Source organism: Streptomyces phaeoluteigriseus, from assembly GCF_001896135.2.
GTDB lineage: Bacteria > Actinomycetota > Actinomycetes > Streptomycetales > Streptomycetaceae > Streptomyces > Streptomyces phaeoluteigriseus.
Window position 1 is genome coordinate 20,966 of sequence record NZ_MPOH02000017.1, and the last position, 57,114, is coordinate 78,079.

The 57,114-nt window shown below is 72.1% G+C and carries 45 protein-coding genes, 2 tRNA genes and 8 pseudogenes (1 of these 55 running past the window's edge); 30 read left to right on the forward strand and 25 right to left on the reverse strand.

The window, feature by feature from the left end:
* The first annotated feature begins 93 nt into the window (after window positions 1-93).
* Complete coding sequence (locus BM536_RS44080; protein WP_281258602.1) at window positions 94-177, forward strand: hypothetical protein; 84 nt, start codon at window positions 94-96, stop codon at window positions 175-177.
* A gap of 438 nt (window positions 178-615) precedes the next feature.
* Here the strand turns inward: BM536_RS44080 and BM536_RS27510 are convergent, their stop codons facing one another.
* Both BM536_RS27510 and BM536_RS27515 read right to left on the reverse strand, forming a co-directional pair.
* Window positions 616-1,578, reverse strand: coding sequence for a nucleoside hydrolase (locus BM536_RS27510; protein ID WP_073493795.1), 963 nt, complete (start codon window positions 1,576-1,578; stop codon window positions 616-618).
* 44 nt (window positions 1,579-1,622) lie between these two features.
* Window positions 1,623-1,934: pseudogene (locus tag BM536_RS27515) on the reverse strand (His/Gly/Thr/Pro-type tRNA ligase C-terminal domain-containing protein); the annotation flags it as partial.
* A 467-nt stretch (window positions 1,935-2,401) separates the two neighbouring features.
* On the opposite strand from BM536_RS27515, the gene BM536_RS27520 reads away from it, so the two are divergent.
* Entirely contained in the window at window positions 2,402-3,169 is a 768-nt protein-coding gene (locus tag BM536_RS27520; protein WP_073493797.1) for a hypothetical protein, read from the forward strand.
* A 45-nt stretch (window positions 3,170-3,214) separates the two neighbouring features.
* On the opposite strand, the gene BM536_RS27525 is transcribed toward BM536_RS27520, so the two are convergent.
* From BM536_RS27525 to BM536_RS27540, 4 genes and pseudogenes are all read right to left on the reverse strand, one after another.
* A complete protein-coding gene (locus BM536_RS27525; protein WP_425444687.1) occupies window positions 3,215-3,943 on the reverse strand; it encodes a GAF and ANTAR domain-containing protein in 729 nt (242 codons plus the stop codon).
* Window positions 3,944-4,032: 89 nt separating this feature from the next.
* A pseudogene (locus BM536_RS27530) lies at window positions 4,033-4,807 on the reverse strand (TIGR03943 family putative permease subunit).
* Window positions 4,804-5,811 (reverse strand): permease, encoded by a 1,008-nt coding sequence (locus BM536_RS27535; RefSeq protein ID WP_094103655.1) that lies wholly within the window; start codon window positions 5,809-5,811, stop codon window positions 4,804-4,806. The pseudogene BM536_RS27530 and the gene BM536_RS27535 overlap by 4 nt, the downstream one beginning before the upstream one ends.
* Before the next feature lie 128 nt (window positions 5,812-5,939).
* A pseudogene (locus BM536_RS27540) lies at window positions 5,940-7,282 on the reverse strand (helix-turn-helix domain-containing protein).
* A 226-nt stretch (window positions 7,283-7,508) separates the two neighbouring features.
* Between BM536_RS27540 and BM536_RS41410 the strand changes: the two are divergent.
* Window positions 7,509-7,679 (forward strand): hypothetical protein, encoded by a 171-nt coding sequence (locus tag BM536_RS41410; protein WP_170109962.1) that lies wholly within the window; start codon window positions 7,509-7,511, stop codon window positions 7,677-7,679.
* 33 nt (window positions 7,680-7,712) lie between these two features.
* Here BM536_RS41410 and BM536_RS27545 read toward each other — a convergent pair.
* Window positions 7,713-8,731, reverse strand: a pseudogene (locus BM536_RS27545) (hypothetical protein).
* Here BM536_RS27545 and BM536_RS43255 point away from each other — a divergent pair.
* The gene (locus tag BM536_RS43255) at window positions 8,633-8,866 is read left to right on the forward strand and encodes a hypothetical protein (protein WP_245873862.1); all 234 of its coding nucleotides are present in this window, start codon (window positions 8,633-8,635) and stop codon (window positions 8,864-8,866) included. The pseudogene BM536_RS27545 and the gene BM536_RS43255 overlap by 99 nt on opposite strands.
* Window positions 8,867-8,959: 93 nt before the next feature.
* Here the strand turns inward: BM536_RS43255 and BM536_RS27550 are convergent, their stop codons facing one another.
* A complete protein-coding gene (locus tag BM536_RS27550) occupies window positions 8,960-10,225 on the reverse strand; it encodes a PP2C family protein-serine/threonine phosphatase (RefSeq protein WP_245873838.1) in 1,266 nt (421 codons plus the stop codon).
* Between the two features lie 214 nt (window positions 10,226-10,439).
* On the opposite strand from BM536_RS27550, the gene BM536_RS27555 reads away from it, so the two are divergent.
* Complete coding sequence (locus BM536_RS27555; protein WP_073493799.1) at window positions 10,440-10,937, forward strand: hypothetical protein; 498 nt, start codon at window positions 10,440-10,442, stop codon at window positions 10,935-10,937.
* A 76-nt stretch (window positions 10,938-11,013) separates the two neighbouring features.
* Here BM536_RS27555 and BM536_RS44430 read toward each other — a convergent pair whose 3' ends face one another.
* On the reverse strand, window positions 11,014-11,313 hold the full coding sequence (locus tag BM536_RS44430; RefSeq protein WP_079275018.1) for a hypothetical protein: 300 nt from the start codon (window positions 11,311-11,313) through the stop codon (window positions 11,014-11,016).
* 1,301 nt (window positions 11,314-12,614) lie between these two features.
* Complete coding sequence (locus tag BM536_RS27570; RefSeq protein WP_094103657.1) at window positions 12,615-13,982, reverse strand: aminotransferase-like domain-containing protein; 1,368 nt, start codon at window positions 13,980-13,982, stop codon at window positions 12,615-12,617.
* A 79-nt stretch (window positions 13,983-14,061) separates the two neighbouring features.
* On the opposite strand from BM536_RS27570, the gene BM536_RS27575 reads away from it, so the two are divergent.
* From BM536_RS27575 to BM536_RS27590, 4 genes are read left to right on the forward strand one after another with little or no spacing between them, the layout of a single operon-like run.
* Window positions 14,062-14,859, forward strand: a complete 798-nt coding sequence (locus BM536_RS27575; RefSeq protein WP_073493801.1) for an alpha/beta fold hydrolase — start codon at window positions 14,062-14,064, stop codon at window positions 14,857-14,859.
* Window positions 14,860-14,919: 60 nt separating this feature from the next.
* On the forward strand, window positions 14,920-15,276 hold the full coding sequence (locus tag BM536_RS27580; protein WP_073493803.1) for a hypothetical protein: 357 nt from the start codon (window positions 14,920-14,922) through the stop codon (window positions 15,274-15,276).
* Window positions 15,221-16,255 (forward strand): endonuclease/exonuclease/phosphatase family protein, encoded by a 1,035-nt coding sequence (locus tag BM536_RS27585; protein WP_073493805.1) that lies wholly within the window; start codon window positions 15,221-15,223, stop codon window positions 16,253-16,255. The genes BM536_RS27580 and BM536_RS27585 overlap by 56 nt, the downstream gene beginning before the upstream one ends.
* Before the next feature lie 20 nt (window positions 16,256-16,275).
* Complete coding sequence (locus tag BM536_RS27590) at window positions 16,276-18,225, forward strand: FUSC family protein (RefSeq protein WP_073493807.1); 1,950 nt, start codon at window positions 16,276-16,278, stop codon at window positions 18,223-18,225.
* Window positions 18,226-18,246: 21 nt separating this feature from the next.
* Here BM536_RS27590 and BM536_RS27595 read toward each other — a convergent pair whose 3' ends face one another.
* Window positions 18,247-20,331 carry a PhoX family protein gene (locus BM536_RS27595; protein WP_073493809.1) on the reverse strand — a complete coding sequence of 695 codons (2,085 nt, stop codon included), beginning with the start codon at window positions 20,329-20,331 and terminating at the stop codon, window positions 18,247-18,249.
* A 1,325-nt stretch (window positions 20,332-21,656) separates the two neighbouring features.
* Between BM536_RS27595 and BM536_RS43260 the strand changes: the two genes are divergently transcribed.
* The 4 genes from BM536_RS43260 (at window position 21,657) to BM536_RS27615 (ending at window position 25,377) form a co-directional block, all read left to right on the forward strand.
* On the forward strand, window positions 21,657-22,496 hold the full coding sequence (locus BM536_RS43260) for a VWA domain-containing protein (protein ID WP_245873842.1): 840 nt from the start codon (window positions 21,657-21,659) through the stop codon (window positions 22,494-22,496).
* A gap of 126 nt (window positions 22,497-22,622) precedes the next feature.
* Complete coding sequence (metG, locus tag BM536_RS27605; protein WP_073493811.1) at window positions 22,623-24,353, forward strand: methionine--tRNA ligase; 1,731 nt, start codon at window positions 22,623-22,625, stop codon at window positions 24,351-24,353.
* A 93-nt stretch (window positions 24,354-24,446) separates the two neighbouring features.
* Window positions 24,447-24,929 (forward strand): hypothetical protein, encoded by a 483-nt coding sequence (locus tag BM536_RS27610; RefSeq protein WP_073493813.1) that lies wholly within the window; start codon window positions 24,447-24,449, stop codon window positions 24,927-24,929.
* 82 nt (window positions 24,930-25,011) lie between these two features.
* A complete protein-coding gene (locus tag BM536_RS27615) occupies window positions 25,012-25,377 on the forward strand; it encodes a PH domain-containing protein (RefSeq protein ID WP_073493815.1) in 366 nt (121 codons plus the stop codon).
* A gap of 147 nt (window positions 25,378-25,524) precedes the next feature.
* Here the strand turns inward: BM536_RS27615 and BM536_RS27620 are convergent, their stop codons facing one another.
* Complete coding sequence (locus BM536_RS27620) at window positions 25,525-25,734, reverse strand: DUF397 domain-containing protein (RefSeq protein WP_073493816.1); 210 nt, start codon at window positions 25,732-25,734, stop codon at window positions 25,525-25,527.
* A complete protein-coding gene (locus tag BM536_RS27625) occupies window positions 25,731-26,606 on the reverse strand; it encodes a helix-turn-helix domain-containing protein (protein ID WP_073493818.1) in 876 nt (291 codons plus the stop codon). The genes BM536_RS27620 and BM536_RS27625 overlap by 4 nt, the downstream gene beginning before the upstream one ends.
* Window positions 26,607-26,760: 154 nt before the next feature.
* Between BM536_RS27625 and BM536_RS27630 the strand changes: the two genes are divergently transcribed.
* From BM536_RS27630 to BM536_RS44990, 5 genes and pseudogenes are all read left to right on the forward strand, one after another.
* Window positions 26,761-27,192, forward strand: coding sequence for an ATP-binding protein (locus BM536_RS27630; protein WP_094103658.1), 432 nt, complete (start codon window positions 26,761-26,763; stop codon window positions 27,190-27,192).
* A 306-nt stretch (window positions 27,193-27,498) separates the two neighbouring features.
* On the forward strand, window positions 27,499-28,407 hold the full coding sequence (locus tag BM536_RS27635) for a helix-turn-helix domain-containing protein (RefSeq protein WP_094103659.1): 909 nt from the start codon (window positions 27,499-27,501) through the stop codon (window positions 28,405-28,407).
* Between the two features lie 132 nt (window positions 28,408-28,539).
* Window positions 28,540-28,917: a type II toxin-antitoxin system RelE/ParE family toxin gene (locus tag BM536_RS27640; RefSeq protein WP_073493842.1), complete on the forward strand. Its 378-nt coding sequence runs from the start codon at window positions 28,540-28,542 to the stop codon at window positions 28,915-28,917.
* The gene (locus tag BM536_RS27645) at window positions 28,914-29,219 is read left to right on the forward strand and encodes a helix-turn-helix domain-containing protein (protein ID WP_073493824.1); all 306 of its coding nucleotides are present in this window, start codon (window positions 28,914-28,916) and stop codon (window positions 29,217-29,219) included. The genes BM536_RS27640 and BM536_RS27645 overlap by 4 nt, the downstream gene beginning before the upstream one ends.
* Window positions 29,220-29,430: 211 nt before the next feature.
* A pseudogene (locus tag BM536_RS44990) lies at window positions 29,431-29,487 on the forward strand (pentapeptide repeat-containing protein); the annotation flags it as partial.
* Between the two features lie 207 nt (window positions 29,488-29,694).
* Here the strand turns inward: BM536_RS44990 and BM536_RS27650 are convergent.
* The 3 genes from BM536_RS27650 to aspS form a co-directional block, all read right to left on the reverse strand.
* Entirely contained in the window at window positions 29,695-31,038 is a 1,344-nt protein-coding gene (locus BM536_RS27650) for a pectate lyase family protein (RefSeq protein WP_073493826.1), read from the reverse strand.
* A 482-nt stretch (window positions 31,039-31,520) separates the two neighbouring features.
* A complete protein-coding gene (locus BM536_RS27660; protein WP_073493830.1) occupies window positions 31,521-31,901 on the reverse strand; it encodes a hypothetical protein in 381 nt (126 codons plus the stop codon).
* Between the two features lie 177 nt (window positions 31,902-32,078).
* Window positions 32,079-33,842, reverse strand: coding sequence for an aspartate--tRNA ligase (aspS, locus tag BM536_RS27665; protein ID WP_073493833.1), 1,764 nt, complete (start codon window positions 33,840-33,842; stop codon window positions 32,079-32,081).
* Between the two features lie 161 nt (window positions 33,843-34,003).
* Between aspS and BM536_RS27670 the strand changes: the two are divergent.
* A pseudogene (locus tag BM536_RS27670) lies at window positions 34,004-36,162 on the forward strand (SpoIIE family protein phosphatase).
* A gap of 614 nt (window positions 36,163-36,776) precedes the next feature.
* On the opposite strand, the gene BM536_RS27675 reads toward BM536_RS27670, so the two are convergent.
* The 3 genes from BM536_RS27675 to BM536_RS27680 all read right to left on the reverse strand — a co-directional run bounded on the left by BM536_RS27675 (window position 36,777) and on the right by BM536_RS27680 (window position 38,801).
* Window positions 36,777-37,754 (reverse strand): pirin family protein, encoded by a 978-nt coding sequence (locus tag BM536_RS27675; protein WP_073498354.1) that lies wholly within the window; start codon window positions 37,752-37,754, stop codon window positions 36,777-36,779.
* Window positions 37,755-37,875: 121 nt separating this feature from the next.
* A complete protein-coding gene (locus tag BM536_RS40865) occupies window positions 37,876-38,016 on the reverse strand; it encodes a hypothetical protein (protein ID WP_158086548.1) in 141 nt (46 codons plus the stop codon).
* 311 nt (window positions 38,017-38,327) lie between these two features.
* Window positions 38,328-38,801, reverse strand: a complete 474-nt coding sequence (locus BM536_RS27680) for an SseB family protein (RefSeq protein ID WP_073498351.1) — start codon at window positions 38,799-38,801, stop codon at window positions 38,328-38,330.
* Between the two features lie 178 nt (window positions 38,802-38,979).
* On the opposite strand from BM536_RS27680, the gene BM536_RS27685 reads away from it, so the two are divergent.
* The 3 genes and pseudogenes from BM536_RS27685 to BM536_RS27695 all read left to right on the forward strand — a co-directional run bounded on the left by BM536_RS27685 (window position 38,980) and on the right by BM536_RS27695 (window position 42,614).
* Window positions 38,980-40,806, forward strand: coding sequence for an acyl-CoA dehydrogenase (locus BM536_RS27685; RefSeq protein ID WP_073498349.1), 1,827 nt, complete (start codon window positions 38,980-38,982; stop codon window positions 40,804-40,806).
* Window positions 40,807-40,974: 168 nt separating this feature from the next.
* A pseudogene (locus tag BM536_RS27690) lies at window positions 40,975-42,272 on the forward strand (M18 family aminopeptidase).
* A 102-nt stretch (window positions 42,273-42,374) separates the two neighbouring features.
* Window positions 42,375-42,614, forward strand: coding sequence for a DUF6458 family protein (locus BM536_RS27695; RefSeq protein WP_073498345.1), 240 nt, complete (start codon window positions 42,375-42,377; stop codon window positions 42,612-42,614).
* Between the two features lie 12 nt (window positions 42,615-42,626).
* Here BM536_RS27695 and BM536_RS43265 read toward each other — a convergent pair.
* A pseudogene (locus tag BM536_RS43265) lies at window positions 42,627-42,923 on the reverse strand (alkyl hydroperoxide reductase); the annotation flags it as partial.
* Between the two features lie 74 nt (window positions 42,924-42,997).
* On the opposite strand from BM536_RS43265, the gene BM536_RS27705 reads away from it, so the two are divergent.
* Window positions 42,998-43,492 carry an LURP-one-related/scramblase family protein gene (locus tag BM536_RS27705; protein WP_073498344.1) on the forward strand — a complete coding sequence of 165 codons (495 nt, stop codon included), beginning with the start codon at window positions 42,998-43,000 and terminating at the stop codon, window positions 43,490-43,492.
* Window positions 43,493-43,628: 136 nt separating this feature from the next.
* Here the strand turns inward: BM536_RS27705 and BM536_RS27710 are convergent, their stop codons facing one another.
* Window positions 43,629-44,426: a carbon-nitrogen family hydrolase gene (locus tag BM536_RS27710; protein ID WP_073498342.1), complete on the reverse strand. Its 798-nt coding sequence runs from the start codon at window positions 44,424-44,426 to the stop codon at window positions 43,629-43,631.
* Between the two features lie 221 nt (window positions 44,427-44,647).
* Between BM536_RS27710 and BM536_RS27715 the strand changes: the two genes are divergently transcribed.
* Entirely contained in the window at window positions 44,648-45,472 is an 825-nt protein-coding gene (locus BM536_RS27715) for a maleylpyruvate isomerase family mycothiol-dependent enzyme (RefSeq protein ID WP_073498340.1), read from the forward strand.
* Window positions 45,473-45,645: 173 nt separating this feature from the next.
* Here the strand turns inward: BM536_RS27715 and BM536_RS27720 are convergent, their stop codons facing one another.
* Complete coding sequence (locus tag BM536_RS27720) at window positions 45,646-46,548, reverse strand: D-alanyl-D-alanine carboxypeptidase family protein (protein WP_073498338.1); 903 nt, start codon at window positions 46,546-46,548, stop codon at window positions 45,646-45,648.
* A 314-nt stretch (window positions 46,549-46,862) separates the two neighbouring features.
* Between BM536_RS27720 and BM536_RS27725 the strand changes: the two genes are divergently transcribed.
* The 5 genes from BM536_RS27725 to BM536_RS27745 all read left to right on the forward strand — a co-directional run bounded on the left by BM536_RS27725 (window position 46,863) and on the right by BM536_RS27745 (window position 51,869).
* The gene (locus BM536_RS27725; protein ID WP_073498337.1) at window positions 46,863-47,525 is read left to right on the forward strand and encodes a GntR family transcriptional regulator; all 663 of its coding nucleotides are present in this window, start codon (window positions 46,863-46,865) and stop codon (window positions 47,523-47,525) included.
* Window positions 47,522-48,817 carry an MFS transporter gene (locus tag BM536_RS27730; protein WP_073498335.1) on the forward strand — a complete coding sequence of 432 codons (1,296 nt, stop codon included), beginning with the start codon at window positions 47,522-47,524 and terminating at the stop codon, window positions 48,815-48,817. The genes BM536_RS27725 and BM536_RS27730 overlap by 4 nt, the downstream gene beginning before the upstream one ends.
* 584 nt (window positions 48,818-49,401) lie before the next feature.
* A tRNA-Pro gene (locus tag BM536_RS27735) sits at window positions 49,402-49,473 on the forward strand.
* A gap of 5 nt (window positions 49,474-49,478) precedes the next feature.
* Window positions 49,479-49,550, forward strand: a tRNA-Glu gene (locus tag BM536_RS27740).
* Between the two features lie 3 nt (window positions 49,551-49,553).
* Window positions 49,554-51,869 (forward strand): coiled-coil domain-containing protein, encoded by a 2,316-nt coding sequence (locus tag BM536_RS27745; RefSeq protein ID WP_073498286.1) that lies wholly within the window; start codon window positions 49,554-49,556, stop codon window positions 51,867-51,869.
* Between the two features lie 113 nt (window positions 51,870-51,982).
* Here BM536_RS27745 and BM536_RS27750 read toward each other — a convergent pair whose 3' ends face one another.
* Genes BM536_RS27750 through pdhA form a run of 3 tightly spaced genes read right to left on the reverse strand, consistent with a single transcriptional unit; the run spans window position 51,983 to window position 55,701 of the window.
* Window positions 51,983-53,467 carry a dihydrolipoamide acetyltransferase family protein gene (locus tag BM536_RS27750; protein ID WP_073498288.1) on the reverse strand — a complete coding sequence of 495 codons (1,485 nt, stop codon included), beginning with the start codon at window positions 53,465-53,467 and terminating at the stop codon, window positions 51,983-51,985.
* Between the two features lie 10 nt (window positions 53,468-53,477).
* The gene (locus BM536_RS27755; protein ID WP_073498290.1) at window positions 53,478-54,455 is read right to left on the reverse strand and encodes an alpha-ketoacid dehydrogenase subunit beta; all 978 of its coding nucleotides are present in this window, start codon (window positions 54,453-54,455) and stop codon (window positions 53,478-53,480) included.
* Between the two features lies 1 nt (window position 54,456).
* Window positions 54,457-55,701 carry a pyruvate dehydrogenase (acetyl-transferring) E1 component subunit alpha gene (gene pdhA / locus BM536_RS27760; protein ID WP_073498291.1) on the reverse strand — a complete coding sequence of 415 codons (1,245 nt, stop codon included), beginning with the start codon at window positions 55,699-55,701 and terminating at the stop codon, window positions 54,457-54,459.
* A 594-nt stretch (window positions 55,702-56,295) separates the two neighbouring features.
* On the opposite strand from pdhA, the gene BM536_RS27765 reads away from it, so the two are divergent.
* Window positions 56,296-57,114 carry the 5' portion of a phosphotransferase gene (locus BM536_RS27765; RefSeq protein WP_094103660.1) on the forward strand. It continues 186 nt past the right edge of the window, so only the first 819 of its 1,005 coding nucleotides appear in the window; the start codon lies at window positions 56,296-56,298; its stop codon lies beyond the right edge, outside the window.

Below are 57,114 nucleotides of genomic sequence, written 5' to 3' on the forward strand. Positions count from 1 at the left end.
CCTCCGCCTCGGAATCCACCCCGGCCGCGGCCCCACCCCCACGGCGGTGGCGGCGACCTCGCCGAAACCGGCGCGGACAGCAACACACCCGTCATCGCGGGCGGCGCGGCGGCCCTCCTGCTGGGCGGTGCGGCGATCGTCGTGGCGACCAGGCGCCGCAAGGGCAGCCAGGCCTGACGCCGCCGGCCGCCGGCAGTTCCCGGTGAACGATCTCGCGGGACGACCGCCCCGACGCCCCCACGGCGCGGGGCGGTCGTCCTCGTCCCCCGCCGCCGGACCCGGACGGCGCCGACGGCCACCCATCGACCGGTGCGGTTCCCGCAGCGGTCCGTCAGACCCGCTCGGTCAGGACAGCCTGGCCGTCGGCAGCGTGACCGTCGGCAGCGCCCGACCGTGGAGTTCGCCGAGCCGATCGGCAGGGCGTGACCGCGCTCCGCCTCGGCCTCGGCCTTCAGCGCGTCGCTGAAACCCGCGGCGCCGAAACCCGCGGCGCCGAAGCGGGCGGGCCCGCATCGCGTGTGGTGTCACCGGGCGGAGTGGCCGCGGCCCCGCTACCACCGGATCTCGAGGAAGCCCTTGACCGCAGGCCCCGCAGGGACCTCTGGCTGCGTGGGGCTACGCCCCCTCCACGACCGTCAGCCACAGCTTCACGTAGCGGTCCTGGTCGACGCCCAACGCCACGTCCACCAGGGCCTGTTCGCGCGGTCCGTGATGGATCTCGGCTTCGCCGGGCCGGGGGCGTCGGTCGACGACGGTCTGGCCCCGGGTGGCGCCGGGGGCCAGGCTCACCTCGACCGGGAGCAGTTCGGTGGTCAGGCCGTCCGGGTCGACGACCGCGCAGACCGCGCCCGCGTCGCCCAGGCCGCCCGTGGGGGTGGGGTCCCCCGAGGTCGCCGGGTCGCGGTGGGCGAGGAGTTCGCCCGCCAGCCGCAGGCGGGGCTCCGAACTGGCGCGCAGCCGCTGGACGTCGGCGGCCGGGACCAGGACCTCCTTGAAGACGTCCAGGCCGTACATCGTCATCGGCACCCCGGCCGTGAGCAGGATCGCCGCCGCCTCCGGGTCGTGCCACACGTTGAACTCCGCGACCGCCGTCGCGTTGCCGGTCGCCACCGCGCCGCCCATGAACACGATCCGCTCGATGTTGCGCACCACCTCCGGGTGCGTGCGCAGCAGCAGGGCGATGTTCGTCAGGGGCGCCATGGGGATCAGGGTCACCGGCCTGGGCGACGCGAGGATCTCGCGCCGCAGCAGCGTCACCGCGTCCACGTCGACCGGGCGGCGGGTGGGCGCGGGCAGCCCCAGGTCGCCCATGCCGTCCTGCCCGTGCACATGCCGTGCCGTGCGCACCGGCTCGATCAGCGGGCGTTCGGCACCCCGCGCGACCGGGATGTCACCGGCCCCTGCCTGTTCCAGCACGGTCAGGGTGTTGCGGACGACACCGTCCACATCGGTGTTCCCGGCCACACAGGTGATCGCCCGCACGTCCAGCCCCGGGTGCCGTACGGCGAACAGCAGGGCCAGGGCGTCGTCGACCCCGGTGTCGCAGTCGATGATCACCGGAATGGGCTGACCGGTCACGGCGGCGCTCCTCTGTGTCTGTGCGGGCTGTTACGTCTGTGACCTTACGCAGCGGACCAGAGTTCGGCTCCGCGATCCGCGGCGCGGGCGGCGATCCGGTCCAGCAGCTCCGCCACGGGCACCGCCCCCGGACGCCTCCCGTCCCGCAGCCGTACGGCCGCCAGACCCGCGTCGGCCTCCCGGTCCCCGATCACCGCCTGGTACGGCACCAGCCGCGCGGCCCGGATCCGGGCGCCGAGGGTGCCGTCACCGGGGCCGGACACCTCGGCCCGCAGTCCCCGGGCCAGCGCCCGCCGTACGACCTCGTGGGCCCGTTCCTCCTGCGCCCGCGCGACCGGCAGGACCGCCGGTTGCACGGCACAGCAGGCCGCCGAGAAGACGGCGGCACGGACCTCGTACTCCTCGGCCGAGTCGGACTCACGCCCGTCCCCGGCGACGACACCGAACAGCCCGCCCGAGCGGCGCGCTCCACGTGGCGCCCATAACAACAGCCCAAGTCGCCCGGCGAACGAACAACGCGGCGGCACCGAGCAGGTGACGCCGGCCGCGACCCGCCCCGCGCGGCGCAGCAGGCCGCCGAGAAGACGGCAGCACGGACCTCGTACGCCTCGGCCGAAGTCACCCGGCGAACGAATAGCGCTGCGGTACCGAGCGGGTGCCGTCGGTCGGCGATTAACCCGGACGGACCGCCGCGCTGGTCGGTCGGCGGTGGCGGTGGTGCCGTGGGAGGGAGCACCCCGCGGTGCCGGGGCGGAGGCCCTCGCGTCCCGCCCCGCGGAACCCGACGAACCGGTGCGCACCGGTCACTCCAGGAGGCATCCCGATGACCCGCCGTACCCTCCTCGCCTCCGCCCTGGCCGTCACCGGGCTGCTCACCGTCGCCTCCTGCGCCACCCTCGGCCTGGAACACCCGCCGACCGCCCGGCCCGCCTCACCCACCGTCGAACAGTCCTCGGCCAAGCCCACCGCTCCGGTCGCCTCCCCCGCCCTCACCGACGCGCAGGCGCACGAGGCGCTCATCACCGGCACCGACCTCGGCGAGCCCTGGACCCCGACCCGGGGCACCGCCACCTGGCGGGACGGCATGCTCAAGGCCACCACACCGACCGCCGACTGCCAGAAACTCCTCGACGGCCTCTACACCGACGAACTCCTCGGCGCCCCGCCCCGCGCGGTCGTCGCCCTCGACGACGCCGACACCGGCGCCCAGCTCCGCTACCAGCTCACCGACCGGCGCCCCGCCGACGTCGACCGCGTCCTCGGCTGGCTGAAGACGCTCCCCGAGAAGTGCGCCCGCTTCACCGCCAAGGCCCCGGACGGCACGGTCCTCGACGCGACCGTCGCCGAGCAGCCGCTGCCCGAGGTGGGCGACGCCCGACAGGGCCTGCGCGTCATCCTCACCAACTGGAACACCGACGGCGACCCCCTCGCCCTCGCCCTCGACGTCGCCACCGTCCGCGCCGGCCAGGACACCTTCACCCTCACCAACGGCGGCCTCACCGACGTCCCCAACGAGGCCACCCAGGCAGCGGTCCAACTGGGCGTCCAGCGGCTGACGGAGGTACGGAAGCAGGGGCGGGTGCAGGTGTAGGGACGGCGGCCGGTCCAGCGAGGCGGGCCGAAGGGGGAAGTCCGCTCAGTCCCCCTCCTCGCTCCCGTCGAAGTGCGTCGTGCCGTGGACGACGTCCTGGGACAGGTCCCGGACCGTGCGGCCTTTCGCGAAGGCGCGGGCGCGCAGGAGGGCCAGGGCCTCGTCGGGGCTCACACCCCGCTGGGCCATGACCATGCCGACCGCCTGGTGCACGCCGTCGTGGCCGGTGGCCAGGCGGCTCAGCCAGACGTCGTCGCCGTACCGGCCGGCCTCCTCACCGCGGGGCAGGGCCATGAGGGCGACCGTCAGCACGTCCGCCACGAGCCGCGCCGTACGGACCTCGTCGGCGGCCAGTTCGCCGGGGCGGTCCCGGTAGAGGTCCAGGGTGCCCACGCACACCGCCCGGTCGCCCAGCGGCAGCGCGTACACCGCGGACACCCCGGCCGCGGCCGCCTGCTGGGCGAACACCGGCCAGCGGGAGGCGTCCAGGCCCGCCGTGAGGTCGGAGGCGAAGACCGGCGCGCCAGTCTCCGCCGCCCACAGGCAGGGGCCGTCGCCCAGCGTGGCCTGCAAGTCCATGAGATGCGCGGCCTGATCGCTGCTGGCGCTCACCGGAACCGGCATCCCCTCGCCGCGCAGCGACACGCTCGCGCCCGTCACCGGCAGCAGCCGTACCGCCGCGGTGCACAGCCGCTCCGGTACGTCGCCCGGTCCGGCACCGCGCAGCTCCTGGGCGATCACCTCGGCGACCCGCTGCCGGTTCCGGTCGGGCACGGTGATCACCTCCGCCCGCGGGGGTAGGGCTCCGGACTCCTCGTCGTCCGCCGGGTACCGCTCTCACGGGCGGGGGAAACCGGCCGGGCTCAGGCCTTCTCGTACGGGTCCGCGGGCTGCTTCACCCGCGTGAGCGTCCCCGCGTCGAGGACCGGCGGCCAGGCCGCGTCCGAACCGAGGGCGCCCTCGGGGCGCCAGGTGCCGGTGACCGTGACCCAGGTGTCGGCGGGCAGTGCGTCCGCGCCGCGGACCTCGACCTTGCCGGTGGTGGCGTCGGCCGCGCAGCAGGCGACGGCGAGCCGGGTGACGTACCAGGTGCCGTCGTCGCCGTGGGTGACGAAGCCGGTCAGCCGGACGGTACGGCCCGTCAGCGACCGGCCGCTGTCGAAGATCGCGCGGGAGCTGAACCCACCGACCGTCAGCTCCAACGGATCCCCGGCCGGGAGCGCCGGGAAGGTCCCCACGCCCTGCGCGGCCCGCTGGGCGGCCTCCCGGTCCGCGCTGTACGCACCGAGCGCGGGGGGGCGGGAAGAGGAGGAGCGCCAGCGCGGGGAAGGCGAGGAGCCAGGCCACGCGCGGGCCGTGCCCGTGCCCGCTCCCGTGCCCGCGCCCGCTCCCGTGCCCGCTCCCGTACCCGTGCCCACTGCCGTGCCCCTCCTCTTCCGGTCCCCCACCGCCACCGCCACCGCCACCGCTCACGACCACCGTCACCAGCCCCAGCAGCACCAGCGCCGCCCCGGAGACGATCAGGTAAGGCCGCAGCCCCGCCTGCACGTACCGCAGGTACAGCTCGCCGAACAGGGTGATGCGCAGGACCGCCCCGCCGGTGAGGAGGAGCAGGGCCGCCGGTCCGTACCGCCTCACAGCAGCCACCACCCCGTGAGTACGCCCGCCGCGACGGCCACCACCCACGTCACCGACGCGAAGCGGACGGCGAAGGCGCGGCCGAACGTGCCCGTCTGCAAGGCGAACAGCTTCAGGTCGACCATCGGGCCGACCACCATGAACACCAGCGCCGCGGTCGCCGGGAAGGCGCTCAGGGAGGCCGCGACGAAGGCGTCCGCCTCGCTGCACACGCACAGGACGACCGCGAGCAAAGCCAGCAGCAGCACCGACAGCCAGGGCGAGCCGGTGAACAGGTCGAGCAGCGAGCGCGGGACGGCGATGTTGAAGGTCGCCGCGGCCGCCGCGCCCAGCACGAGGAAGCCGCCCGCGTGCAGGAAGTCGTGCTGGAGGCCGGTGAGGAAGGCGCGGGCGCCGGTCGTGGGGTGCGGGCCGGTGTCCCGGCGGGGCGGGGTCAGCCACTTCTCCTTCCCGAAGCGCGCCCACAGCCAGCCCATGACGACGGCGGTGCCGAGCGAGGCGAGCAGCCGGGCGAGGACCATCTCGGGCCGGCCGGGGAAGGCGAGGGAGGTCGCGACGAGCACGACGGGGTTGATCGCCGGCGCCGACAGCAGGAAGGCGAGGGCGGCGGCCGGGGCGACCCCGCGCCGCATCAGGCTCCCGGCCACCGGCACGGACGCGCACTCGCAGCCGGGCAGTACGGTCCCGGCCAGCCCCGCCACGGGCACGGCCAGCACCGGACTGCGGGGCAGCAGCCGCCGCAGCACCCGCTCCGGCACGAACGCGCCGATCGCCGCCGAGACGACCGTACCGAGCAGCAGGAACGGCACCGCCTGCACGACGACGGCCGTGAAGACCGTCCACCAGGCGGCCACCGGCGGGGTGTAGAGGTCCAGCGCGAGCGTCGGGCCGAGCACGGACGCGACGGTGGCGACGGCGAGCAGGGCGGTGCCGCCGAGCACGGCGTACACGAGCGCCCGTACGACGACCCGCAGGCCGTCGGCCACCGTCCGCTGTCTCTGCACGCCCGCCCGATCCGCCGCCGTCCGCCTTCCACCGTCGCGGGCACGCTAGCGAGGCCGCCTGTGCGGGAGCCCGGGTTCAGCAGGGAGCCGGCTGTGCGGGCCGGGGACCGGTGAGGCGGCAGGCCTCGCTACAGGGGCGGCTGGGCCGGTGCCGGGCCCAGGGTCGTCGTGCCCGGGGCCGTACGGTGCCCGAGGCCCGTGCGGTAGGCGTCCAGGGCCGCCTCCACCCGGCCCGTGCGGCGCAGCAGGTCGCCGAGGAGACGGCACAGGTCGGCGAGGTCACCGGCGGCGCCCGCGCGTTCCAGCAGGCTCAGGGCGCGGACGTAGTGCTCCTCGGCGGAGTCGGTGTCGCGGGCGTCCTCGGCGATGATGCCGAGCAGCCGGTGCGCGCCCGCCGCGTGCACGGCGCCGCGCTCGGAGGAGAGGTCGCCGAGCACCTCGTGCAGCAGGGCGGCGGCCGCCTCGGACTTGCCGCGGCGGTGCAGGACATCGGCCAGCTCGACGGCGACCTGGCTGGTGTAGAGGGCGGCGCGCTGGGCCGACAGCATGACCTGCGCCTGCCTCAACTCGTCCTCGGCGCGCTCCAGTTGGTTGTTCTGCGCGTAGACGTAGCCGCGCATCCAGTGGCAGTTGGCCAGCTCGGTGCGCACCTGGAGCTGGCGGTACAGCTCGGCGGCCTTGGCGAGGGAGGCGTCGGCCTCGGCGAGCCGGCCCTCGGCGAGGAGCGTACGGGCCACCGAGCGGTGCATCCGGGCGACCAGCGCCGGGTCGCGACCTGGGGCGCGAGGGCGAGGGCGAACTCGGCGGCCTGAGCGGCGCGGGCCTGGGCGCCCATGTCCATGTAGGGGCCGATGACGGAGGCGTAGAGCAGCAGCAGCGCGTCGGGGTCGTGCAGGCCGCCGCGGTTCAGCTCGTCGAGGGTGGACTCCAGGAGGTAGACCGCGTACCGCAGCTCCCCGGCGAGGTAGTGGGCGACGGCCCGGCCGCGCAGGGCGGGGACGCGGGCCGGGAGCGGTGCGTGCGCCAGGCACTCCTCCGCCCGCTCGAAGTGCCGCCGGGCCGTCTCCAGCTCGCCGGTGTCGATCCCGCACTCCCCGAGCCCCAGCAGGGCGGTGGCCTGCTCCTCCACGAGACCGTGCTCCTCGGCCTCCGCGAGCAGTTCGGCGTACTGCCGCGCCGCCTGCTCCGCCTCCCCGGTGGCCAGGGCCCGCTGGGCCTCGGTGAGACGCAGCCGCAGGTCGGTGACGAGCCGGGCGGAGCGGCCGGTGGACAGTTCCTCGAAGTCCACGCCGAGCCGCTCGGCGATGTGCTTGAGCGCCTCGTCGGAGGGCCGCACTCGGCCGGCCTCCAGGGTCGAGACATAGGCGGGGGTGTACGTCGGCTCGGCCAACTGTCGCTGGGTCAGCCCCTGTTCGACCCGCAGGCGTTGCACCCGGCGACCGATGACCTCCGGTTCGTCCCGCTCTCCCACGGCCCGCATGACCCCAACTCCCCCTGGCCCTCTTGCCGTTCGGCGCGCGCAGCCCCTAGGTTAAACGGCGTGTTAAACATGTTTAATACACGGCTGACGTAACAGGCGCTGCCGTTGTCGCTTTTTGTCCGCCGGTTCTGTCCGCCGGTTCTGTCCGCCGGTTCTGTCCGCCGTCTTCTGTCCGCCGTCTTCTGTCCACTGTCGCCGCCGACGTTGCGAGGTTGCCGTGCCAGGACGCACTTCCGCACCCTACGGGCGCCCCTCCTGGAGGTACGCCAGAGCCGTCGCGGCGGCCGTCACAGCGGCGGCGGCCCTGATCGCCGCCGCCAACGCGGTCCCGGCCCACGCCACGGACGCCCCCCGGCTGTCGACGGGCGCGGAGCGCGTCGGGAAGTAGCGGGCGAGGGTGGCGGGCTCGGGTGACGGACGTTCAGCTCTGCGTCTGAAGCTGGCGGAGCTGCTCGCGGACGTGGTCCAGGGCGCCCTCCCGACGGCCCGGGACCCGGCCGCGCAGATCCGCCAGCGCCGGGCCGAGATCACGGGCCCGGTCCCGGTCCGTGATGCGCCCCCACTGGTGGTGGGCCCGGTCCACGGCCGCCTCCACCGGCGCCGCGTCGGCCGGCTGCCCCGCTGCCAGCCGCGCCGCCGCGACCGCCATCCAGGTACGGCAGCTGCGCTCGGCGTCCCCCGCGAACATCGCCAGGTCCGCCCGCACCTCGGACCAGTGCAGGACCTCCTCCGACCCCGCCCCGTGCGCGAGGAGGGCGACCTGCTCCCAACGGGCGGCGAGCGCGTCGGCGCCGGGGTGATCACCGGCCTGGACGGCCGCCGTGATCCGGGCGTGCGGGTCGTCCTCCAGCCCGTCCGGCACTTGAGGACGAGGCCGTTCAGGACGAACCGGAGGGCTGGTGGCGGGGCCCCCGGGGACAGGGTGGGAAGGGGCCGCGGGGGCGAAACCCACAGCGGGGCCACCACCGGCGCCCGCACCGCCACCCCACAGCACCAGGTCCCCCACCTCGCCCTCTCCCGCGATCCGGGCCAGCGCCAGCTGATGCAACTGCTCCAGCCCCGGCCGCCCTCCGCTCCGCAACACGGTCGCGACGCCTTCATGTACGTGGGCGCGGCCACCTTCCGCCGCCCCACCGGCGGAGCCACCCGCCCGTACACGGCGACCCCCGGCCCGCACTCCAGCCCCCGCCCCCGCAGCCACGCCCACGTCTCCGCGTCCGCGTGCAGGTCGAGCAGCAGCGTCGTCGTCCCGGCCGACCGCAGCCGCAACTCCTCACGGAACCAGTGCCAGGGGAAACCGGTGTAGCGAACGGTCGACGGCGTCGTACGGGCCAGCGCCAGATGCGGCAGCCGCTGCTTGCGGTCGAGCTGGAGCTGTCCGGTGACGAACACGGTCAGCGGTCCGGGCGCCGCCGCCGCGGCCCGCAGCCGGGTCAGCACGGCCTGCGGCTCCAGCGGATCGGCGAGTTCGACGACGTTCGCCGTGTCGGTGCCGGCCAGGACGGCGGGCGGCACGGCCGCGAGCACGGGGAGCACGGACGCCGCGTCCACCAGGCATCCCTTGCCCACGGGTGAGGCCGCGAGCAGCAGCACGGTTCCGGGCATCGTCCCTCCCCCTGTCGATCACGTACGTCAGCACCGTAACCGCTGCTGCTGCAAAGGGGAGCCTCAGGTCTGCAAACGTCCCCGTACGGGGCGTTCGTCGCCCTCCGTGCCCCGCGCGTCCCCCTCGGCGCCCCCGCCCCGGTCACCCCGCGTACTCCCCGCACCCCGCCGCCGCACCGCGAAGATCGTCGTGTCGTCGATGAGAGCGCCCCCGCAGTGCCGCAGGGTGCGGTCGCGGACGTAGGCGACCAGGCGGCCCGGTTCGGCCGTGCGCGGCTCGCGGGCGAGGCCGGCGGCGACGTCGTCGCCGAGCGGGTAGAAGGCGCCGTCGCCGTCCCGGGCCTCGGTGACCCCGTCGGTGACCAGCAGCAGCGTCTCCTCGGGGGCGACGGCGGCGCGCAGCACCGGCGGGGGCTCGCCGGAGTTGAGTTCGGCGAGGCCGAGGGGGAGTCCGCCGGCGTGCGGCAGCCGCCGTACCCCGCCCGGACCGGCGGCGAGCGGCGCCTCGTGGCCGAACAGGACGACGTCGACCACCCCCCGCTCCTCCTCGGGGAAGCCCAGCAGGACGGCCGTGGCGAAACGGTCGTTGTCGGCGCGGCCGAGGGCGGCCGTGTGGCCGCGGTGGCGCCGCATCCGGACCTCCAGCCGTTCGGCGACCGTCGCGAGGTCCGCCTCGTGGTAGCCGGCCTCGCGGAAGGTGCCGAGGAGCGCGGCCGCCGCCTCCACCGCGCCCAGCCCCTTGCCCTGTACGTCGCCGAGGAGGACGCGGGTGCCGTGGGGTCCGGGCTGGATGTCGTAGAAGTCGCCGCCCATGCGGGCGTCGGCGTCGGCGGCGAGGTAGACCGCGGCGTGGTCGAGGCCGCCCCAGCCGTCCGGCAGCGGGCGCAGCACCGTGCGGCGGGTGGTCTCGGCGATGTGCCGCATGTGCAGCATCCGGCGCTCGTCGCGCACCCGGACCGCGGCGGCCAGGACGGACAGGATCCCGCCGATCAGGACGAGGACGAAGTCGGCGGGGCCCTCCCGGTACTGGTAGGGCCAGGCGGCGTCCGCGCCGATGTAGGTGGCCACCGCCAGGACGGCGAAGAGGGCCGTCGTCCACACCCCGCACAGCGCGGCGGCGATCGCGGCGACGAACACGCACCAGGAGACGATGCGGAACTCTCCGCTGGTGTTGAAGTCGACGAAGGCGATGGTGACCAGCGTCAGCAGCGGCACCAGCCAGGTGACGCTGTGGCCGCGGAACTGAAGCAGCTTCTGGCGCTCCAGGGCGTCCCGGCCCCGGGCGCGCGGAGGGCGGGCGAGCAGCCCCTGGCCCCCTCGGTCGCTCACCGCTTCAGCGAAACACGCCCGGGCGGGGGCCGCATCCCGGCCGCGCCCGGGAAAACCGGGTGGAGCGTGGGGAGCGGGTGGAGTGTGAGGAGCGGGTGGAGCGTGAGGAGCGGGAGGACCAGGGAAAACAGGGGACCGCATCCCACCGACTTGCCCCCGCCCCTTCCCAGGTGTGCCCTGGAAGCCGGGGGGGAGGAGAGAGAGGAGTGCTCCCATGGCTCATGCGGCACCCACACCGGGCATGCGGACACCGGGCACGCGAGCCCCGTCCGGGCCCCCGTCCGGGACCTCGTCCGGGACCTCGTCCGGGGCAGGCCACGCGACCGACGTCTTCGGTGAACGGACCCACCTGGTCATGAAGTGGGCGGTGCCCGTCGCGCTCGGGCTCGTCTTCGGCTACTGGGCCGCGGCGAACCGGCGCAGCGCCGGGCCGATCACCGGCTGGAACATCCTGTTCGGCTTCGTGGCCGCGCTGGCGTTCATCGCGCTGTACGTCGGCATCCGCGCCGTGGCCCCGCGCACGCGGCGCGAAGTGCACGCCCTGATGTGGGCGGTGTTCGCCGGCTGCGCGATCGGTTTCCTCGTCAACCAGAGCGGATCGAGCGTGCTGTACTCCGTGGGCGTCTCGCTGGCGGTCGCGGCGGGCTTCTTCGCGGTGATGTTCTACCGCTACTACACGCACGAGGACGCGGAGGGCCACCGCATCGAGTAGCTCCCGTCTCCCGCCGCGCGTGTGCGTGGGCCCCGGCGGTTCTCGCCGGGGCCCACGCCTTCCCTCATCCCTCAACTCACCGGGCGAGCGGGGTCCACTCCCACCCGTCCGACGAGGTCCCGGTGGCGCCGGAGCCGCTCCACGAGCCGGAGAACCCGAAGCTGAGACCGACGGAACCGGAGCCGGTGACGCTCCAGCGCTCGTCGTCCCAGGCGTCGTTCCAGTTCGCCCACTCGTCGTGCTTCCAGCGCGGGCAGGGGTCGGCACAGTCCGGCACCCGCTCGCCGCCCGTGTCCACGAAGGCGGCGCTCGCCCAGGCCCGCGCGCCGACGAACCAGTACCAGTGCGCGTCGCCGTTGACGCTCTGCCCCAGCACCCGGCACTCCACCCGGTCCCGGCTGCCCGGCGCGAGCGTGCCGGCCGGGGGGCGCGTGCGTGGTGGGCGCCTGCCGCAGGGTCAGGTCGGTGCGGGAGGTGACGGTTCCCCAGACGGTGTCGCCGCTGCGCCGTCCGTCCATCGTCGCCGCGGACGCCGTAGACGCCGTAGACGCTGCGGAGGCCGTGGTGCCGAGCGCCGCGACCGCGAGGGTGCCGCCGGTGAGCAGAGCCGCGGCCAGAGTCCGCAGGGCCGGTGTCCGCAGGGCCGGTGTCCGCGGAGCTGCTGTCCGCAGGGCCGGTGTCCGCAGGGCTGGAGTCCGCAGGGCTGGAGTGGTGCGCATGATCGCCTCCTTCTCCCCAGATCCATGAGACACCCGTTCGGGTGAACGCTCCACCGGAGGACCGAATCCCCAGGCCGGCGCGAGCCACCCGACTGGCCGCCCCGGCTCGCGCGCCGGGCCCGTACGCCCTTGCCTGGAGGCGTGTCCCGACGTCTGCGGACCGCCGTGTCGGCCGTCCTGATCGCCCTGTCCTGCCTCCTGATGCCCCTCGGCGCACTGGCGGCCTGGGCGGCGTACGGCCTCACGGACACCGGCCGGTACGTCACCGCCATGGCACCGCTCGCCTCCGACCCCGCCGTACGGGACGCCCTGGTGGACACCGTCGCCGACGACCTCCTGCGCAGGGCCGCCGACGAACGCGGCCCGCTGCCCCCCGAGATCACCCCCTTCCTACGGGACGCGCTGCGCTCCTTCACCCACACCCGCGCCTACCGCACCGCGTGGGAGGCGGGCAACGAGGCCGCGCACACCGCCGTGATGTCGGCCCTGCACGACGACCGCGACCGCGAGGTGACCGTCGACCTCGCCCCGGTGGCGACCCGGGTGCGCGCCCAAATGGTCGCCGACCACGTGCCGTTCGCCGAGCGGGTGCCGCTCACGCACACCCGCGTCGCCCTGCTCCCGGCCGATGAGCTGGCCACCCTCAGGAAGGGCTACCACGTGCTCGACCTCGCCGGATTCTGGCTGCCCCTCGCCGCCGTCGCCCTCGCCGTGACCGGCATCGCCGTCGCGGCCTGCCGCCGCCGCGCCCTCACCGCGGCGGCGCTGGGCACGGCGCTGGGCGGCGCGTTCCTCGCCCTCGCGATCGGCGTCGCCCGCCACCTCACCCTCACGGACCTCCCCGACCAGGCCCGCCGCCCCGCGGCGGCCGCCGTCTACGACGCCCTCACGGCCACCCTGCGCACCGCGTCCTGGTTCCTGCTGGGCGTGGGCCTGGCGGTGGCGGCCGGGGTGTGGCTCACCCGGTACGTACGGGTGGGCCGCCTGGTCCGCCGCCGGGCGGCCCCGGCTCCCGTACCAGCCGGGCCAGTCGGCGCAGCGCCTGCCCCAACTCCCCCTCCGTCGCGGACGCCAGGCCGAGTCTGACCGCGTCCGGGGTGCGATGCGGGTCGACGGTGAAGGCGGTGCCGGGGGTGACGGCGATGCCGTGCGCGGCGGCGGCGGCCGTGAAGGTGTCGGCCCGCCACGGCGCGGGCAGCTCCCACCAGGCGAAGTAGGCGTGCGGGTCGGTCCGTACGGCGAACTCGCCGAGGTGGGCCGCGAGGATCCGCTGCCGCCGGGCCGCGTCCGAGCGCTTCGCCGCCACCAGCCGTCGCACGGTCCCGTCCCCGGCCCACCGCACGGCCGCCTCCAGCGCGAACCGCCCCGCACTCCAGCCCCCGGACCGCACGGCGGCGGCCACCGCGTCCACCCGGTCCGGCGGTACGACGAGGAAACCGGCCGTCAGTCCCGGCGCGACCCGCTTGGACAGGCCGTCGACGACGTGGGTCAGGCCGGGCGCGTGGGCGGCGAGCGGGGTGACGTCCGGCCGGAGGAAGGACCAGACGCGGTCCTCGACCACGGGCAGCGCCAAGTCGACCGCCGCGCCCGCGAGTTCGTGTCTGCGGCTCGCACTCATGGTCAGCGAGGTCGGGTTGTGCAGGGTCGGCTGGACGTACAGGGCGGAGAGGGGAGCGGCGCGGTGCGCGGCCCGCAGGGCGTCCGGCCGCGGCCCCTCGCCGTCGCCTTCGATCGGCACGAGCACGATTCCCAGCCGCCCGGCGATCTCCTTGACCAGCGGATACGTCAGCTCCTCCACACCGACGCGGCCCCCCGGCCGGACCAGGGAGGCGAGCGCGGCGGCGATGGCCTGGCGGGCGTTGCCCGTGAAGAGGAGCTGTGCGGGCTCGGGGCGCCAGCCGGGGACGGTGAGCAGCCGGGCCGCGGCGGCTCGGGCGGCGGCGGTGCCGTCGGCCGCGGCTGTACGCATCGCCTCGGTCAGCACGTCGGCCCGCAGCAGCGGCGCGAGTCCGGGCGCGAGCAGTTCCGACTGGCCGGGCGCGCAGGGGTAGTTGAGTTCCAGGTTGACCGGCGCGGCCGTGGCCGGTTCGACCAGGGCCCGTCCCTCGGGGGCGGCCGGCGCGGCCCGCACGAAGGTGCCCCGGCCGACCTCGCCCACCACCAGCCCGCGCCGGACGAGTTCGCCGTAGACGCGCCCGGCCGTCGAGGGGGCGATCCGGTGGGCGCGCGCGAACCTCCGCTGCGGCGGCAGCCGCTGCCCCGGCACGAGCCGCCCCCGCGCGATGTCGTCGGCGATGCGATCGGCGATGACCCGGTAGTCGCTCACGACCTCCCCCTCCAGTCCGCATTGCACCGAGGGCAAAGATCTTATTGCACCGAGGAGTTGGCGACCCTAGGGTCGACGCATGGCACCCTTCCTCGCATACGAGGACAAAGGAGCGGATACCGTCGGACGTATCCCCCTGGTCCTCGTCCACGGCCACCCCTTCGACCACACGATGTGGGCCCCGCAACAGGAGGCCTTCGCCCCCGGCCGCCGCGTCGTCGCGCCCGACCTGCGCGGCTACGGCGCCTCCCCGGTCACCCCCGGCACCACCCTCCTCTCCCGGTTCGCCCAGGACATCGAGGACCTCCTCGACGACCTGTCGGTGGACACCTTCGTCCTGGCCGGGCTGTCGATGGGCGGCCAGATCGCGATGGAGTGCTCCGCGCGCCTCGGCGACCGCGTCCAGGGCCTGGTCCTCGCCGACACCTTCGCCGAACCCGAGACCCCCGCCGGCAAGGCCGCCCGCAACACCCTCGCCGACCGTCTCCTGGCCGAGGGCATGCACGGCTACGCCGACGAGGTCCTCCTCAAGATGGTCGCCCCGCACGCCCCGCCCTCCGTCAGGGCCCACGTCCACCGCATGATGACGTCCACACCCCCCGAAGGCGCCGCCGCGGCCCTCCGGGGCCGGGCCGAACGCCCCGACTACCGCCCCGTCCTCCGCCGGGTCACCGCCCCCGCCCTCGTCGTCGTCGGCGCGGACGACGAGTTCACCCCGGTCCACGACGCGGAAACCCTGCACGCCCTCCTCCCGGACTCGACCCTGCGCGTGATCGATCACTGCGGCCACATGCCCAACCTGGAGCGTCCGGCGGAGTTCAACGCGGCGCTGGGGGAGTTCCTGGAGCGGGTGGACGGGGGCGGACACGGCCGGTGACCGGGCGGTCCCCCGGCAAACCCGTGGCCCGCCGGCCGTACTCCCCTCTACCGTCACCGCATGAGCGGGACGACGACAACGACGACGACCCTCTGGCGGCCCACCGGGCCCGAGGAGCTGGCCCTGGTGGAGGCCTCCGGGTGGCGGGGGTGGCCGCCGCGGCTGCCGGAGCAGCCGATCTTCTACCCCGTCCTGAACGAGGACTACGCGATCCGCATCGCCCGCGACTGGAACGTCCCGGCGTCCGGAGTGGGTTACGTCACGCGGTTCGAGGTGGAGAGCGACTTCCTCACGCGGTACCCGGTGCGGCAGGCCGGGGGAGAGACCATCCTGGAGCTGTGGGTACCGGCGGAGGAGCTGGATGAGTTCAACGCGCACATCGTCGGGACCATCGACGTCGTACGGGAGTTCCGCTGACGTGCCACGGGGGCGCGGGCGGGCGCTCGGGGCCTGGTGCGCGGGACTGCTGTTCGCCGGGGTGAGCGCCGTCGTCGCGTGCCGGGCGGCCGACACCGACGCCATGACCCCGATGCCCCAGCTGCTCGCGTTCCTGCCCTGGCTGCTCGTGCCCACCGGGGCCGGGCTGCTGCTGTCGCTGCTCGCCCGCTGGCGGACGGGGCTGCTCTGGGGCGTCCTCGTGCTCGGACCGCTCGCCTGGTTCATCGAGCCGTACGGCAACACCGACGAACCCCGGGGGCTCGCCGTCGTCCGGCTGCGGGTGCTCGCCTCCAACGTGGAGTTCGGCTGGGCGACGGACGCCCTCGTCACCGCCGTACGGCGGGAGAGGCCCGATGTCGTGTTCGTGTCGGAGTGCGAGTACGGCTGTCAGGCCACCCTGCGCGCGGAACTCGGGACGGCGCTCCCGTACCGGCAGGCCGTCGAGGGCGACACCTCCGTCGGGTCGGTCATCCTCAGCCGGTACCCGCTGACGCCCTCCCCGGTCGTGCCCGGCGTGATGGGCATGCCCGGTGCCGTCGCCGACGTCGACGGGCGCCCCGTACGGCTCCAGCTCGCGCACCCCCAGCCGCCGCTGCCCCGCCAGGTCACGGTGTGGAAGCGGGAGCTGGGCCGGCTGCGGGACTTCGCCGACGACCACCGCGACGACGGGCCGCTGATCCTCGCCGGGGACTTCAACGCCTCCCAGGACCACGCGGCGTTCCGCCGCATCCTCGACACCGGACTGCGCGACGCCGCCCGGCTCGCGGGCAGCGGCCGGGAGCCGAGCTGGCCCAGCCGCACCACCCCCGCCTTCGGCACCCAGATCGATCACGTCCTCGTCTCCGGCGAGTTCTCCGCGGGCCGCGCCCGCTTCCTCGACCTCCCCCGCACCGACCACCGTTCGCTGCTCGTCGACGTCACCCTCCACCAGGCCCGACAGGCCCGACGGGCCCGGTAGCGGGCGGCCATACTGAGCGCATGTCCCGCGAGCTTCCCATCGGCCTCACCCCTCCCGACTGGCTGGTGCGGAACCTGCGGCCCCAGCAGGCCCCCGTCAACAGACCCGCCGTCGCCCGCGCCGCCCTCGCCATGGCGCTGCCCCTGCTGATCGGACTGGCGCTCGGACAGCCCGCGTACGGCGCGCTCGCCTCCATGGGCGCCCTGTCCGGCGTCATCGGCGACACCGCCGACGCCTACCGGATACGCATCCTCAACATCGCGATCCCGCAGGCGTTCGGGGCGGTCGGCATCACCCTCGGCGCGGCCGTGTACGGCCACGGCTGGCTCGCGGTGACCGCCGTCACCGCCGTCGCCCTCGTCTCCGGGATGATCTCGACGATCGGCGCCGTCGCCTCCGTGTCCGGGCTGCTGCTGCTCCTCAACTCCGTCGTCGGCGCGGGCCTGCCCATGCCCGGCGACTGGTGGCTCGCCCCCGTCCTGATGACCGGCGGCGGCCTCCTCGTCCTGCTCCTCGCCCTGCTGGCCTGGCCGCTGCGCTCCGGCGTCCCCGAACGCGCCGCCGTCGCCGGCACCTACCGCACGGTCGCCGGCCTCCTCGCCGCCTCCGGCAGCACCGCCCCCGGCGCCTACGAGGACGCCCGGCACGCCGTCACCCAGTCCCTGAACCAGTCGTACGACCTGGTCCTCGCCCACCGCGCCCGCCACCACGGCCGCAGTCCCGAACTGACCCGGCTGCTCGCCCAGTTGAACGCCATCACCCCGGTCGTCGAGGCCGCCCCCGCCGCCCATCTCGCCGGCCGTCCGCTCCCGCCCGAGGTCCCGGCGGCCGTACGGCACCTCGCACAGGCCGTGGAGACCGGCTTCACCGGGCCGATAGGGCTCGGCCTGCCCACGCCCACCGAGGAGACCGGCCGCGCCGTCGACCACGCCCTGCGCCACACCGCCGAGGTCGTCGCCGTCCCCGACGTCGACCCCCTGGGCCTCGTCGACCGCCTCGGCCGCCCCGCCGCGCTCCGCGTCCGCGCCGCCCGCGCGGCCCACGACGTGCTGCTCTCCGCCGCCTCCTGGCGCTACGGCCTGCGCCTCGCCCTGTGCATCGGCCTCGCCCAGGTCCTCGTGTCGATCGTCACCGTGCCCCGCTCCTACTGGGTCGCCCTGACGATCACCTTCGTCCTCAAGCCCGACTTCGGCTCCGTCTTCTCCCGCGCCCTGCTGCGCGCCCTCGGCACGGTCGCCGGCCTCGTCGTGGCGGCGGCGGTGCTCTCGCAGGTCCCGCGGGGCTGGTGGGACGTACCGGTGATGCTGCTGCTGGCACCGCTGATCCCCGCCCTCACCCCGCGCGGCTACGGCTACCAGACCGCGGCGATCACCCCCGTGATCCTGCTCCTGTCCGACGTCCTCAACCGCCAGGGCACGGCCCTGCTCCTGCCCCGCCTGGTGGACTCCCTCATCGGCTGCGCGATCGCCCTGGTCGCCGGCTATCTGCTGTGGCCGGAGAGCTGGCACACGCGGGTGGGCGACCGCCTCGCCGACGCCGTCGCCGACACGGCCCGCTACGCCGAGTCCGCGTTCGGCAGCCATGTCGACCCCCCGGCCCGCGCCCGGATGCGCCGCCGCCTCTACCGCGACCTGTCCGTCATCCGTACGGAGTTCCAGCGCGCCCTGACAGAGCCGCCGCCCACCGGGACACGTGCCGCCGCCTGGTGGCCGCTGGTCGTCGCCGTCGAACGGATCGTGGACGCGACGACGGCGGCCCGGGTCCGTGTGAAGCACGGAGCCGAGCCGCCGTCCGAGGCGGAGATCACCCACGTCGCCCGGCAACTGCGCGAGCTGTCGGAGGGCCTGCGGGACACCGACGTCCTCTACCCCGTCCGCACGGACCTCACGGGCCCGCCGGACAGCGTGCTGGAACCCCTCCGCCAGGAGGTGGCGGCGGCGCGGACGATCGCCTCACCGCACCAGCCGTAGTCACCGGTGACGAGCGGCGTCTCAGACGCCGATGTCCTCGCCGTCCTCCCGCCACACCGACACGACCGCCGGGCGGACGAGCTTGCCCGGCCCGTCGGGCCAGGTGCTCTTCGGGGTCTCGACGGACGCGCCGTCCAGCTCGCCCGGGTGCTGCACCGCGATCAGCACGCGCCGCTCCTGGATGAGCGGGCCGCAGGTCTCGGCGCCGTTCGGCACGGTCAGGAACTGCTTCAGCTCGCCGCGCCGCGAGCCGCGGGTGGCGACCCCGAACAGACCGTCGTGCGAGCCGAGCTGCGCGCCGTCCGTGGAGATCCACAGGTTGCCGTGCGGGTCGAAGGCCACGTTGTCCGGGCAGGAGATCGGGCTGACGGCGTCCTTCGGGAAGCCCGCGAAGTACGTCGACGGGTCCGCCGGGTCACCGGCCACGAGGAACAGCGACCAGGCGAACTTCGTCGACTCCGCCCGGTTCCAGCGCTCGGTCAGCTCCAGGACGTGCCCGTGCTTGTTGGCGTTGCGCGGGTTGGCCTCGTCCGCCTTGGCGTTGGCGCCGACACCGCGGTTGGAATTGTTGGTGAGGGCCACGTACACCTTGCCGGTGACCGGGTTGGGCTCGATGTCCTCGGGGCGGTCCATCTTCGTCGCGCCGACCTTGTCACCGGCGAGGCGGGTGAAGACGAACACCTCGTCGGCGGTCATGCCCTCGACGTGCGAGACGGCGCCCTTCGCGGTGGCGGTCGCCAGCGGGATCCACTCGCCGGAGCCGTCGAACTCGCCGTCGGCGGGCAGCTTGCCGGTGCCGTCGATCTCGATCGCGGGGGAGTCGCCGGTGAGCTTGGCGACGTACAGCGTGCCCTCGTCGAGCAGGGAGAGGTTGTGCTCGCGCACCGAGCGGCTGCTGCCGTGCTTCATCCGCTTGCTGCCGACGAACTTGTAGAAGTAGTCGAAGCGCTCGTCGTCACCGGTGTAGACGACGGGACGGCCGTCGTGCGTGAGCCGGATGGTCGCGGCCTCGTGCTTGAAGCGGCCGAGCGCGGTGTGCTTGCGCGGCGTGGACGAGGGGTCGTACGGGTCGAACTCGACGACATATCCGAACCGGTGGGCCTCGTTCGGCTCCTGGGCGACGTCGAAGCGCTTGTCGAACCGCTCCCACTTGCGCTCGGTGGCGCCTGTCCCTATCCCGTAGCGCTTGTCCGTCGCCCGGCCGCTGTTGGCGAAGTACTGGTTGAAGTTCTCCTCGCCGTGCAGGGTCGTGCCCCACGGGGTGGTGCCGCCGGAGCAGTTGTTGAGCGTGCCGTAGACCTTGGTGCCGGTCGGGTCGGCGGAGGTCTTCAGCAGGTCGGAGCCGGCGGCGGGCCCGGTCAGCCGGAACTCGCTGGTGGCGGTGATCCGCCGGTTGAGGTGGTGCCGGGGGACGGCGACGAGCTTGCCGGTCCTCCGGTCCCCCTCGACGACGACCGCGGACAGACCGTGCGCGGCCCAGGCGATCTCCACCTGCTCACGGGTCGGGTTGGCGGCGTCGTAGCCGCGGAACATGAGCACCTCGTCGGTGTACTCGTGGTTCGCGACGAGCAACTGCCGGTTCCGCTCGCCCGGCAGCGGCAGCAGCGCCAGGAAGTCGTTGTTGTACCCGAACTGACCCGCCTGGGCGGCAGCGGTCTGGTTCTCCGGGTCGAAGGCCGGCGCACCCCGCAGGATGGGCTCACCCCAGCGGATCACGACGTTCTGCGTGTATCCCTCCGGGACGACGACGGCGTCGAGGGTGTTCGGCGCGACACTGCTGTAACGCAGTCCGCGGGCACCCGTCGGCTTGGACGGCTTCGTCGGTTTCGTCGGCTTCGCGTGGCCGGCGGTGGCCGCTCCGGCGGGACGCGCACCCCCGACACCGGCGGCGCCGGCGGCGCCCACCACGGTGACGACGGCGGCGGCGCGCATCATCGAGCGGCGGCTGAGCGCCCCGGCGATGACATCGCCGACGTACTCGTTGGCGCTGGTGTTGGGCACCTCGTGGAAGCAGGCGTCACCACACCGGAAACGACAGGTCATGACAGAACGTCCGCCCGGATGGGACTGGGACGGCGTTCCGATCAACGGCAGCAGCTTGCGCACCTTTAATCTCCCCTTGCGTGCACTTGGTGTGAGCGTGACGGTAGGGGCACATATGTGCGGAGGCGCTGACGCCGGGTGAACGGCGAGTGAATCCGCGGCAGCCACAAGGGTGTTCACCCAGTCGAGGGGCGGTATTGACACATCCGTCGTACGCCCACTCACCCCTGCCGAAGATCACCACCAGGGGCCGCTAACCTTACGTGTCCGTCCTGGCCAGGGATTGACGGGAACAACTCACGCGAAGGGTTGCGCACATGGGCATTCTCACTCTCCTGCGGAACGCATTCGGCCGTTCACGCAAGGAGCGGACCGCAGAGGCGGAGGGTGCGGCACGGATTCCTTCGCAGACGGAACCCACGAACCACCCCGAGCCGCAGCCGACCACGACGACCCCCCCGACCGAGCCGACCGAGCCGACGACGGCCCACGTACCGGAGCCCCGCACGGCAGCGGAAGAACACGAACTGGTAGCAGCGGCCTTCGACAAGATCGCGACCCCGGGCACACCCCCGACCCCTCGAAAGCCGGAAGAGGAACACCCGGCCGAAGAGGAAAAGCAAACCACCACGGAGGAACCGGCCACCGCCGAAGAGCCGACCACCACGGAGGAAGCGGCCGCCGCCGAGGAGCCCGCCCGCTCGGAGGAGCCGGCCGCCACGGAGGAACCGACCCGCTCGGAAGAGTCGGCACCCTCGGAAGAGCCGACCGCCACGGAGAAGCCGGCACGCTCGGAGGAGCCGGCCGCCACGGAGGAGCCGGCCGCCACGGAGGAGCCGGCCGCCACGGAGGAGCCGGCAGATTCGGAGGAGCCGGCCGCCGCCGAGAAGCCGGCCGCCACGGATGAGGAGTCGGCCGCCGCCGAGGAACCCGCTCCCGTGGAGGAGCCGGTCACTCCTGTCGCTGAGACGCCCGCACCGGCGGCGGAGCCTGTCGCTGAGACGCCCTCGCCGACGGTGGAAGCCGTCGCAGAACGCCCGCACCGGCGGCGGAAGCCGTCACGGAACCTGCTGCACCTGAGGTGGAGGAGCCCGTCGCGGAGACGCCCGCCCCCGAGGTGGAGGAGCCCGTCGCCGATAAGCCGACCGAGGACGTGACCGAGCCGGTCGCCGAGGAGCCGGAGGCCGTTCAGGAGCCCGAGGCGGCGGCCGAGCCGGAGGCGAAGGAGCCGACGCCGGAGGCTGAGGCACCCACGGCTGAGACGGAGACCGCGGAGGCCGCGAAGGTCACCGAACCCGCGGAGGTCACCAGGCCCGCGGTCGCCGACGGCGAGGACGCCCCACAGGGGCCACCCGCAGACGACGACGGATCCCGCACGGGTGGTGCGGGTGGGAACACCCCCGCCGAAGGCGAAGCCGAGGCGGAGAACACCCCGAAGCCGGCGGAGCCGATCCCCGCCGAAGGCGAAGCCGAGGCGGAGAACACCCCAAGCCGGCGGAGCCGACCCCGCCGAAGGCGAAGCCGAGCGGAGAACACCCCCAAGCCGGCGGAGCCGACCCCCGCCGAAGGCGAAGCCGAGCGAGAACACCCCGCCCCACCTCCTCACCGCCCACAGGGCAGCCGAGGCCACCCTCACCAAGCTGAACCTCACCGACACCCACGCGGACGTCTACCTCGTCCTGGACCGCTCCGCGTCCATGCGCTCCTACTACAAGGACGGCTCCGTCCAGGCCCTGGCCGACCAGACGCTGGCCCTCGCCGCCCACCTCACCCGGACCCAGCCCCCGACCGTCCACGTCGTCTTCTTCTCGACGGAGCTGGACGGCACCGCCGACCTCACCCTCACCGACCCCGAGAACAAGATCGACGACCTGCACGCGGGGCTGGGCCGCATGGGCCGTACCAGCTACCACGCCGCCGTCGAGGCGGTCGTGGCGCACCACGAGAAGCACGCCGCGGGCGCGAAGGCCCCCGCCCTGGTGGTCTTCCAGACGGACGGCGCCCCGGACGCCAAGACCCCCGCCACCCAGTCACTCGCGGACGCCGCGGAGAAGCACCCGTCCCTGTTCTTCTCGTTCGTCGCCTTCGGTGAGCACGAGAACAAGGCGTTCGACTACCTCCGCAAGCTGAAGACCGGCAACACGGCGTTCTTCCACGCGGGCCCCGCCCCCCGGGAGCTCACGGACCAGGAGCTGTACGAGGGCGTACTGGCCACCTGGCGCCCGTAGCCCGACGGGAGCCTCCCGCCACCCACACGCCGCCCGCTTCTCACCCCGTAAAACGGGAGCGGGCGGCGTACCCATGTCGGCTACGATTTCAAGGATCCGTACAAAGCAACCTGGGAGCAGCCCCCGATGGCTCGACACCTCATCACCAGCGCCCTTCCGTACATCAACGGAATCAAGCACCTGGGCAACATGGTGGGGTCCATGCTCCCGGCGGACGTGTACTCCCGGTACCTCCGCCAGCGCGGCCACGACGTCCTGTACATCTGCGCGACGGACGAGCACGGCACGCCGGCCGAGCTGGCCGCGAAGGAGCGGGGCCTCCCGGTGGCGGAGTTCTGCGCGCAGGCGCACGACGCGCAGAAGGCGGTCTACGACGGCTTCGCACTGGCGTTCGACTACTTCGGCCGCAGCTCCTCGCCGCAGAACGTCGAGATCACCCAGCATTTCGCCCGCCGCCTCAACGAGAACGGTTTCATCGAGGAGCGGGCGATCCGCCAGGTGTACTCGCCCACCGACGGCCGTTTCCTCCCGGACCGCTATGTGGAGGGCACCTGCCCGCACTGCGGCTACGACAAGGCCCGCGGCGACCAGTGCGAGAACTGCACCCGGGTCCTGGACCCCACCGACCTGATCAACCCGCGCTCGGCGATCTCCGGCTCCACCGACCTGGAGGTCCGCGAGACCAAGCACCTCTTCCTCCTCCAGTCCAAGCTTCAGCACGAGGTCGAGGAGTGGGTGTCCCGGCACGAGGCGGACTGGCCGCAGCTGGCCTCCTCCATCGCCCGCAAGTGGCTGACGGAGGGCCTGCACGACCGCGCGATCACCCGTGACCTGGACTGGGGCGTGCCGGTCCCGGCCGACACCTGGCCGGAGCTGGCGGCGGACGGCAAGGTCTTCTACGTCTGGTTCGACGCCCCCATCGAGTACATCGGCGCCACGAAGGAGTGGGCGGACGCGGCACCCGACGGTGAGGTCCGCGACTGGAAGTCCTGGTGGTACGAGGCCGACACCGGCGAGAACCCGGTCCGCTACACCGAGTTCATGGCGAAGGACAACGTCCCGTTCCACACGGTGATGTTCCCCGCCACCGAGCTGGGCGTGCGCGAGCCGTGGAAGAAGGTCGACTACGTCAAGGCCTTCAACTGGCTGACGTACTACGGCGGGAAGTTCTCCACGTCGCAGAAGCGCGGCGTCTTCACCGACCAGGCGCTGGAGGTCCTGCCCGCCGACTACTGGCGCTACTTCCTCATCGCCAACGCCCCCGAGTCGGACGACTCGTCCTTCACCTGGGAGCACTTCACGGCCACGGTGAACAAGGACCTCGCCGACACCCTGGGCAACTTCGTCAACCGCGTCCTGTCGTTCTCCAAGAAGCGCTTCGGCGACGAGGTCCCGGCGGGCAGCGCGCCCGGCGAGGCCGAGGCGAGGCTCGGCACGGAGATCGCGCGGCTCCTCGCCGAGTACGAGGAGCAGATGGAGGCCCTCCAGTTCCGCAAGGCGGCCGCCGCGCTGCGCGCGCTGTGGTCGGCGGGCAACTCCTATCTGGAGGAGAAGGCCCCCTGGCTGGAGATCAAGACCGACATGGACGGCGCGGCCCTGACGCTGTGTACGGCGATGAACCTGATCCACCTGTACGCGGTGGTCTCGGAGCCGTTCATCCCGGCGACCGCGAAGGTCATGCGTGAGGCGTTCTCCCTGGCCGACGACACGGCGACCTGGGTCACCGAGGCGGAGGCGAAGGCCCTGAACGCGGTCCCGGCCGGCACCCCGTTCACGATCCCGCCGGTCCTCTTCGCCAAGCTCACGGACGAGGACCTCGCCACGTACAAGGAGCGCTTCGGCGGCATCGACGAGTGACGCACCGCGTCGTGGGAGGGGCGGCCCCCGTCCCTCCCACCGCACGGGGGCCCCGGCTTCGACATGTTCCCGCCAAGCCGTATGGTTTCCGCCATGGCAGTCCCCGAGGTCATTCCGATCGCCTACGAGCCGAAGCACCGCACCGAGTCCATCGGTCGGTACGCGGACGGTCAGTTCCTCGCATCGGTCACATACGCGTTCCCGCAGGGCTTCCGTCTCGACGACGGCTGGGAAGAACACAAACGTCTCTACACCGTGCTTCACACCTTCGACGCCGAGGGCCGCTACCGGAACTCGGACATCTGGTGCGCCGGCACGTGGGCGCAGCAGCAGAGCAACCCCCACGGCGACGACTCGGTCCTCCACCGGGCCCGCGCCCGCCTGGCCACCCTCCTGCGCAGCCTGCCCCGCCGCTCGTACACGGACATCGCCGTCCGCCCCTTCCAGCTCACCCACGAGAACGTCCTGTTCGGACTCGTGATCCGCAAGGACGAGGAGGACGACGAGGACTGGGCGGAGCTGTACCCGGACCAGCTCGGCTTCGGTGCCCCGTGGGACGGCACCTACGACACCTGACGGGGCAGCCACCCGCGCCGCGCAACTGTCCACACCTCGACGGCGTCCCCCTCTGCGACACCGACGACACAGGGGGATCTCCATGGCGGTGTTCGGCAACGCGCACACCATCGACCCGGGTACGGCCCAGCAGGACTACGCGCGGCTGCTCGGGCAGGGGGAGCGGGTGCATGCCGCGTATCTGCTGATCCGGGACACGATCCTGTTCACCGACCGGCGGCTGCTGCTGGTCGACAAGCAGGGCATCACCGGGAAGAAGGTGGAGTACCACTCCGTCCCGTACCGCAGCATCACCCACTTCGCGGTCGAGACCGCGGGCACCTTCGACCTCGACGCCGAACTGAAGATCTGGGTGTCGGGCACGCCGACCCCGATCCAGAAGACGTTCACCAAGGGCGTGGACATCTACGAGGTGCAGGCGATCCTGACGCAGTTCGTCACGCAGTAGCCGGGCCCGCCCGGGGGCTGTTCCATCCGTTGGTCCGGGCGCGCCAGGCATACCCGGATGCCACCGCCCCTCCGCACCTGGACTTTTACGACCGCCTTGAAGGGCGGCCTCGTGCCAACCAGGTGCGGGGCGCGTGCCGTTGCTGGCTCAGTGTTCCGAGGCGTAGGTCACGAAGTCGGCCCACGCGCCGGGCGTGAGCCCCAGACGGGGACCGTCGACGTTCTTGGAGTCGCGGACGTGCACGGTGCCGGGGGTGAGAGCAAGCTCGACGCAGGAGTTGCCGTCCGTGCCGCCGCTGTAGCTGCTCTTGAACCACACCAGTTCGGAGGCGTCCCCGGCAGATTCCTTGCGGATCATGTCTCTCCCAGCAGTTGCTCGATGAAGGCCAGCGACTCCCGCGGTGAGAGAGCCTGCGCCCGGATGGTGCCATACCGCAGCTCAAGGATGCGCAGTTGCTTTGGATCGGTGATTGGCCGTCCGCTGAACGCGCCATCGGAACGCCCCACCGCCGTACCGTCCGGGAACTTCAGCAGCTCGATCCTGCCGTCCAGTCCTGGATGGGCCTCGGTGTTCGTCGGCATCACCTGGAGTGTGACGTTGTGCAACCGCCCAACCTCCAGCAGGTGTTCGAGCTGCTGTCGCCACACCATTGTGCCCCCAACCTGTCGACGCAGCGGTGCCTCTTCCAGCACGAAGTGGATCGACGGCGCAGGATCGCGTTCGAAGACCGACTGACGGGCCAACCGAGCCGCAACCATGCGGTCCACGTCATCTGGTGAGTACGGCGGCTGCGCTGCCTGGATCAGGGCCCGTGCGTGTTCGGGTGTCTGCAAGAGCCCCGCAATGATGCTGCACTCGTACACCCCGATCTCGACCGCCTTGGCCTCCAGCTTCCCCAGCTCCCGAACCTTCTTCGGATACCGGACCCTCTTCACGTCCTCCCAGGCCGCCGCAACGAGCCCGCCCGCACCCAACACCTCGTCGGCCTTGTCCAGGTACTCCTGCCGAGGAATCCGTTTCCCGCCCTCGACCTTGTAGACCAGGTCCTCCCCGTACCCGACCGCCACCGCGAAGTCGGCGGCCCGCATCCCCACCGCCTCCCGACGCAGCCTCAACTGCCGACCCACCGTCGCGAGTACGGCCACGCCCCACTCGTCGTCCGGGTCCACCTCCCACCCCGGCTCGTCCGCCTCGGTCCGGAGCCGTACCGCCTCGCCGTCCACCGACATACCGCACCCCTCTGTCGTACCGCCGTGCCGTAACGCCTGTACCCGTAGGCCCGTTTCCGACGGTCCGGACAGCGGCCGACAACCTCCGGACAGTCACCCTACGTATCAGCGCTGTCACTGTTCACGGTAAGCACGTGCGGCCACGCTCGGTCACGTGAACAGCGAAAAGTCCACCCAACTTCTCCCGCCCGCCGATCACTTCAGCGTGCTCCTGTCACCCACGCCCCGCGGTGCCCGCCTCGCCCGGTTGCTCGCCACGGACTGGATGCGCGACCGGGACCTGCCCCACCGCGTCGCCGAGGCCGCCGAACACCTCGTCGCCGAACTCGCCACGAACGCGGCCACCCACGGCCGGCTCCCTGGACGCGACTTCCGCCTCGTCCTCCTGGCCCGCGGCACGACTTTCCGCATCGAGGTCACGGACACTCGCGGGGGCGACCTCCCGCACCGCCAACGGCCCACCCCCGACGCCGAGTCCGGACGCGGCCTGCTTCTCGTCGAGGCCCTCGCCGACCGCTGGGGCGTGAAGCTCGGACCGGTCCCCCGCAAGACCGTATGGGCAGAACTCGATCTACCGCCAGTCTGACCAGCGGAAACGTCACCGGCACCGGAACCCGGCCGCGTGGGTTCCGGTGCGTCGGCCGTCTTTTCCAAGGACCACGAGAGAGAAAGAAACCCCACCAAGCCCCACCCCTCCCGCCCACGGCGCACCCTCACTCGCCCGAGTGATCATCACCAACTGAACTGGATTTGTGACCGGTTGCCTGCCCTACGCTCAGCGCAGCACGACACGGCACAACAACCCCAGACATGCCCCAGACATGGAACGGCCCTCGCCGGGACGGCAATCCCGATGCGAGGGCCTGACCACCAAGGAAGAAGCCCCTTCCCGATGGACACCCAAAACACTAGCGTGCGCCCGCACGCCCAGTCCCGTATCGGCGGGAAAAACCACCCCTACCGGCACGCCCGCGCCAAGGGGCACCCCGGCGGCGTCACCCACGACAACACCCGCCACTCCACCCGCTTCACGGTGCTCGGCAACCACCTCGCCCAGCACCCGGACCTGTCGCTCCTGGCGATCGGACTGGCCTGTCACATCCAGTCCCTCCCCACCGGCGCCGCCATCGACATCAAGACCCTGGCCGCCCGCTTCCCGGAAGGCCCGACCAGGATCGCCGCCGCCCTGCGCGAACTCGAAACCCACGGCTACCTGCGCCGCACCCGCGAACGCACCCCGACCGGCCGCATCGTCACCCGCACCGTCTCCTGCAACCAGCCGGGCCGACGCGACGCCACGTCCGGAGCGGGCGAGGCGACCGAGCCCCCGGCCCACCGCGCGGCCGCCGCCCCGCAGCGAAAACCCCCGCGCCGCGCGGCCCTCCCCGCCGTACCGAAACCCTCGTACAGCTCCCCCGCCCTCCTCCAGACGGCCACCGACGTCCTCGCCGGCCTGCGCCGTGAGGACCCCCGCCTGCTGCTCTCGGCCACCGACGCCGAGCACCTCGCCCCCGGCGTCGCCGCCTGGCTGGAACGCGACCTCACCCCCACCGCCGTACGCAAGGCCCTGGCCGACGACCTGCCCCTGGAACCCCTGGTCCGACCCGCCGCCTTCCTGGCCCACCGCCTGACGGCCAAGCTGCCGCCCCTCCCGCCCTACCGAGCGCCCGAGCCGCCACCACCCGTCCGTCACCCCCTGCGCATCTGCGACACCTGCGACCTCGGCTACCGCGGCCCCGATCCACGCCATTGCCAGGGATGCACACCGACGGAGCAGCCTTCGGGACCTGCCGAGGACTAAGGAGCCGCCCCGGCAGAAGGACGCGTACCGCCCCGAGCGTCGTGACACCGCACCTCCCAGGACCTCGGAAGGCTCCTCACGCCGTCCGCCCCCGCCTTGCCTATACCAATGAGGATATATACCGTGGAGTACATGCCGGGTTCGCGGTACACCGTCGAACTCGAACCCGAGGTGGAGAAATGGCTGGACTCGCTGACGCCGCACGAACACGGCCGCGTGATGTTCTACGCCGACCTCCTCGCCGACTTCGACGGCGTACTCGACGAGCCCTACAGCCGTCACCTCGGCGGCAAGGTGCGAGAACTGCGGTTCCGGCTCGAGCAGCGGCACTGGCGCGTCACCTACTGGCTCGCACCCGACCGGCGCATCGTGTTCCTCACCGTCTTCGCCAAGACACAGCGCCAGGAAACAGTCGAGGTGCAGCGCGCTCTCACCGCCCAGAAGGAATGCGAAGCCCGGCACCCGCCCGCCCACACCGTCTACGACCGCTTCCCGGAGGCCACACCATGAGCCACACCCGCTGGGACATCACCGACGCCGACCGGGCGCAGGAGGGGTACCAGGAGGCCCGCCGCGCCTACCTGTTCGGCAAGGCCGTCCGTGATCGCCGTACCTCCCTGGGCATGACTCAAACCCAGCTCGCCGCGCGAGCCGGTATGACGCAGGCCGCCGTCTCACGCCTGGAGCACGGGGGTTCCACTCCCACCATCCCCCTCCTGGAGCGTCTGGCCACGGCCCTCGACTCCACCCTGCACCTGGACATCGCACCCCACAGCGGTCTTTCGGTGACCTTCACCTCCGAGGCGGCCTGACGGAAAGAAGACGGGCCTCCCCTCCACGCGGTGCTCGGCCCCGTCCCGGCCCGGGAAGCCGGACTCCGCTCCCGTCTACTCGTCTACTCCTGGAACATCGCGAACGCCTCCACGCGGCGCATCCGCACACCCGTTCCACGGGGTTCCAGATCCCCTTTCACCGCCACCTCCAGCCCGCGCCGCCAAGCCTCGGTGGCCTTGCCGACGTCCTCGGGCCGACCTGACGGGCGCCGACCTGAAGGGGGTCGACCTCACAGGCGCCGATCTCGGGAAGGAGACCGATCCGGAGCTGCCGGCGGCGACCGTCACCCGCACCGTCCTCATCGACGCCGACCTACCGACGCGCTGCTCGACGGTGTCGACATCCGCGCCGCTTTCTGGGAGGAGGCGGACCTGGAGTGAGCCTCGGCCCACGGCCGCTGACGCACCGGGGCCCGGAGGACGTGTGTCCTCCGGGCCCCGCGCGAGGTGGCTGCTACTTGAGCACGCCCGCACCCGCCGTCGTGGCCAGCGACGTCGGCAGGTTCTTCGCCGAGGTCTCCAGGCCCGTCGTGAGGGTCGGGGTCCAGTTGACCGTGGTCTTCAGGTCCTTGGAGGAGGCGGCGTTGTAGGCGGCGACGAGGTCGGTCGTCGTGCCGTTGACCAGGTTGCCGGAACCCTTGACCGAGCCGGTGCCGTCGCCGCTGAGGAGCTTGGCGGCCTTCGCGCCGGACGGGAGCTTCCAGTAGTTGTTCTCCGCGACGACCTGGGCCTTGGCGCGGGAGTTGATGCTGTACTGCGTCGCGTAGCCGTTGAGGGGCGTGACGTCGTAGTAGTTGTTGTAGATGTGGATCTGGCCGATGCGGGCCAGCGGGGCGCGCTGGATGATGCCCTTCCACACGTTGTGGTGGATGGAGACGCGCAGCTTGCCGACGCTGTCGGTGTCGCTGCTGCCGATCAGCATCGTCTTGTCGTGGTTGGTGAACTGGTTGTGCGAGACGGTCACCAGGTCGGAGCCCTTGGTGATGTCGAGGGAGCCGTCGTGGATCTGGAACTCGCGGCCGTAGTACTTCGGGTTGGCACTGTCCAGGTGGGGCGCGTCGGTGAACGTGTTGTGGTCCACCCACACGTGGGTCGCGCCGCGCAGGGTGACCGAGTCGTAGTTGGAGTTCCAGTTGCCGTCGTCACCGTCGGTCGGGTCCCACTGCGGGAAGCAGTCCTCGGTGGCGGCGAAGGTCATGTTGCGGACGATGACGTTGTCCACGCTCTGCACCTGGAGCATGGCTCCGGTGAGGCCCGCGCCGGTCCCGGGGACGCCCACGATCGTCGTGTTGGCGGGCACCCTGAAGACGATGTTCTTGGCCTGCTTGGACTGGGCGGCGGCGCGCGCCGTCTCCTGCGTGCCGGACGGCAGCTTGGAGCGGCCGTAGGTGGCCGGGTCGTAGGCCTTGAGGTAGGCCGCCAGCGAGTAACCGGTGCCGGCCGCGTAGTCGGCGCAGGTCAGCTTCTTGCCCGCGTCGTCGGTGTTGGCGTCGATGGTGCCCTTGACCTTGATGATCCGAGGCGTGGTGTCGGTCGCGGAACCGAGCGCCTTCACGAGCTGGGCGCGGGTGGAGACGGTGAAGGTGTGAGCGGCGTCGGCCTTCGTGCCACCGGTGGTGCCCGTACCGGAGGACGCCCAGCCGTCCTTGGCGGCGAGCGTCTGGTGGTACAGGTCGACGGTCCCGGCGCTGGCGTTCATCACGACGACACCGGCACCGACACCCGCGGCCACGACGGCGGCGGTGACGACGAGGGTGCGGCGCGAGCGGAGGGACCGACGGTGGGAGGGAGCTGCCACGGAGGGATCCTTACAGGGGAGGAGCGGGGTTACGCCCTGTCAGTGGTCGCCGTGACGTGAAGAGTTGCCGCGCCGTCAGAGTTTTTTCTCCAGCCCCCTCCGCCACACGCGGATCAGCCCTGTCAGCACGCCGTCCCGCCGAGGCCACCGCGGTCCGCCGACCTCGACCGGGACGGTCCCGCCGACATCGTGGTCGGGGCGCCCGACTAAGCCCTCGGCGCGGGGTCGTACTCCCCCGACCCGGACACGGCGAACGTGCCGGACGCCTCCGAGACGGCGGACCGCTTGGCTTCGGCACGACCGTCTCCGCCGGGGGGCGTGTCTCTACCGCCGCCCCCGTCGGCCTCACCCGGCCGGACATGGTCCTGCCGGAGGGCTACGGGCTCGGCCGGGTCATCCGAGTCCGGCTCCGCCACGGCACCTCGGGTCGTACGGCCACGCGCACCTGCGTTCGTACCACCCGTCCGTGGTTCCGCCCGCCCTCAGCCCGCCGCCGGTGACGCCGACGCCGTCTCCCTGCCCAGCCCGGCCCGCGCTCTGCGCAGATGGTCCAGCCCTTCCCGCGCCGTCCGCGTCACCTCCGCGTACTCCGCCGCCGTACGGGCCGTCGCCAGTCGTGCCCGTGCCGCGCGATGGCAGTCCGCCGCGCTGGTCAGCGCCCGTGCCGTGTCCTCATCGGCCCCCGCCCAGGCCCGCACGTCCGGCGGAACCAGGCCTCCCCCCAGCCGTACGAGCCACTCGTTGGCCTCGGCCTCCGCGTCCAGGCCGGACGGGGGGCGTTCGCGTCGCGAGCGGCGCCGGGCGACCACCCCGCCGACCGCGCCGAGCATCAGCAGCACCGACAACACGACCATGAACCCCATGCCTGGCTTCCTCCTCCGCCCACCGACCCCGCGCCCCCATGAGACGCCTCCTCGCTGTGGAGGCGCCCCGGGATTCCTGTGGGGCGCCGGTGGGGTCTCCCTGCCAGGGGGCCCGGGAATCGCGAAGTGGCCCGGAACCGATGTCGGTTCCGGGCCACTCACCTCACTTCACTCCGTCTACTTCGGCTGCGGCTTGCGCACCGTCAGGTGCAGCTCACGCAGCCGCGCCTCCTCCAGCTCCGTCGGCGCGCCCATCATCAGGTCCTGGGCGTTGCCGTTGAGCGGGAAGGCGATCGTCTCGCGGATGTTCGGCTCGTCCGCGAGGAGCATGACGATGCGGTCGACACCGGGGGCGATGCCACCGTGCGGCGGGGCGCCGAAGCGGAGCGCGCGCAGCATGCCGGCGAACTCGCGTTCCACGGTCTCGTCGTCGTAGCCCGCGATGTTGAAGGCCTTGAGCATGATGTCCGGCTCGTGGTTCCGGATCGCGCCGGAGGACAGCTCGACGCCGTTGCAGACGATGTCGTACTGCCAGGCCAGGATGTCCAGCGGGTCCTGGTTCTCCAGGGCGTCCATGCCACCCTGCGGCATCGAGAACGGGTTGTGCGAGAAGTCGATCCTGCCGGTCTCCTCGTCCTTCTCGTACATCGGGAAGTCGACGATCCAGCAGAAGCGGAAGACGTTCTCCTCGAAGTGGCCGGCCCGCTTGGCGGCCTCGACGCGCACCGCGCCCATGATCTTCGAGACCTCGTCGAACTCGCCCGCGCCGAAGAACACCGCGTGACCGGCGGCCAGCGACAGCCGCTTCGTCAGCTCGGCCACGTTGTCCTCGGTGAGGAACTTCGCGATCGGGCCGGACAGCGAGCCGTCCTCGGCGACGCGGACCCAGGCCAGGCCCTTGGCACCCTGCGAGACGGCGTAGTCACCGAGCTGGTCGAAGAACTTGCGGGGCTGCGCCGAGACGTCCGGCACCGGCAGCGCGCGCACGTGCTTGCCGGCGAAGGCCTTGAACTCCGAGCCCTCGAAGATGTCGGTGATGTCGACCAGCTCCAGCCGGGCGCGCAGGTCCGGCTTGTCGGAGCCGTACTTCAGCATCGACTCGCGGAACGGGATCCGCGGGAACGGCGAGGTGACCTCACGGTCGCCGCCGAACTCCGTGAACAGCTCGGTCATGAGCTTCTCGATCGGCTGGAAGACGTCCTCCTGCTCGACGAAGCTCATCTCGACGTCGAGCTGGTAGAACTCGCCCGGCGAACGGTCCGCGCGGGCGTCCTCGTCGCGGAAGCAGGGGGCGATCTGGAAGTAGCGGTCGAAGCCGGAGATCATCAGCAGCTGCTTGAACTGCTGCGGCGCCTGCGGAAGGGCGTAGAAACGGCCCGGGTGGAGGCGCGAGGGGACCACGAAGTCGCGCGCGCCCTCGGGGGAGGTCGCGGTCAGGATCGGGGTCGCCATCTCGTTGAAGCCGAGCGCCACCATCTTGTGACGGATCGCCGAGATGACCGCCGTACGCAGCATGATGTTGCGATGCATGCGCTCGCGGCGCAGGTCGAGGAAGCGGTACTCCAGACGCCGCTCCTCGTTGACCCCGTCCTCGGTGTTGATCGTGAAGGGCAGCGGCTGGGCGGCGCCCAGCAGCTCGACCTCGCCGACCTCGACCTCGACCTCACCGGTGGGCAGGTCCGCGTTGACGTTCTCGGTGCCGCGGGAGACGACCTTGCCGTCGACGCGGACCGTCGACTCCTTGGTCAGCTTGTCGAGGGCCTCGTACGCGGGCGTGCCGGGACGGGCGACGAGCTGCGTGATGCCGTAGTGATCGCGCAGATCGATGAAGAGGATGCCGCCCAGGTCGCGCCGATTGTGCAGCCAGCCGCTCAGCCGGACGTCGGTGCCGACGTCAGAGGCGCGGAGCTCGCCGCAGGTGTGGGACCTGTACCGATGCATCGTCGTTCATCCAGTCTTCGCGGATCGGGGGCATGTTTCACGTGAAACAACCCCCAGGGTACCGGGCCAGCCATGATCGGCTCCCACCATTGATCGGCCCCCACCACTACGAACCCGGCGATCAGTGGCACTCTTCGATCGTCTGTTCTTAAAGTAGGGCAATGCGCACTGGCGAGCCTCTGCCCGCCGTGGGGGATGTCCTGGCCTCCCTCGCGACCGGCCTGTGGCACTGGGACACCTCCACCGGCCTGGTCACGGTCGATGCCGAGGCGGCCCGGCTGCTCGGGCTGCCCGCCGAGGGTGCTGTCCTCACCGAGGCCCAGACCCGGGCCCGGCTGCACCCCGTCGACTGGAACGAGATCACCGGCGTGGTCCAGCTGGCCGTCGCCGAGGGCACCCTCGCCGAGGTCCGCATCCGGATCATGGACGAGCACGGACGGATCGTCCGGGTCGTCCGCAGCCGATCCAAGCCGTCCTTCGACCCGGTCAGGAAGGCGTACGAGCTGATCGGCACCCTCCAGGAGGTCACCGAGCCCTCGCCGGGCACCCCGGCCGGCCGTAGTGCCGTCACCGGCGACTGGCGGCGCTCCCGCGAGGCGTTCCTGCTGGACGCGGGGCGGGCGCTGGCGGAGGCCCGGTCCACGGAGGAGGTGCTGCGGGTCGCGGCCAACCTGTCGATGCCGGGCTTCTCGCCGGACGGGCTCGCCGTGTTCGGCGTGGAGGGCGACCGGCTGACGATCATCGGACACCACGGACAGCAGCCCGGCGACGAGAACCCCTTCACCGAGATGTCGCTCCAGACGGACTATCCGGCGGCGGAGGTCGTCCGCACCGGCCGGGCCGTCTATCTCTCCTCGCCCGAGCACTACAAGTCCCGCTACCCCCTCACCTGGCCGCTCGCCGCGCAGTTCGGCCGCCACTCCTGGGCGTTCCTGCCGCTGACGGTGGCCGGGCGGACCATGGGCGCCTGGATGGCCGGCTTCACCTATCCTGTCGCGTTCACCCCCGACGAGCGGTCCGTGCTCACCACCGTGGCCCGCATGCTCGCCCAGGCCCTCACCCGGGCCGGCGCCGCCGAGACCCAGCGCGAGCTGACGGACGGGCTGCAACGCTCCATGCTGCCCACGCTCGGCCCCGAGATCCCCGGCATGACCCTCGCCGCCCGCTACATACCGACCGGCGGCGGCCTCCAGGTCGGCGGCGACTGGTACGACATGATCCCGCTGCCGAACAAACGGTTCGCGCTGGTCATCGGGGACGTCCAGGGTCACGACGTGCGGGCGGCCGGCCTCATGGGCCAGCTCCGCATCGCCCTGCGGGCGTACGCCTCCGAGGGCCACGGCCCCGACGCCGTCCTCTCCCGCGCCTCCCGCTTCCTGTACGGCCTCACCCACACCGGGGACGTCAACGCCCACGCCGCCCTGCGCTTCGCGACCTGCCTGTACATCGAGGTCGACCCCGTCACCGGCGTCCTGGAAACCGCCCGCGCCGGGCACCTCGACCCGGCGATCCGGATGGCCGACGGCACGGTCCTCGTCCACGCCACCGCCGGCGGACTCCCCCTCGGCATCGACCCGGACTCCGACTACCCCACCACCCGCCTCACCCTGGAACCCGGCGAGGCGCTGATGCTGTGCACCGACGGCCTGCTGGAGACGGGCGGACACGACCTCGACACCGGCTGGCGGCGCCTGCGCAAGATCCTGGAGAAGCACGACGGCGGCCTGGAGGAGCTGGCGGACGCACTCGTCCAGGCTGTCCACGGGCCGTCCTCGCACCACACCACCGGTCCGCTGGCCGACCGCCGCGAGGAGACATCGCCCTCCTCCTCGTCTGCCGCCACGGCGGCGCGGGCTGCGGAGGGCTGGGCGCCGCACCGGCCCGCCCGGCCGTACGGCGCTCCATGCTGACCATCGCGCAGGCCGAACCCGAGCGGATCGCCGAGGCCCGCGCGCAACTCCGCGAGCTGCTGCACGACTGGCCCAGCGACGATCAGGTCGACTCGGCCGTCCTCCTGGTCTCCGAGATGCTGACCAACGTCCTCGTGCACACCGACGACGACGCGCTGCTGGTGGCGGAGGTGTCCGGCGACCCCGGCGAACGCCGGATGCGGATCGAGGTCACCGACACCAGCGACTCCCTGCCCCACAAGCGCCGGCCCGGCGAACTGGCCTCGTCCGGACGCGGCCTCGTCCTGACCGAACTGCTCGCCGACGAGTGGGGGGTGTCCCCGCGCGGCGAGGGCAAGACCATCTGGTTCGAGCTCTACGAGCCGACCGAGTCCGGCGAGCTGCCCGGCGAGCCGGAGTCGGCGGCATAGGAAGCGGGGCCGGGCGCGGCGACGGGCGCGGCATGAGGCGCGGCGCCGGGCGCAGCGCCGGTTGCGGCACGAGGCACGGCACCGGGCGCAGCGCCGGGTGCGGAGCCGGTTGCGGCGCCGGTTGCGGGGCCGGGCGTAGCACCGGTTGCGGGGCCGGGCGTAGCACCGGGCGCGGGGCCAGGCGTAGCACCGGACGCGGGGCCCGTTGCGGCGCCGGACGCGGCACCGGGCGCGGCGTAACGCCCCCGCGGCGCGTGCCGCACACCGAACGCCGTCGCGGTCAGCGCTGCGTCGAGCAGCATGCCGAGGATCCCGGCGACCGACGCCCCCGAAACGACGCCCCGCCGTGATCGCGAGCATCACCACCGCCGGACGCAACCGCCGGACGCATCTGCACCGTCCGGCTCTGGATCATCGGCTGGGGCGCATGCCCCTCCAGCGCGTTGTCCTGGGCGCGGGGCCGGCCGTCTGCCGCCCCGTCATCGGAACGCGATCCGGCCGCCGTACAGCCCGCCCCCGCCGGCGGCACGGCGCAGGTCCGGACCGCACGACAAAGGCCCGAAGTCGCGAGGTGCGGTCGCGGCTCGGGCCTTTGTCCTGCGTCAGCCGGAGTCTCAGGCCTGCGGGCCGCTCTCCGACATTCCGTGGACCGCCGGGATCGTGCCCAGCCGGCCCTTCTGGAAGTCGTCGAACGCCTGCTGGAGTTCGTCGCGGGTGTTCATGACGAACGGGCCGTAGTGGGCCATCGGCTCGCGGATCGGCCGGCCGCCGAGGAGGACGACCTCCATGTCCGGGGTGTGGGAGTCCTGCCGCTCGTCCGCGCGGACGGTCAGGGAGGAGCCCGCTCCGAAGACGGCGGTCTGGCCGAGGTGGACCGGGCGGCGCTCCGCGCCGACCGAGCCCTTGCCCGCCATGACGTACGCGAGGCCGTTGAAGTCCTCCCGCCACGGCAGGGTGATCTCCGCGCCCGGCGCGAGTGTCGCGTGGATCATGGTGATCGGCGTGTGGGTGATACCCGGGCCCGCGTGGCCGTCCAGCTCACCCGCGATGACACGCAGCAGCGCGCCGCCGTCGGGGCTGGCGAGCAGCTGGACGTTGCCGCCCCTGATGTCCTGGTACCTGGGCGCCATCATCTTGTCCTTCGCCGGGAGGTTCACCCACAGCTGGAGGCCGTGGAAGAGACCGCCGGACATGACGAGCTGCTCCGGCGGCGCCTCGATGTGGAGGAGACCGGAACCGGCCGTCATCCACTGGGTGTCGCCGTTGGTGATGGTGCCGCCGCCGCCCTGGCTGTCCTGGTGGTCGAAGATCCCGTCGATGATGTAGGTGACGGTCTCGAAGCCGCGGTGGGGGTGCCACGGGGTGCCCTTCGGCTCCCCGGGCGCGTACTCCACCTCGCCCATCTGGTCCATCATGATGAACGGGTCGAGGTGACGGTAGTTGATCCCCGCGAAGGCCCGGCGCACCGGGAAGCCCTCGCCCTCGAAGCCGCTCGGCGCGGTCGTCACCGTGAGCACGGGACGTGCCACGGCGTCGGCCTGTGCGGTCACGCGGGGCAGGGTCAACGGGTTCTCGACGGTCACTGCAGGCATGTCCGTACCTCCTTGGGCGGCGTGCGTCCCACTTTAGTTGAGCGTTGAACTTTCTGCCACCCGTAACGACGCGGACCCGGAGGACATTCCCTCCGGGCCCGCGCCTTCTGGGCTGTCGATGTCAGCTGTTCTCGACCGGGAACCGCGCCGGGGCCACGGGGGTGGTGGCCACCGAGGCGGTGCCCGACGACATGACGCCGAGCACCGCGGAGCCGAAGAGGACCGCGAGCGCCGTCGCCACCGGAGTGCCCCGGATGCGCACAGTGAAGAACCCCCACAGAAAGAACCCGGTGGTCGGCCGGGTGATGAGAGCGCCGCGCGGCGCCCGCGCACACCGTGAGATCGATGACGCGCGGGGCGCGGCTGCCAGGGGAACCCTATGGCATGCCTGTGACAAATGGGGTGGGGTTTCAGCCGCCGCGAAGGCCGTCAGCCGCGCGCTCGCCGCGGCGGATCGGCCCCGTCAGCCGCGCGCCCGACGCGGCCGATCAGCCGTACATCCGGCGCAGGGGCAGGGGCAGGGGCAGGGGCAGGGGTAGGCGCAAGGTGCGCAGGGTGCAGATGCAGGCCGGATCAGCCGTACATCCGGCGCATCGCGAAGTCGACCATCTGCTCGACCGCCTTCGCGTCGAAGACCATGCGGTGCTCGCCCTCCATGTCGAGGACGAAGCCGTAGCCGGTGGGCAGCAGGTCGAGCACCTCGGCGCCGGTGATGACGAAGTACTTGGACTCCTTGCCCGCGTACCGGCGCAGTTCCTTGAGCGTGGTGAACATCGGGATCACCGGCTGCTGGGTGTTGTGCAGGGCGAGGAAACCGGGGTTGTCGCCGCGCGGGCAGTAGACCTTGGAGGTGGCGAAGACCTGCTGGAAGTCCTCGGCGGCCAGCTGACCCGTGGTGAAGGCCCGCACCGCGTCCGCGAGCGAGGGCGGGGACGGCTCGGGGTACAGAGGCGGCTGCTGACCGTATCCGCCGGGACCGCCGGGCATCTGCTGTTGCGGCGGGGCGTACTGCTGCTGAGCGCCAACGTTCTGGTCGTAGCCGTACATGGGCGCAAGCGTACCGAGCCGGCGCCACCCAGGTCGTGGGTAGACCCTTCTCACACTTGGCCGAGTTGGGGTTGCGTCTTATTACCGACGGGTAGCATCATCGGAGCTACTTGTTGGTACGTGAACTAGCGCGAGGATCAAGTGCCTCGCCGATCTCTCTCTACGGAGCGCAGTCGCCATGGGGCACTACAAGTCGAATCTCCGCGACATCGAGTTCAACCTCTTCGAAGTACTCGGGCGCGACAAGCTGTACGGCACCGGCCCCTTCGAGGAGATGGACACCGAGACCGCGAAAAGCATCCTCGAGGAGCTGACCCGCCTCTCGGAGAACGAGCTGGCGGAGTCCTTCGCGGACGCCGACCGCAACCCGCCGGTCTTCGACCCGGAGACCAACACCGCGCCGGTCCCCGCCTCCTTCAAGAAGAGCTACCAGGCCTTCATGGACTCCGAGTACTGGCGCCTCGGCCTGCCCGAGGGGATCGGCGGCACCACCGCGCCGCCGTCGCTGATCTGGTCGTACGCGGAACTGATCCTCGGCGCCAACCCGGCCGTGTGGATGTACTCCTCCGGCCCGGCCTTCGCGGGCATCCTCTTCGACGAGGGCAACGAGACGCAGAAGCACATCGCGAAGATCGCCGTGGACAGGCAGTGGGGCTCCACCATGGTCCTCACCGAGCCGGACGCCGGCTCGGACGTGGGCGCCGGCCGCACCAAGGCCGTGCAGCAGGAGGACGGCTCCTGGCACATCGAGGGCGTGAAGCGGTTCATCACGTCCGGTGAGCACGACATGTCGGAGAACATCCTCCACTACGTGCTCGCGCGGCCGGAGGGCGCCGGTCCGGGCACCAAGGGCCTCTCCCTCTTCCTCGTGCCCAAGTACCTCTTCGACTTCGAGACCGGCGAGCTGGGCGAGCGCAACGGCGTCTACGCCACCAACGTCGAGCACAAGATGGGCCTGAAGGCCTCCAACACCTGCGAGATGACCTTCGGCGACCAGCACCCCGCCAAGGGCTGGCTGATCGGCGACAAGCACGACGGCATCCGCCAGATGTTCCGGATCATCGAGTTCGCGCGGATGATGGTCGGCACGAAGGCCATCTCCACGCTGTCTACGGGCTACCTCAACGCGCTGGAGTACGCCAAGGAGCGCGTCCAGGGTCCGGACCTCGCCAACTTCATGGACAAGACCGCGCCCAAGGTCACCATCACCCACCACCCGGACGTCCGCCGCGCGCTGATCACGCAGAAGGCGTACGCGGAGGGCATGCGCGCCCTCGTCCTCTACACCGCCTCGATCCAGGACGCGATCGCCGTCAAGGAGGCGAACGGCGAGGACTCCAGGACCGAGCACGCGCTGAACGACCTGCTCCTGCCGATCGTGAAGGGCTACGGCTCCGAGAAGGGCTACGAGCAGCTCGCGCAGTCGCTCCAGACCTTCGGCGGCTCCGGGTTCCTCCAGGAGTACCCGATCGAGCAGTACATCCGCGACGCCAAGATCGACACCCTCTACGAGGGCACCACCGCCATCCAGGGACAGGACTTCTTCTTCCGGAAGATCGTCCGCAACCAGGGCTCCGCGCTGAACTCCCTGGCCGAGGACATCAAGAAGTTCCTGGAGCTCGGCACCGGCGGCGAGGCACTGTCGGGCGCCCGCGAGCACCTGGCCAAGGCCGCCGTCGAGCTGGAGGCCATCGTCGGCCTGATGCTGACGGACCTCGCGGCCACCGAGCAGGACGTCAAGAACATCTACAAGGTGGGCCTCAACACCACCCGCCTGCTGATGGCCTCCGGTGACGTGATCGTCGGCTACCTGCTGCTCAAGGGCGCCGCGATCGCCGCCGAGAAGCTGGAGACGGCCTCGGCCAAGGACAAGGCCTTCTACACCGGCAAGATCGCGGCGGCGAAGTTCTTCGCGGCCAACGTCCTGCCGGGCGTCACGCTGGCCCGCAGGATCGCGGCCGGCGTCGAGCTGGACCTGATGGAGCTGGACGAGGCCGCCTTCTAGGCACAGCCGAGGCCGCGTTCCCCACACAGCCGAGGCCGCGTTCCCCACACAGCCGAGGCCGCGTTCCGGGACACATCCGGCCAGCCGCACCGACCTCCACACCGTCCTCACGAGGGCCCGCTCCCGATCACCGGGAGCGGGCTTTCGTACGTCGTTAAGGTGAACCCCATGAGCGCACCCCCCCGCTTCGACCGCGCCACACCGACGACCTCATGTCCTTCCTGACGGCGAGCCCCTCGCCGTACCACGCCGTGGCGACCGCCGCCGAGCGGCTGGAGAAGGCAGGGTTCCGACAGGTCGCCGAGACGGACGCCTGGGACGGGACGAGCGGCGGAAAGTACGTGCTGCGCGGTGGCGCGATCGTGGCCTGGTACGTCCCCGAGGGCATCGCGCCGCACACCCCCTTCCGGATCGTCGGCGCACACACCGACTCGCCCAACCTCCGCGTCAAGCCGCTGCCCGACACCGGTGCGCACGGCTGGCGCCAGGTCGCCGTGGAGATCTACGGCGGCCCCCTGCTCAACTCCTGGCTCGACCGCGACCTCGGCCTCTCCGGCCGCCTCACCCTGCGCGACGGCTCCACCCGCCTCGTCGACATCGGCCGGCCGCTGCTGCGGGTGCCGCAGCTCGCCATCCACCTGGACCGGGCCGTCAACACCGACGGCCTCAAGCTGGACAAGCAGCGGCACATCCAGCCCATCTGGGGCCTCGGCGGCGACGTCCGGGACGGCGATCTGATCGCCTTCCTGGAGGAGGAGTCCGGGCTGTCGGCGGGTCAGGTCACCGGCTGGGACCTGATGGTGCACTCCATCGAGCCGCCCGCCTACCTCGGCCGCGACGAGGAACTGCTGGCCGGCCCGCGCATGGACAACCTGCTGTCCGTGCACGCCGGTACGGCGGCCCTGGCGGCCGTCGTGACGAACGGCGCGGCCCTGCCGTACATCCCGGTGCTCGCCGCCTTCGACCACGAGGAGAACGGCTCCCAGTCGGACACCGGCGCGGACGGGCCGCTGCTCGGCACGGTGCTGGAGCGTTCGGTGTTCGCGCGCGGAGGGTCGTACGAGGACCGGGCGAGGGCCTTCGCGGGCACCGTCTGTCTGTCCTCGGACACCGGGCACGCGGTCCACCCCAACTACGCGGAGCGGCACGACCCGACGCACCACCCGCGCGTCAACGGCGGTCCGATCCTCAAGGTCAACGTCAACAACCGGTACGCCACCGACGGTTCGGGGCGGGCCGTCTTCGCCGCCGCCTGCGAGAAGGCGGGCGTGCCCTTCCAGTCCTTCGTCTCCAACAACTCCATGCCGTGCGGCACCACCATCGGCCCGATCACCGCGGCCCGGCACGGCATCCGCACCGTCGACATCGGTGTGGCCATCCTGTCGATGCACAGCGCACGGGAGTTGAGCGGCGCGGACGACCCGTACCTGCTGGCCAACGCGCTGGTGGCGTTCCTGGAGGGCTGACCGCCGGTCGTCAAGGATGTTCCCCGGCATGGGAGTTGCCTGCCGGGGTACCCGGTCATCGTGACCGGAACGACCGGTACACGGAGCAGGGAGGCGACACTCATGGGCCTCGGCGGGTGCATCATCCTCATCGCCGTGGGAGCCATCCTCACGTTCGCGACCGACTGGCACATGCAGGGCGTCAACCTCGATCTGGTCGGCGTCATCCTGATGATCGTCGGCCTCATCGGCGTGACGACCTTCAGCAGCATCGCCCGACGCCGCCGCGTGATGGTCCCCCCGGCCTCGACGACCGTGGTCGAGACGGAACGACACCACCACCGCGACGGGTACGGCGTGTGACGGCTCCCGGGATCAGGCGTCGAGGCCTGCCGGCACCAGCGGCAGGCGGTCGGCGCCGCTCTCGGTGAGCAGTACCCCCTTTCGCCACCGTCGGGTTCGACTCCAGCGCGCGCGACAGGTCCGGGTCCGCGCCCTCGCCGGCGAGCAGCAGCTCGGGCGGGGCCGCGGAGACCCGCAGTCGGGTGGAGGGGCCGTAACGGCTGTCGAACTGCTGCCCGGTGGGCGGGTCGGCCGGTGCCGGGCCGACTCCACGACCACGATGTCGTCACCGGCGAGGACGGCGCCGCTGGGTTCCTCCCAGCTCACGGCAGCGAAGCCGCGGACTCGGCGCATCCGGGTTACAGACTGCGTTCCGCACGGGTCGGCGGGGAAGCCGTAGAGCCATGAGATTCCTCGTGCGCGACCGCATCCTCGGCTTCGGTGACGACTACTGGATCGAGGACGACCAGGGCAACAAGGTCTTCCTCGTCGACGGCAAGGCGATCCGGCTGCGCGACACCTTCGAGCTGAAGGACACCCGTGGGCGGGTCCTGATCGACATCCACCAGAAGATGTTCGCGCTGCGCGACACCATGGTGATCGAACGGGACGGCGAGCCACTGGCCACCATCCGCCGCAAACGGCTGTCCCTGCTGCGCAACCACTACCGCGTCTCCCTCGCGGACGGCCGCACCGTCCTGGACGTCAGCGGCAAGATCCTCGACCGCGAGTTCGCCGTCGAGTACGACGGTGAGCTGCTGGCCGTCATCTCCCGGCGCTGGCTGCACGTGCGCGAGACGTACGGCGTCGACGTCGTCCGGGACGACGCCGATCCGGCGCTGCTGATCGCGGTCGCGGTGTGCGTGATCCACCTGGCGGAGAAGGAACGGGAGGACTGAGGGGCTGAGGGAACCGAGCAGGCTGAGGGACTGAGCAGGCTGAGGGGACTGGGGAGACCGAGGGCACTGAGGGCACTGAGGGCACTCAGGAGACTGACGGCACTCAGGAGGCTGAGGGACCAAGGAAGCCGGGGCCTCAGCGGCGGGGCGGCTGGAGCCCCAGTACCCGGTCCTTCAGGGCCGGGAACTGCTCCCTCGTCGTCGCGACCCTCGCCGGGTCGAACTCCACGGTGAGGACCTCCTCGCCCGGTCCGGCCTCGGCCAGCACCTCGCCCCACGGATCGACCACGATCGAGTGACCGGCCTGCGGAACTCCGGCGTGCGTCCCGGCCGTTCCACACGCGAGCACGAACGCCTGGTTCTCCACCGCCCGCGCCTGAGCCAGCAGCGTCCAGTGCGCCCGGCGGCGCTCCGGCCAGCCCGCGGGGACGACCAGGGTCTCGGCGCCGGCGTCGACGAGACCGCGGAAGAGTTCGGGGAAGCGGAGGTCGTAGCAGGTGGCCACACCCAGAGTCGTCTCAGGCAGGCGTACCGTCACCAGATCCCGGCCCGCGCCCATCAGGACGGCCTCGCCCTTGTCGAAACCGAAGCGGTGGATCTTTCGGTAGGCGGCGGCCCGCTCCCCGGAGGGGGAGAAGACGAGCGAGGTGTTGTAGAGGGCCCCGTCAGGGGCCCGCTCGGGGATCGAGCCCGCGTGCAGCCACACGCCCGCGTCGCTCGCGGCCTTGGCCATCGCCTCGTGCGTCGGGCCGTCCAGCGGCTCGGCCTCGGCGGCGAACTCCTCGTAGGCGAAGGCCCCGGTCGTCCACAGTTCGGGCAGGACCACCAGGTCGGCGACACCGGCCTGGTCCCGTACCAGAGACGCGACCCGGCCCCGCCGCGATTCGGCCGAATCACCCTCATCTACGGCGATCTGGATCAGAGAGGCGCGCACACTACCACCGTCCTGGCATTCGAGCCGTTCACACGGGCCTACGATCGTCACACGAAAGCACTGCCGGGGTGCCTCACAGCAGCGTAACTTGGGGGTCCCCCCAGCCTCGAGCGCAGGCGAGAACTGGGGGAGTTTCAAGACAAGACACCGCCGAGAGCCACCTCCCGCTGGCAAACCCGCCAACATTCGCCCGTGTACCGACCGCCGAGGGGTCCCGTTCCGTGAGTCTGCATCCCACCCTCCAGCCCTACGCCGACGCCTGGACCCACTCCATCGAAGCGATATCCGAGCTGGTGCAGCCGCTTGTCGAGGGTGAGTGGAACAGGCGGACACCATGCCCGGGATGGTCGGTCCGCGACCTCGTCTCGCATGTCATCGGCCTGGACAGCGAGATGTACGGCGATCCGCGCCCCATCCACACGCTGCCGCGCGACCTCTTCCACGTCACCAACGACTTCCAGCGCTACATGGAGATGCAGGTCGACGTCCGCCGCCACCACACGGCACCCGAGATGACCTCCGAGCTGGAACTCTCGATCATCCGGCGCAACCGCCAGCTGCGGAACGAGACGCGTCAGCCCGACACCATGGTCCGCGGCCCCCTCGGCACCGAGCTGACCCTCGAGGAGTCGATGCGCAACCACGCGTTCGCCGTGTGGGTGCACGAGCAGGACCTCCGGACCGCCCTCGGCCGCCCCGGCAACCTCGACTCCCCCGGCGCGCACATCACCCGTGACGTGCTGCTCGACGCGCTGCCGGCCGTCGTCGCCGAGAAGGCCGACGCGCCGCGCAGCTCCGCGCTCGTCTTCGACGTCCATGGGCCCATCGAGTTCCTGCGCACGATCCGCGTCGACATCCAGGGCCGCGGCACCCTGGAGACGGCCCCCGCGCTCGGCCCCGCCGCCGCGTTCGCCCTCGACTGGGAGACGTACGTCCGCCTGGCCTGCGGCCGGGTGACCCCGGAGGCGGTGGCGGACCGCGTCAAGGCCGAGGGCGAGCCGGAACTGACGGCGGCGGTCCTGCGGAACTTCGCGGTGACGCGGTGACGCGGTATCGCGGTGACGCGGTATCGCGGTGACGCCGTATCGCGGGGACGCCGTATCGCGGTGACGCGGTGACGGGCATCAGGTGACGCGATAAGGCCGACCGGTGTCGAGAACGGACGAACCCGCCGCGATGATCGTGGCGGGTTCGTCCTGGTGTCGTGTCCTGGCCGGCGTCAGCTGATCTTCGCGTAGCCGAACTTGATGAGCTTCTGCACGTCCGCGGTGCGGTTGGCCGCCGAGGACGACGTGAGAACAGCGCCCACCACCGACTCGCCGTTGAGCGTGGCGGCGAAGACGAGGCAGTACTTGGCCTCGGTGCCGGAACCGGTCTTGATGCCGAGCGTGCCGTTCCAGCCGAGCAGGGTGTTGGTGTTGGTCCACGGCGCCATCGTGCGCACGGCGCCGGTCTTCGTGATCGTCTTCGCCGTGTACGACTTGGCCTTGACGACGGCGCGGAAGTTCGAACTCTTCATCGCGCTGCGGCCGAGCAGCGTCAGGTCGCGCACCGACGAGTAGTTGGAGCCCTTGCTGATGCCGTCGAACGAGTCGAAGTGCGTGTTCTTCATGCCCAGCGCCTTGGCTGTGTTGTTCATCTTGGCGATGAAGTTCTTCACGCGTGCGGCGCGCGTGGTGCCCGTGCCGAACTTGTCGGCGAGCGCGTACGCGGCGTCGCATCCCGACGGGAGCATCAGCCCGTAGAGCAGCTGCCGGACGGTGACCTTGTCACCGACGATCAGCTTGGCGTTGGAGGCGTAGTTGTTGGCGATGATGTAGTCGCTGTAGGCCTTCTGGATCGTGACCTTGGCGTCCAGGTTGAGGTTCGCCTGCGACAGCACCACCTTCGCGGTCATGATCTTCGTCGTGGAGGCCGTGAGCCTCCGGGTGTCGGCGCTCTTCGCGTAGAGAGCCGTACCCGTGGTGCTGTTCATCACGAAACCGCTCTTGGCGGTGATCGTGGGCACCGTGACAGCCTGAGCGGGTGCCGCGAAGAGAACTCCCGAGGAGAGCATCGCGCCGGCCGTCACGGCGACGGCGGCGGCTCTGCGGACGCGGAAGCCCTTGGTGGCGGTTATCAACTGAAATACCCCGATTACGTCGAATGCCCCTGCGGTGCGGCCGAGTTGGAGGGGGAAACAGAAGGGGCCGCATGTGTGTGACACGTAAGTAGCACAGATAGTTGTGCGCCCGCTGCGACAAATTCCCGGACCCACCCGTCCGCACCCTGTTCCGGCCACCCGTCCGCACGCTCTTCCTGCCACCCGGCCGCATGCTCTTCCTGCCACCCGGCCGGGCGGCTACCGCGCGGTGCTCGCGGCCCGGTGGCCCGCCGCGGCCGACCACATGGTGGACCCGCCTCCCCTTGCGTCCGTGTTGTATCTATCCTGTCGGCATGCCCTCCGTCGCGCCCGCGCCCGTCAAGCAGCCCCCCGCAGCAGACCGCGTCTACGCCCACGTCAAGCAGGGTGTCCTGGACCGTCGTTACGAGGGCGGCGTCCTCCTCACCGAGGGCGAGCTGGCCGAGGCCGTCGGCGTCTCCCGCACTCCGGTGCGCGAAGCGCTGCTGCGCCTGGAGGCCGAGGGGCTGATCAAGCTCTATCCGAAGAAGGGCGCCCTGGTCCTGCCGGTCTCCGCGCAGGAGATCAAGGACGTCGTCGAGACCCGGCTGCTCGTCGAGGAGCACGCGGCGCGCAAGGCCGTGCCCGCGCCCGCCGGGCTGATCCGGCGGCTCGAAGAACTCCTGGAGCAGCAGAAGGCGCAGGCCGCCGCCGGTGACCTGGCCGGGGCCGCCGTCACCGACCGCTGTTTCCACGCCGAGATCGTCCGTAGCGGCGGCAACGACATCCTGTCCCGGCTCTACGACCAACTGCGCGACCGTCAACTGCGGATGGGCGTCGCCGTCATGCACTCCCACCCCGACCGGATCGCCAAGACCCTCGCCGAGCACGAGGAGATCCTCCAGTCCCTGCGCTCCGGGGACGCGGAGGCGGCCGTAGGCGTCGTCCACCGGCACGTCGGCTGGTTCTCGCACCTCGCGCGGGGTGAGGTCCGGTGAGCAACACCACCCGGCCGGGTGACCCGCCCGGCGGGCGGCGCGCGACAGCCGTATGGGGGATCGGCGTCTCCGTCTACTTCGTCGCCGTCATCTTCCGTACGTCGCTGGGCGTCGCCGGCCTCGACGCCGCCGACCGCTTCCACGTGAACGCCTCGGCCCTGTCGACCTTCTCGATCCTCCAACTGCTGGTCTACGCCGGCATGCAGATCCCGGTGGGCCTGCTGGTCGACCGGCTCGGCACCAAGAAGGTGCTGGCCATCGGCGTCGTCCTGTTCACGGCCGGACAGCTCGGCTTCGCCTTCTCCCCCACGTACGGCACCGCCCTCGCCTCGCGCGCGCTGCTCGGCTGCGGCGACGCGATGACGTTCATCAGCGTGCTGCGGCTCGGCAGCCGCTGGTTCCCCGCCCGGCGCGGCCCCCTGGTCGCGCAGCTCGCGGGCCTGGCCGGCATGGCGGGCAACCTCGTCTCCACGCTGCTCCTGGCCCGGTTGCTGCACGGCATCGGATGGACGGCCGCGTTCGCGGGCAGCGCGCTCGCCGGGGTCGTCGTCTTCGTCCTGCTCCTGCTCTTCCTCAAGGACCACCCCGAGGGCCACGAGCCCGAGCCGTTCCCGCACCAGGGCGCCGCCTACGTCCGGCGGCAGATCGCCGCGTCCTGGCGGGAGCCGGGCACGCGGCTGGGGCTGTGGGTGCACTTCACCACGCAGTTCCCGGCAATGGTGTTCCTGTTGCTGTGGGGCATGCCGTTCCTCGTCGAGGCGCAGGGCCTCACCCGCGCCACGGCCGGCGAACTGCTGACCCTGGTCGTCCTGTCCAACATGGCCGTCGGACTCGTCTACGGCCAGGTCGTCGCCCGGCACCACGGGGCACGGCTCCCGCTGGCGCTCGGCACCGTCGGGGCGACCGCGCTGCTGTGGGCGACCACCCTGGCCTACCCCGGCGAACACGCGCCGATGTGGCTGCTCGTCGTGCTGTGCACGGTGCTGGGCGCCTGCGGACCGGCGTCGATGCTCGGCTTCGACTTCGCGCGGCCCGCGAATCCGCCCGAGCGGCAGGGCACCGCGTCCGGGATCACCAACATGGGCGGGTTCGTCGCCTCCATGACGACCCTCTTCGCGATCGGCGTCCTGCTGGACGCGACCGGCGACGACTACCGGATCGCGTTCTCCTCGGTGTTCGTGCTCCAGGCGCTCGGGGTCAGCCAGATCCTGCGGTTGCGCTCGCGCGCGGCTCGACGGGAGAAGGAGCGGTTGGTGGCGAGCCGGGTGTCCACCGTGCATGTGCCCGCGTAGAAGGCGAGGGTGGGGCCCGTGAGGGTGCGGCGTGAGGGTGCGGCCCGCGAGGGTGCGGCGTGAGGGTGCGGCCGCGAGGTGCCGGCGTGAGGGTGACGGAGGGTGCGGCGTGAGGGCGGGGCTCACGAGGGTGGGGTCCGCGAGGGCTGGGGTCCGCGACGGCCGGAGCCCACGAGGGCCGGAGCCCACGAGAGTGCGGACCACGAGGGCCGGGACCCACGAGAGTGCGGACCACGAGGGCCGGAGCCCACGAGAGTGCGGACCACGAGGGCCGGAGCCCACGAGAGTGGGGCCCACGGAGGCTGAACCCCACGAAAGCTGGGCCCACGAAGGCTCGGGCCCACGAGAGTGCGGGAGCGCCCCGACATGCGGGCGTCGAACTCCTGGGTGCGGTCGCCCGGAGGACAAGGTGCGAGTGGGAGTCGGCGAAGCCGGGGAGCACCGCCCGGCCACCGGCGTCGACCCGGTCGTCAGTGGCGGGTGCTTCGTTCGATCACCTGTCCACGCGGCGCGGTCGCCGTCGCCGAGGTGGCGGGGAAATCCTGTTGTCCGCAGGCCCGGTCGGGTTCTAGCGTCGTCGCCTACGACGTGTAGCTCAGTAGCAGAGCGCCGGGCTCGGGACCCGGAGGGCGCGGGGGCGGAACCTGCCACGTCGGCGCATCGGCGTGTAGCTCAGCAGCAGAGCACCGGGCTCTCATCCCGGAGGGCACGGGGGCAGAACCCGTCACGCCGGCTTATGAATCACGACGCTGACCAGCAGCACCTCGTAGAGGCGAACCCGGGCTACGCGTCCGGCCAACTGGCCAAGGCGCTCACGACCGCCCTGACCCACCAGGACCCCGAGACCCGCCGCCGCGCGGAGGCACGGAGCCGGCGCTGGCGTGACGTCCTGTCGGGGATGACGGGCGGACTGCTGGCGATCGGTTCCCGCACCCCCGTCGCGGGCCTGCCCGCCTGGGTCACGCCCGAGGTCGTGCGCGGCGGCTTCGCCACCGGGAAGCCGGCCGCCGGCGGTCCCCTGCTCCCCCACGAGACCGAGGCCGCGCGCCGGGCGGGCGTCCCGGAGAACCGGCGGGCCCTGTTCGCGTACTGGCTGTCCGAGGAGGGCCTCGGCCGGCTCTACGAGCTGCTCGACACCGAACGGTACGAGGTGACCGTGCCCGAGGAGGCCGCCCTGCTCACCGTGGCGTGGCTGGCGCGGGCCGGGGAGACGGACGCGGCCCTCGGCCTCGTCGAGGAACTCGCCCCGTTCGCCGACCGCCTGCGGTTCACGCCGCGGCCGTCCGACCTCCCGGCGCCCGACCCCGGCGCCGTGCACCGCCGCACGGTCGGCGAAGCCGTCGACACGCTCGCGCGGCGCACGCCCAGCCGGGCCGTGGAGACACAGCGCGAGGCGCTGGCCGTCTGGCAGCCGTTCGGGGACGAACTGCTCGCGCTCTGGCTGGAGACGGCCGACGAGGACGGCCTCGTCCTGGCCCACACCCCGGACACCGACTGGCGCGAGCGGGGCGCCGAACTGCTGCGCCGCTACGCCGACCTGGCGCGCCGGCACACCTACTGCACCAAGCACCTCCAGCCCAAGCAGAACCTGGCGATTCTGCGGAGCGCGCTGGAGGAGACCGTCGGCGGACGGGAGCTGGACGCGCGCCGGTCCGGCCTGCTGCGGCACGCCGTCACGTCCATGGTGCGGCGGCGCGGCCTGCCCGGCTCCGCGCGGCTGACGGCACTGCGCCGGGAGCAGGCCGTCCAGGCGGCGCTGCCCTCGCACCACGCGCTCGCCCAGCTGGTGCTGCGCCGGCTGGCCGGGCTGCCGCAGGAGTCGGGGGTCGCGGAGGTCGCGCCGCTCCTGCTCCCGGTCACCGGGGACGAGGCCCGGGAGACCGGACTGCCCGCGGGCGCCGTCGTCCCGGCCGCTCTGCGGCGGCCCGTCGAGGCCGCGTTGAGCGCACCCGTCGGGACCCTCGTGGAGCGCGGTCTCGTGCCGTCCGCGGAGGTGCTGGCCGAGCTGGTCCCGCAGCTCGTCGCCGTGACCACCGCGCAGGCCTACCCGGACGAGGCCCTGCGGACGCTGGCCGCCGCCGGCTACCGGGCCTTCCGCAACCGGCGTTCACTGCTGTTGCTCAACCTCGAACGGCAGGTGCGGGCGGAGGAGCTGCCCTGGGTGAAGGCGGTGGCCGGGCAGCGCTCCGCCGCCGAGGCGGGCGAGGAGTCCGCGCTCGCCCTGAGGCAACTGGGCGAGCTGGCCGTCCAGGCGTTCCCGGCGACCGTCCTGCCCAACCCGCTGGTCCGGGAGCTGTCCGTGCTGGCCCGCGAGGCAGAGCTGGGCGCTCCCCTGGTGGAGGAGCTGGCCGCGGACATCTTCATGGGGACGTTCACCCCGAAGTTCCTCGCCGCGGCCCGCGTCGCGGCGGAACTCCTCGGCGGGGGCTCGCTGTACGAGCGCTACTACGCCATCGACTACCGCGCGGTCCGCACCATGGCGATCACCGAGGCCGCCGAGGCACAGGTCCGGCAGAACCGGCCGCGCACCTCCCCGGGGTTCGCGAAGCTGTGCGCCGAACGGGCCGAAGCGTCCTCGTCCGGCCGCCGGTACGAGGGCTCCACGGCCGCGAACGGCACGGTGATCGAGCAGGCGCAGATCCTCACCACGCACAACCTCGCCACGCTGGTCCACCGGGTAGGCATCGCCCCGGCAACCGGTTGGGAGGACCTGGCCCGGCGCAGCTTCGGCACGGTGTGCCGGCTGACCGCCCGGATGCACGGCAACCCACGGCCCCTGACCACCATCAAGGACACGGCCTACGCCTGGCGGCAGATGCTGTTCCACCTGTCCCTGTGCACGGAGGAGGAGCAGGCCCGCACCCTGACCTGGGTGGCGGAGGAGGCCGGACGCCAGCCCGGTCATGTCATGGACCGTCTGGCCCCGGCGCTCACGGGTCTGCGCCAGGTCGCGGAGGGCGGCTCGGCGGACACGGGGGCAGGCCGACGGCTGCTGGGCTGGAGCACCGGAGGGCATTGGATGCGTGGGCCGGGAGGTGCCGGGGGGAGGTGAGGGGGGTGTGTCCCGCCCTCACCCGCCTCCGCCAAGGCCTTCCCCTTCCCCGCCCTCGGATGAGGCCGCGTACCTGTCACCGGTAAGCGGCCTCCCCGGACGGGGGTGGCGGCTCAGCCCCAGGTGATCAATCTCTTCGGCTGCTCCAGGACGGCCGCCACGTCGGCGAGCACCTTGGAGCCCAGTTCGCCGTCGACCAGGCGGTGGTCGAAGCTCAGCGCCAGGGTGGTGACCTGACGGGGCTTCACCTTTCCCTTGTGGACCCACGGCTGGAGCTTGATCGCGCCGACCGCGAGGATCGCGGACTCGCCGGGGTTGAGGATCGGCGTGCCGGTGTCGACGCCGAAGACGCCGACGTTGGTGATGGTGACCGTGCCGCCCTGCATGGCCGCCGGGGACGTCCTGCCCTCGCGTGCCGTCGCCACCAGCTCGCCGAGTGCCTCGGCCAGTTGGGGCAGCGTCTTGTCGTGGGCGTCCTTGATGTTCGGCACGATCAGCCCGCGCGGGGTCGCGGCGGCGATGCCCAGGTTGACGTAGTGCTTGCGCACGATCTCCTGGTTGGCCTCGTCCCAGGACGCGTTGACGTCCGGGTTGCGCCTGATGGCGACCAGCAGGGCCTTGGCGATCAGCAGGAGCGGATTCACCCGCAGGCCCTGCATGTCCTTGTCCCGCTTCAGCTCCTCGACGAGCTTCATCGTGCGCGTGACGTCGATCGTCACGAACTCGGTGACATGCGGTGCCGTGAACGCCGAGCCCACCATCGCCTGTGCCGTCGCCTTGCGCACCCCCTTGACCGGGATGCGCGTCTCACGGCCCGAGTCGTACGAGGCCGCCGGGGCCGGAGCCGCGGTGGTGACCGGCGCGGGGGTCCCGGCCGGCATGGGCTGCGGCGCCGTCGGCCCGGCCGGAGCCTGTTCCGGGGCGGCTGCCGCGGCGTGGACGTCCTCGCGCGTGATGATGCCGTCCGGGCCGGACGGCACCACCGAGGCGAGGTCCACGCCCAGGTCCTTGGCCAGCTTGCGCACGGGCGGCTTGGCCAGCGGACGGCCGGCGGCCACGGCCTGGGCGGAGGCGGGCGCCGGCGGGGCGGTGGCGGTCGCGGTCGCGGGCAGCGTCCCGTGCCCGTTCAGCTCCGCCTGGACGGCCGCGGAGACCGGCTCGGACTCCTGAGCCGGGTTCTCGGTGGCCTTGCGCGGGCGGCGCTTGGTGGAGGAGGTGGCCACGCCGTAGCCGACGAGGACCGGCTGGCGGCCGGACCCCTCCGCCTTCGGCTCCTCGGGCTGCTCCTGCGTGGCGGGGGGCGCGGGTGCGGCGGGCGCGGCGGCCGGGGCCGACCCGCCCGACACGTCCACCGCGATGATCGAGGTGCCCACGTCGACCGTGGTGCCCTCGGGGAACCGCAGCTCGCGCACCACACCGTCGTAGGGGATGGGCAGTTCGACGGCGGCCTTGGCCGTCTCGACCTCGCACACCACCTGGCCGTCGGTCACCGTGTCGCCGGGCTGGACGTACCACTTGAGGATCTCGGCCTCGGTGAGTCCCTCGCCCACGTCGGGCATCTTGAACTCGCGTACGGACGCTTCCGTCATCGTCGTCACGACCCTCTCCTCAGTACGCCAGGGCACGGTCGACGGTGTCGAGTACCCGGTCCAGGCCGGGCAGGTACTCGTCCTCCAGACGCGCCGGCGGGTAAGGGGCGTGGTAGCCGCCGACCCGGAGCACCGGGGCCTCCAGGTGGTAGAAGCAGCGCTCCGTGATCCGGGCGGCGATCTCCGCGCCCGAACCGAAGAACACCGGCGCCTCGTGGACGACGACCAGACGGCGGGTCTTCTCCACGGAGGCCTGGATGGAGTCGAAGTCGAGCGGGGAGACCGAACGCAGGTCCAGGACCTCCAGGTTCTTGCCCTCCTCGGCGGCAGCGGCGGCGGCCTCCTGGCAGAGCTTCACCATCGGGCCGTAGGCGACGAGGGTCAGGTCGGTGCCCTCGCGGACGACCCGTGCCTTGTGCAGGGGGCCGGGGATCGCCTCGGGGTCGACCTCGCCCTTGTCCCAGTAGCGCCGCTTGGGCTCGAAGAAGATCACCGGGTCGTCGCTCTGGATGGCCTGCTGCATCATCCAGTAGGCGTCGCCCGCGTTCGACGGGGAGACCACCTTCAGGCCCGCCACGTGCGCGAAGAGCGACTCGGGGGACTCCGAGTGGTGCTCGACGGCGCCGATGCCGCCGCCGTAGGGGATGCGGATGACGACCGGCATCTTGATCTTGCCGAGGGCACGCGCGTGCATCTTCGCGAGTTGGGTGACGATCTGGTCGTAGGCCGGGAAGACGAAGCCGTCGAACTGGATCTCCACCACCGGGCGGTAGCCGCGCAGGGCCAGGCCGATGGCCGTGCCCACGATGCCCGACTCGGCGAGCGGGGTGTCGATGACGCGGGACTCGCCGAAGTCCTTCTGGAGACCGTCCGTCACCCGGAACACGCCGCCCAGCTTGCCGACGTCCTCGCCCATGACGAGAACCTTGGGATCCGACTCCAGGGCCTTGCGCAGCGACTCGTTGATCGCCTTGGCGAGGGCCATCTTCTCCGCCATCTCAGTTACCCCCCTCGGGAGCGTCCGCGAACGACGCCTGGTAGGCGGCGAACTGGGCACGCTCCTCGTCGACGAGCGCGTGCCCGTCCGCGTACACGTTCTCGAAGATGGCGAAACGGTCCGGGTCCGGCATGGAACGGACCGCTTCGCGCACTCGCCTGCCCAACGCCTCGCTCTCGGCCTCGAGTTCCGCGAAGAATCCCTCGTCCGTGTGGTTTGACGCCTCCAGGAACCGGCGCAGCCGCAGGATCGGGTCCTTCGCCTCCCAGGCCGCCCGCTCGTCGTCGTGGCGGTAGCGGGTCGGGTCGTCGGAGGTGGTGTGGGCACCCATGCGGTACGTGTACGCCTCGACGAGCGTCGGCCCCTCGCCTCGGCGGGCCCGCTCCAGCGCCCACTTGGTGACCGCGAGGCAGCCGAGGACGTCGTTGCCGTCGACGCGGACGCCCGGGAAGCCGTAGCCCTGGGCGCGCTGGTAGAGCGGCACGCGGGTCTGCTTCTCGGTCGGCTCGGAGATCGCCCACTGGTTGTTCTGGCAGAAGAACACCACCGGCGCGTTGTAGACCGCGGAGAAGGTGAACGACTCGGCCACGTCACCCTGGCTGGAGGCGCCGTCGCCGAAGTAGGCGATGACCGCCGAGTCGGCGCCGTCCTTGGCCACGCCCATGGCGTAGCCCGTGGCGTGCAGCGTCTGGGAGCCGATGACGATCGTGTAGAGGTGGAAGTTGTTTCCGTTGGGGTCCCAGCCGCCGTTGTTGACGCCGCGGAACATGCCCAGCAGGTTCGCCGGGTCGACGCCCCGGCACCAGGCGACGCCGTGCTCGCGGTAGGTCGGGAAGACGTAGTCGTCGTCGCGCAGGGCCCGGCCGGAACCGATCTGGGCGGCCTCCTGGCCGAGCAGCGAGGCCCACAGGCCCAGCTCGCCCTGGCGCTGGAGGGAGGTGGCCTCGGCGTCGAAGCGGCGGGTGAGCACCATGTCGCGGTAGAGACCGCGCAGCTCATCGGCGGTGACATCGGCGACGTACGGGTCGTACTCGGCGTTCTTCACCCGCTTGCCCTCGGGCGTCAGCAGCTGCACGAGCTGGGGCTCGGCGGTGCCCTTCCCGGCGGCGGCGCGGGTGGTGCGAGGGGCGCGCTTGGCTCCTGTGCCGGTGGCCTCGGCCGCCGTCCCGGTGCCGGTGCCGGTGGCGCCGGCCTTGCCTCCGGCGCTGCGTCGCGGCTTGCGCGCGGCAGTGCTCTCCACGGTCACGTGTGCTCCTCCGTCGGTCCGGCCCCCGGGGTTGCCGGGTGACTGGGGTCCCCCCAACTCGTTTCAGAGCCTGGGGGAGCGGCTCACCTGTTCCGAAACCCGTGCACGGGGTGGGTGCCCTCGGCCGGAACAGGCGTGACAGGTGCCCCGGCGAGTGCCCTGCAAGCCTCACGTTACCCAGTGCGCCACATTTCTGTGAAACCCCACCTGACCTGCGTTTTTGCTTGGATTTCCAAGTAAATCGGCAAAGTCGGGAAGGAGCCTGGTCACAGCCTTGCAGGAGGCCGGAGCAACGGCACGTTATCCCGCGCACCCAGCCCACGGGAAGAGTTCACGCTCGGGAGTGCCTCCGCGCCCGCTCGCGGACGACCCAGGGCGTTTTCTCGCCGGCCCTACCTGGCGGTCACCCCGGGACGGGTGACCGTGGCCGCGGCGGGCGACCCCTGCGGGACCACTTGACAGCGGAGGCACACCCCAAGCAGACCGCCGGAGATCACTTGTGACAGTCGGTGACGTTCTGTGACAACGCCCAGCTCACAGCCTCGCTGCGTGCCCTACCATCGGCGCGTGCCGCGCTCCTGTGTACCACCCCTCATGCCTCATGCGCCCCCTTTGGGCGCCCTGCTCCGGCGCTACGCCGCCGGTTCCGCGCTCGCCTGCGAGCCCGTCGACCAGGGGCTGCTGAACCGCGGCTACCGGCTGCGCACCACCCGCGGCCGCTACTTCCTCAAGCACCACTTCGACCCCGACACCGCCGACCCGGCCTCGATCTTCCGCCAGCACCGGGCCACCCAGCGCCTCGCCGACCTGGGCGTCCCGGTAGCGCCCCCGCTGCCGGGCCGCGACGGCCGCACGGTCGCCGTCGTCGGCGGCCACGCCTACGCCCTGCACCCGTGGGTCGACGGCCGGCACCGCCACGGAGCCCAGCTCACCCCCGGCGCGTGCGGGCGCCTGGGGGCGCTGCTGGGAGTGGTCCACGCGAGCCTGGAGCACGTGATGCCCGCCTACGCGCGGGCGCGCGCCACGCCCGCCGAGAGCCCCGCGCCCGCCGACACCTTCGCCCTGATCGACGCCCTCCTCGCGCGCGTACCCAGACACCGCCCCGCCGACTCCTTCGACGAACTGGCCCGCCACCGGCTCCTGGAACGCCGCACCCTGCTGGAACGCCATGCCGACCGGCGCCCCCCGCACAGCGGCCCGGTCGGCTGGGTGCACGGCGACTTCCACCCCTTCAACCTGCTCTACCGCGGGGACGCCCCCGCCGCCATCGTCGACTGGGACCGGCTCGGCGTGCAGCCCCGCGCGGAGGAGGCCGTACGCGCCGCCGCGATCTTCTTCGTCCGGCCCGACGGAACCCTCGACCTGCCGAAGGCACGGGCGTACGCGCGCGCCTACCGGCCCGCCGCCGGGGCC

Excerpts from the sequence above, each read along its gene's own strand:
- BM536_RS27520 (WP_073493797.1), top strand. The coding sequence starts at position 2,402 with ATGACCCGCCGTACCCTCCTCGCCTCCGCCCTGGCCGTCACCGGGCTG.
- BM536_RS43255 (WP_245873862.1), top strand. The coding sequence starts at position 8,633 with ATGCGGCAGCCGCTGCTTGCGGTCGAGCTGGAGCTGTCCGGTGACGAA.
- BM536_RS27555 (WP_073493799.1), top strand. The coding sequence starts at position 10,440 with ATGGCTCATGCGGCACCCACACCGGGCATGCGGACACCGGGCACGCGA.
- BM536_RS27575 (WP_073493801.1), top strand. The coding sequence starts at position 14,062 with ATGGCACCCTTCCTCGCATACGAGGACAAAGGAGCGGATACCGTCGGA.
- BM536_RS27580 (WP_073493803.1), top strand. The coding sequence starts at position 14,920 with ATGAGCGGGACGACGACAACGACGACGACCCTCTGGCGGCCCACCGGG.
- BM536_RS27585 (WP_073493805.1), top strand. The coding sequence starts at position 15,221 with ATGAGTTCAACGCGCACATCGTCGGGACCATCGACGTCGTACGGGAGT.
- BM536_RS27590 (WP_073493807.1), top strand. The coding sequence starts at position 16,276 with ATGTCCCGCGAGCTTCCCATCGGCCTCACCCCTCCCGACTGGCTGGTG.
- metG (WP_073493811.1), top strand. The coding sequence starts at position 22,623 with ATGGCTCGACACCTCATCACCAGCGCCCTTCCGTACATCAACGGAATC.
- BM536_RS27610 (WP_073493813.1), top strand. The coding sequence starts at position 24,447 with ATGGCAGTCCCCGAGGTCATTCCGATCGCCTACGAGCCGAAGCACCGC.
- BM536_RS27615 (WP_073493815.1), top strand. The coding sequence starts at position 25,012 with ATGGCGGTGTTCGGCAACGCGCACACCATCGACCCGGGTACGGCCCAG.
- BM536_RS27620 (WP_073493816.1), bottom strand. The coding sequence starts at position 25,734 with ATGATCCGCAAGGAATCTGCCGGGGACGCCTCCGAACTGGTGTGGTTC.
- BM536_RS27625 (WP_073493818.1), bottom strand. The coding sequence starts at position 26,606 with ATGTCGGTGGACGGCGAGGCGGTACGGCTCCGGACCGAGGCGGACGAG.
- BM536_RS27635 (WP_094103659.1), top strand. The coding sequence starts at position 27,499 with ATGGACACCCAAAACACTAGCGTGCGCCCGCACGCCCAGTCCCGTATC.
- BM536_RS27640 (WP_073493842.1), top strand. The coding sequence starts at position 28,540 with ATGCCGGGTTCGCGGTACACCGTCGAACTCGAACCCGAGGTGGAGAAA.
- BM536_RS27645 (WP_073493824.1), top strand. The coding sequence starts at position 28,914 with ATGAGCCACACCCGCTGGGACATCACCGACGCCGACCGGGCGCAGGAG.
- BM536_RS27660 (WP_073493830.1), bottom strand. The coding sequence starts at position 31,901 with ATGGGGTTCATGGTCGTGTTGTCGGTGCTGCTGATGCTCGGCGCGGTC.
- aspS (WP_073493833.1), bottom strand. The coding sequence starts at position 33,842 with ATGCATCGGTACAGGTCCCACACCTGCGGCGAGCTCCGCGCCTCTGAC.
- BM536_RS27675 (WP_073498354.1), bottom strand. The coding sequence starts at position 37,754 with ATGCCTGCAGTGACCGTCGAGAACCCGTTGACCCTGCCCCGCGTGACC.
- BM536_RS27680 (WP_073498351.1), bottom strand. The coding sequence starts at position 38,801 with ATGTACGGCTACGACCAGAACGTTGGCGCTCAGCAGCAGTACGCCCCG.
- BM536_RS27685 (WP_073498349.1), top strand. The coding sequence starts at position 38,980 with ATGGGGCACTACAAGTCGAATCTCCGCGACATCGAGTTCAACCTCTTC.
- BM536_RS27695 (WP_073498345.1), top strand. The coding sequence starts at position 42,375 with ATGGGCCTCGGCGGGTGCATCATCCTCATCGCCGTGGGAGCCATCCTC.
- BM536_RS27705 (WP_073498344.1), top strand. The coding sequence starts at position 42,998 with ATGAGATTCCTCGTGCGCGACCGCATCCTCGGCTTCGGTGACGACTAC.
- BM536_RS27725 (WP_073498337.1), top strand. The coding sequence starts at position 46,863 with ATGCCCTCCGTCGCGCCCGCGCCCGTCAAGCAGCCCCCCGCAGCAGAC.
- BM536_RS27745 (WP_073498286.1), top strand. The coding sequence starts at position 49,554 with ATGAATCACGACGCTGACCAGCAGCACCTCGTAGAGGCGAACCCGGGC.
- BM536_RS27755 (WP_073498290.1), bottom strand. The coding sequence starts at position 54,455 with ATGGCGGAGAAGATGGCCCTCGCCAAGGCGATCAACGAGTCGCTGCGC.